Raw genomic sequence first — 56,471 nt, forward strand, 5'->3', positions numbered from 1 at the left:
CGCATACTTGTTCACACGGTTTTCCCGTGCTTGGGCTGCTGACTGTTGTGTTGGTGGTGTGGGTGTGGGTGTTTGGTTTCCGTGGTGGTTATGGTGGGAGGGTCACACCCGGTCTCATTTCGAACCCGGTCGTTAAGTCTCCTTGCGCTGATGGTACTGCCCTGTGGTGGGGTGGGAGAGTAGGTTGCTGCCACGGTTTTTCTTTGAAGGGGGAGGGTCCTGTTTTCGGGGTCCTTCCCCTTTTTTTGTGCCCACACTTGTGAACATGTGAATGGCGTCCGGGCCTCTGTGGTGGGGTGGGAGAACGGTCGAACAGCGTTCGGTGGGAGAATCGGGCCATGACGAAGACAATTCCCTCCGAGCTCCTCGACGCAGCCGAATCGGCCAAGGGTTTCATGCCCACCGGTGAAGGAACGGTCCTGTTCGAGACCGTTCTGGAGTTTGCGCACCTCGGTCCGGTCGTGGAGATCGGTACCTATTGCGGTAAGTCCACGATCTTTCTGGGCGCCGCGGCGCGTGAGGCAGGAACGAAGATCGTGACGGTGGACCACCACCGGGGTTCGGAGGAACACCAGGTCGGATGGGAGTTCCACGACTCCGGACTCGTGGATGCGGAGACCGGACGGTTCGACACCCTTCCGCACTTCCGCCGCACCATCAGTGACGCCGGCCTGGACGACGAGATCATCGCCGCGGTCGGATCGTCCGTCGACGTGGCCTCGGTCTGGGGCAAGCCCCTCGGGATGCTCTTCATCGACGGCGGGCACAGCGAGCAGGCGGCCCAGAACGACTACACGCACTGGAGCCCGCACGTCGCCGACGGTGGCGCACTTGTCATCCACGACGTCTTCCCCGACCCCGCCGACGGCGGACGTCCGCCGTACAACATCTACTGCCGGGCGCTCGAGTCCGGTGAGTTCGAGGAGGTCCGAGCGGTCGGTTCGATGAGGGTCCTGCGCCGTACCGCCCGCATGTGACCACGCTCTCCACGATCCGTGTGCGGAGGTCCAACTCCGTACACGGTCTCCTTATGCGAGAGCGGTTATTCTTTGTTGGATCTGTGAGTGCTGGGCCACGCCGGCCAGTGAATGCACCAACACTCCTTCCCCGACACGCATGTTCCGGGTAAGCCTTCGGTAAGAAGGTCGTGCATGGTCACGGATCCGGCCGTGCTGTGGTTACGGCCGGGTATCGTGTTGGTGAGGGTGCGGCGATGGCGGCGTTATTCCCCGAAATACCGCTTCGGTACTGACTTCGACTGAACGATCAGGGGCACTCGCGCGTCGAACACCAGGACGGCATGGTGCCGTACATGACTTGATCATGGGGGCGGGGAGCTGAGCAAGAGCGCATACGGCGACGGCGGGACGGATGGGCAGCGTCCCGAGACGAACACGCCGGAGACGGACGAGACCTCTGCTGAAGAGCTGCCCAAGGGAACCGGGACCGACGGTGAGGCGCCCGAGACCGGCAACGGCCGGAGCGAGCCCGCCGAGGACCGGGAGCGCGGCGACAGCGGGGCCGAGGACGAGCCCGCCGGCGAGGACGACGGTGGCGACAGTGACGACGGGCCGGAACCCGAGTTCGTTCCGGGCGGCGCGATCGCCTTCAAGACCAGCGGGACCTTCATGAGGGACCGCGTGGCCCAGAGCCTCGCCGAGCAGGGATACACGTCCCAGGGGGATCCCTCCGGGGATGACGCTTCCTCCGAGGACGGCGACACCGGATCCGGGGACGACGGTGGTGACGCCGGGGAGAGTGCCTCCGACGACACCTCCGGGACCTCCTCGGACGACGGGTCCTCGGCCGAGCAGGAGACCCCCGCCGCCGGGAAGGACGAGCCGGCCGACGGCGATGACACTGACGTGTCGGACCCCGAGGACGAGGACGCGTCCGCCACGGTCGACACCGCGTCCGGCGGCGCTGCTGCAGCGGCCGCCGCCACTGCGGCGAGTGCGACCGCCGCGGGTGATGGCTCCGACAAAGGCGCGTCGGACGAGGACGCGGACGCCGACACCGAGGCGGCCGACGAGCAGGCCGACGGTGGTTCCGGCGACAGCTCCGCCGAGAAGGGTGAGGACGGCCCCGAGGACGAGGCGTCTGACCGTGCCGATGCATCCGACGATGCGGGTGCGGCCACGGCGGCCTCCCCTTCCGACGGGACCGAGATCTCCGACAAGAAGCCCGACAGCACAAAGGCGAGCGCGGCTCAGTCCGACGCCGACGCCGAGGACACCGACGCGTCCGCCTCGGACGACGAAGGCTCCGACGACGAATCCGTGTCCGGGGCTGCGGCGTCCGGTGCGAGCGCGGCAGCGTCCGGAGACCAGGGCGAAGCAGCTGACCGGAGCGAATCCGGTGACGCTTCCGCCGAGGACAAGAAGGCCGATGCCGAGTCCGACTCGGACGAGAGCAGTGCCGCTGCTTCCGCTGATGAGGACACCGAGGACGAGGACGCGTCCGCCACCGTCGACACCGGTGGTTCCGGTGCTGCCGCCGTGGCCGCAGCCGCTGCCGCGAGTGCGAGCACGGGTGCGACCGCGGCCGCGGCGACGGCCGATGGGGACGACGCCGGGTCCGAGGACGGCACCGCGGACGGTTCCGAGGGCGACGACAGCGGTTCCGAGCAGTCCGACACCTCCGACGATGGTTCCGACGAGCACGGCGCGGGGGCCGGATCCTCCGACCCCGCCCCGGCCACCGAGGTCATCCCGGCGCTGGGAACCGACGACGACTCGGGTGAGGACACCGCGGACAGCGGTTCCGACGACGACGTGAGCAGCTCCGCAGCCTCCGCGGGGACCGCCTCCACCGAGAGCGCCGGGGACGCCGACGGCGAGGACGCCTCGCCCGCCACGCAGCCCTTCGCGCTGCCCGACCCCGACGAGGACACCGAGTCCGCCGCCGAGAGCGCCGGTGCCACGTCCGCCGGCTCCGCGTCCGAGGGGGACACGGACGCGACCGACGACGAGGCCAGGACCGAGATCTTCGCGGCCGCGGCCCCGCCGAGCACCGAACCGGTGGCCGGCCCCGCCCCGGAAGGGCAGGGACCCAGCGACTCGGACAGCACCTCCGACGACAGCACGTCCGGTGAGGACGGCTCCGCCGACGCCGAGACCTCGTTCTGGCCTGCACCGCAGCGCTACTCCGAGTACTCCGAGGAGAACGAGTCCGAGCCCGCCGCCGCAGGTGACAAGCCCGAGGGCGAGGAGGACGAGGGTTCCGGCGCGGGTGCCGCAGCCGGAGCCGCGGCCGCCGGTGCTGCTGCCGCGGGCGCCGCTGGGGTCGCTGCGGCCGGTACCGCTGAGGCGGCCGAGGGAGGGGCCGGTGAGGGGCAGTCCGCCGCGGGCTCCGGCTCGGACGGCACCGGTTCCGACGGTTCCGAGGCCTCCGGCGGCCCCGGGGGACCCAAGGGCCCGGGCTCCAAGGCCGACAAGAAGAAGAACCGGCCGATGTGGTGGCGCATCCTGCGTCCCGTGCTCATCGTCATCGGTGTCTTCCTGATCCTGGGCATCGGCGGGTTCGCCTACCTCTACACCACGGTCGACGTGCCCGACGCCGCTCAGGCCGAGGCCACCGACCAGGGCTCCACGTTCTACTTCGCGGACGGCGAGACCCAGTTCGCCGAGCGCGGCACCAACCGCGACCCCATCTCCTACGACGAGATGACCGCCGGCGGCGACCACGTCGTCGAGGCGATGATCTCCGCCGAGGACCGCGGCTTCTGGAGCGAGCCGGGTGTGTCCGTCAGCGGCACCGCCCGCGCCGTGTGGTCGACCGTCACCGGGCAGCAGGTCCAGGGCGGGTCCACCATCACCCAGCAGATGGTGCGCAACTACTACGAGGGCGTCTCCCGAGAGCAGTCGGTCGGCCGCAAGATCCAGGAGATCATCATCTCCATCAAGGTCGACCAGGACGAGTCGAAGGAGTGGGTGATGGAGCAGTACCTCAACACCATCTACTTCGGTCGACAGGCCTACGGGATCCAGGCCGCCGCGGAGTCCTACTACCACAAGGACGTCGACGAGCTCACGCCCGAGGAGGCCGCGTTCCTGGCGGCCGCGATCCAGCAGCCGCACCCGTTCGGCGAGGCCGACGTCCTGGACTCGACCGAGCCGCTGGAGCGCCGCTGGCAGTACGTCATCGACGGCATGGTCACCACCGGTGCGATCACCGAGGACGAGGCCGCGGAGATGGAGTTCCCGGTTCCCGAGGCCGAACGCCCGGCCGACGGCACCGACGTGAGCGGCTACAAGGGCTACATGCTCCAGGAGGCGATGAACGAGCTCGAGCGGCTCGGCTTCACCGAGGACATGGTCCAGCGCCACGGGTACGAGATCGTCACGACCTTCGACGAGGACATGATGGAGGCCGCGCACGACGCGGTCGAGGAGACGGTCCCGCACGACAGCGTGCCCGAGGGCGTGAACCTCGGCATGACCACCATCGACCCGGAGACCGGCGAGGTCGTGGCGTTCTACGGGGGAGACGACTACCTCGAGAACCAGTACGACACGAGCTTCCACGGTGCCGCGCAGGCCGGTTCGGCGTTCAAGCCGTACGTGCTCGCGACCGCGCTGGAGGAGGGCTACAGCCTCGACTCGAGGGTGGACGGGCGCGGCCCGCGCGACGTGCAGGGGTCCCGGGTGCAGAACGCCGGCAACGACCCCGGCGGCGTCATGAGCCTGACCCAGGCCACGCAGGAGTCCAACAACCTGGGCTTCGTGGAGCTGGCCGGTGAGGTCGGGTACGAGAACATCCGGGACACCGCCTATGCGTCCGGGTTCCCCGAGGGCAGCATCGACGACAACCAGCTGGTTCCGGTCATGCCGCTGGGTGCGGTGAGTGTGCGCCCGGTCGACCAGGCCAGCGGGTTCGGCACCTTCGCGAACGAGGGTGTGCACGTCGAGCCGCACGTGATCCGGGAGATCAACAACACCGAGGGGGAGAACGAGCGCCCCGAGGTGGAGAGCAACCGGGCCCTGGAGGAGTCCACCGCCGCGGACGTCACCCACGCGCTGGAGCAGGCCGTCAACGGCGGTACGGGCACGGCGGCGCGGTTGGCCGAGCACCCCACGGCGGGCAAGACCGGGACCACCGACGGCAGCGTGGCCGCCTGGTTCGTCGGGTACACCCCGCAGCTGTCGACGGCGGTGGGTGTCTACAGCGGGGACAACGAGAGCTTCTCGATCCCCGGGCACAACATCTCCGGTGGCGGCCTGCCCGCGACCCTGTGGAACAACTACATGTCGCGGGCGATGGAGGGCTACGAGCGGGGCGAGTTCCCGCCGCCGGCCAACGAGGGCACGACGGAGAACTGGGCGCCGGACACCGCCACCCAGGAGCCGGAGGAGCAGCCCGAGGAGGAGCCGCAGGAGCCCCAGGAGCCGCCGGAGGAGGAGCCCCCGCCAGAGGAGGAGCCGCCGGAGGAGGAGCCCCCGCCGGAGTTCCCGCCGCCGGGCGAGGACGACCCCGAGATCCCGGATCCGCCTGAGGAGCCGGGTATCCCGGAGGACCCCGAGCCGGGTGACCAGATGGCACGCAGCGAGGACTGAGCCTCGCACACGAGGGAGGGCGCCACCGCCGCACGGGCGGGGCGCCCTCTTCTCGTGTCCGGGATGCACCGGGAAAGGTCGGAGGCCCCGGAGGTCCCTCGGTGCTGCGGCGCGAGTGAGCGTCCTGCAGGCGTCGTGGTCGGGGCGCCGGAGGCGCGACTCCCGCGTTGGTGGTGTGGGGGAGCCACGTGCCGAGGCATGGGCCCGGTCGTTGGCGGAAACCGGCGGTCGGACGCCCTGCGGGGTGGTGTCGGCGGAGGCCGGCCCTGTGGCCTGTCGGCCGCGGCCGGGTGGGTCGGCGACCCACCCGGCGTGCTCAGGCCCAGGTGTGCAGGAAGACGCGGGAGCCCTCGGTGGTGCGGGTGAGGGCGTCCACGGCCAGGATCACGGCCGCCGACGTCCAGGTGCTGCGTTCCAGCGGCCACCGGACCTGCTCGGCGAACTGGTACCCGGTCCAGTACACGCCGTCGTCGGGGTCGCGCAGGTGCTGCACGTCCCGCAGGATCCGGGTCCCGGCGTCCGTCTCGCCCATGGCCGCGAGGGTGAGCACCAGCTCCGAGGACTCGGCGGCGGTCACCCACGGCTGGTCGCTCACGCACCGCACGCCCAGGCCGGGCAGGACGAAGGTGTCCCAGCGCTCGTTGAGGCGTTCCTTGGCCGCGGTCCCCTGCACCGCACCGCCCAGGACCGGGTAGAACCAGTCCATCGAGAACCGGCTGCGGTCGGCGAACAGGTCCTCATGGCCGTTGATGAGATCGGCCAACCGGTCGGCCGCCTGCGTCCACGCGGGCCGCGGCTCGCCCAGGCGGTCGGCGAGCGCGGCACCGCACCGCAGTGCGTGGTGCACGCTCGCGCACACCGTCAGCAGCGAGTGGTCGCCGGGGGAGCCGTCCTCCGAACGCGCCCACAGGATCTCCCCGTGGTCCCCGCGCAACGCCAGCACGAACTCCAGCCCGCTCTCCACGGTCGGCCACAGGCGGCGGGCGAAACCGGTGTCGCCTGTGGTGAGCAAGTGGTGGAACGCGCCCACGGCCGGGTAGGCGGCGTGGTTGGCCTCCCGCAGTGTGGTGGCCGGCTCACCCTGCCGGAACTTGGCGGGCCACCCGCCGTCCGGGCACGCGGAGGACTCCAACCACAGGTACGCGCGCAGGGCCGCCTCCGCGTGCTCGGGCACCTCGAGCCCGGTCACGGTCAGGGCCATGGCGCACTCGACGTGGTCCCACACGTCGGTGTGGCCGCCCGGGAACCACGGGATCGCACCGCCGGGCTCCTGGCAGCGCACCAGGTAGTCCGCCGAACGCCGGAGCTCGTCGCCCGTGAGCACACCCGGCAGGCGCAGCGGTCGCGGCTCGGCCGTTCCCGGCGCGGGGGCGGTCATCTGCGGCCTCACGCGGTACCGAGCGGTTTGCGCACGTACACGATCACGCTCTTGCCGATGACGGGGTTGAGGAGCTTCTCGGCCACCCGCGTGACCTTGGGCGCCTGCAGCATGTCCCACACGAGCATCTCGTGGTAGGCCTTGGCCGCAGGGTGGTCGTCGTTGTCGGTGCCCACGGCGCACTTGATCCACCAGTAGGGGGCGTGCAGGGCGTGCGCGTGGTGGTGCGGGCCGATCACGAACCCGGTCGCCTTGAGCTTGGCCTCCAGCTCGGCGCGGGTGTAGATGCGGATGTGCCCGCCCTCGTTGGTGTGGTAGTCCTCCGACAGGGCCCAGCACAGGCGCTCCGGCAGGAAACTGGGCACGGTGACGGCCGCGATGCCGCCCGGGCGCAGCACCCGGTACAGCTCCTTCATGGCGGCGGTGTCGTGCGGCAGGTGCTCGAAGATCTCGGCGGCCACGACACGGTCGAAGCTGCCGTCGTCGAAGGGCATGTCGAGGGCGTCGCCCTTGACGGTCTCGGCGCTCGCGGACGCGGGCGCCTCGCCCTCGGTCTTCATCGCGCCGAACATGGTCTCGACCTCGGCGAGGTCCTCGACGTTCTGGTCGAAGGCGACCACGTCCGCGCCGCGGCGGTAGATCTCGAAGGCGTGGCGGCCGCCGCCGCAACCGAGGTCGAGGACGCGGTCGCCCGGGCCGACGGGGAACAGGGAGAAGTCGACGGTGATCAGTGGAGGCTCCTAGGGCGAGTCGGGTCGGTGCTGGTCGGGTGCGGGGCGGCCCCGTCGATCGTTGCGGCGTAACGCCGGGCGGTCAGCTCCGCGACGGCACGCCAGGTGAAGCGTTCCTGGACCCGGTCCCACGCGGCGGCGCCCATGCGGGCACGTTCGTCGGGGTCGTCCATGAGGGCGCCGATCTCCTTGGCGAGGAGTTCGTCGTCGCCGGGGGCGATGAGGCGGCCCGCGTCGCCGTCGGTGCCCACGACCTCGGGCAGGGCGCCGGCATGGCTGGCGATCAGCGGGGTCCCGCACGCCATGGCCTCCACGGCGGGCAGGGAGAAGCCTTCGTAGAACGACGGGACGACGGCGACCTCCGCGGAGGCGATGAGGTCGCCCAGGGCGGTGTCGTCGATGCCGCTGACGAACTCGACGCGGTCGCGCAGCCCGAGTTCGTCGACGAGGCGGTCGGTGGGCCCGTCCTCCCGGGGTTTGCTGACCACGGTGAGGCTGATGTCGCGTTCCTCCGCCAGCCGGGCGGCGGCGCGAAGGAGCACGGCCACGCCCTTGAGGGGGCTGTCGGCGCTGGCGGTGCACACGATGCGGCCGGGCACGCGTGCGGTGTCCGGGCGGGGATGGAAGTGGCGGGTGTCCACGCCCAGCGGGGTGACCTCCATGTGCTCGGGGCGCACACCGAACTCGCGGGCGATGTCGTCGGCGGAGGACTGGGACGGCACCAGGATCGGGTCGAGCTTGCGGGCCACGCGCGCCTGCATGCGCACGAAGGAGTACCAGCGGCGCTTGGTGAGCTTCTGCAGGCCGCGGGCTTCCTCGAGCTCGATGCGGCGGTCGACGCTGATGGGGTGGTGGATGGTCGTGACCAGGGGGAGCCCGGCCGCGCGGATGCCGAGCAGGCCCCAGCCGAGCGTCTGGTTGTCGTGGACCACATCGAAGTCGTCCAGGCGGCGCCGGAGTTCGCGGTTGGCGCGCAGGGAGTAGGTGAGAGGTTCGGGGAAACCGGCCGTCCACATGGTGGCGACCTCGAGCACGTCGATCCAGTCGCGCCACTCGCGCAGGGGCGGGGCGGTGAAGGGTGCGGCGTCGTTGTAGAGGTCGAGGGAGGGGATCTTCTCCAGTTTCACGCCCTCGTCGAGCACGGGGTAGGGCTGGCCGGACAGGACGGTGACGTCGTGTCTGAGCGCGGCGAGTTCGCGGGACAGGTGCCGGACGTAGACACCCTGTCCGCCGACGTGCTGCTTGCTCCGGTAGGAGAGCAGGGCCACGCGTAGGGGGCGCGTGTGGGAGGGCCGTGGGCTCGGTCCCGTGTTGTCGACCGGCAGGGTCAAGAGTCCACCTCTTCGTCGGTTCGCTGGCCCGTCCCGCCCGTGCCCCGCCGCCGGCCCTGGGAGGGGCCGCGGCTCGGTGGCCGGCCTGCGCCGCGGGCCGCCGGAGGGGACGCGGTCGTCTGCGGCGCGGAGCGGGTGCCCGCCGGTGAACAGGCGTGGGCGACCACATGTTACTCGGCAGTTGGGTTCGGTGCGGAGGGCGGGCCGGGTCTGGGACCGGATCTTATGCGGGGCTTGCGGGGGCGGCGACGGCGGCCCACAACGGGAGGTCGGGCGTGCCGGTGCGGGTGGCGCGCCCGCGCTCCTCGAGCAGGCGCAGGTGGGCGACGGTCTCGGCGGCGGCCATGTGCCGGGCGCGCACGCGCATGTCGGCCCATCGGCGGCGCCAGGTGAGGCCGGAGGTGATCTGCCACAGGGTCGCCCGGCCCGCGTGGCGGAGGAGGGCGGACATCTCGTCGAGGCGCTCCTCGTGGTGTTCGGCGATGGCCCCGGCGCGTTCGGAGAGACCGGTGAAGCGGTGTTCGTGTGAGGGAAGGCACAGTAGCCGGTCGGCCTCGGGGATGCGTCCGACGGCGGCCTGGGAGGCGATGAAGTCACCGAGGGGGTCGCCGTCGGTGGAGAGCAGGGGGAACTGGCCCACGTGCGGGGTGATGCGGGGTAGGACGTGGTCGCCGGTGAAGAAGACGTCGGCGTCGTCCAGGTGCAGGCACAGGTGCCCGGGGCTGTGGCCGGGGGTCCACACGGCGCGCAGGGTGCGGCCGGGCAGGTCGACGGTGTCGCCGTCCTTGAGGGCCAGGTCGGGCACGGCGGAGGGTTCGGGGAGGTCGGTCTCGGCGGCGAAGGCGGCCAGGTCCTCCTCGGGGAACCCTGCGCGGCGGAGTTGGCCGGCCAGGGCGGTGACCCGTTCGTGTGCGGGTTCGGCGGCCAGGCGTTCGGTGATGTCGATGTCGGCCGGGTGCATGGCGATCCAGGCGCCGGAGGCCGCGCGCAGGCGTCCGGCCAGGCCGGCGTGGTCGGGGTGGAAGTGGGTGAGGACCGCGCCCCGGATGCCCTCGATGCTGTGGCCGGTCCGTTCGACGGCGCGGGTGAGGGCGTCCCAGGACTCCTCGTGGTTCCAGCCGGTGTCGACGAGGACCGCGCCGTCGTCGCCGGACACGAGGTAGACGTAGGTGAAGCCGAGCGGGTTGCCGGGGATGGGCACGGGCAGGCTCCAGACGCCGTGGCCGAGCTCCTCGACCCGGGGCATCTCTCGCATCCTGACACCTCTCCTGTCGAAACCGAATCGGATTCGATGGTACTGGCGCGGGTCTCGGGCCGACGGGGCAGGTCGGGGTCGACGCGGCAGGTGGAGGCGAATAGAACATATTCTATTGAGCCTGGACGGAAGGGGTGAAAACTCTCCTCCGACTCTCGTATAACCACTGCCACGTCGCATGATGAGGCGCGGATCATGGGTTCGATCGGCTGCGCGCGCGGGAATGGCTCGGATAACGTGTTCTCATTGAGGCGCCCGCGCGGAGGCTGAGGCGCCGGTGAGCTGGGTTCCAGGGCCGCGGCGGACGGGCAGCGCGCGGGCCGAAGAGGAATGGGAGAGATCCTGTGGCCGTGCAGGCGCCGACCGGAACGCTGTCGCGAAGTCAGACCCAGCGTCGCAAACGCATCGTGCAGACCGCCGCGGCGCTGGCCGTGCGCGGCGGTGTCGAGGCCATGCAGATGCGCTCGGTCGCCGAACGGGCCGGGGTCGCTCTGGGCACCCTGTACCGCTACTTCCCGTCCAAGATGGACCTCGTGGTCGCCGTGGTCACCGAGGAGCTCGACCTGCTCGAGGGCGGGATCGTGCGCCGCCCTCCCACGGCCGACACCCCCGCCGGACGCGCGGTCGACGTGCTGCTGCGCGCCACCCGCGGGCTCATGCGCGAGCCGGAGCTGGCCGACGCGCTCGTGCGCTCCCTCATCATGGCCGAGGTCAAGATCGAGCTCGACGTGCGCATCTCCGACCTGGTCTGGCGTGTGGTCACCGGTGCACTGGACACCGACGAGGAGGGTCACCCGGTCGATCCGGTGGACCGCCATGACGAGGGGTACGTGCTCGTCGGGTCGCTGACCAGCGTGTGGATCTTCGAGCTGGTGGAGATCCTCAAGGGCCGCCGCACCGTCGACGAGGCCGAGGAGCGCCTGCACCTGACCGCCGAGCGGCTGCTCGCCGGGTTCTGACCACGCCGTAGGTCGGGGATCTTGCTACTGGAGCAGGTATCGGCGCTGAAGTTGGCTCTGGTAGCAAGATCTCCGCAGGAAGCGCTAGGTGTCGTTCGGGCCGAGGAACAGGTCCAGCAGCCCGCCGATGACGCCGCTGCGGCCCCTGTCCTCCTCCGGCGCCTCCTCCTCGGGCGGTTCGGGGGCCTCGGGGTCGCCGGGGTCGCCGGGGTCGCCGGGGTCCGGGTCGGAACCGGGCGGGTCCCCGTCCCGCGGCGGATCCGGGTCCTGCGGGTCCTGCGGCGGTTCCGGCGAACCCCCGTCTGCGCCGTCCCGGTCCTCTCCGCCGCCCTCGCCGGGCGACTGCGGCGCGCTCGGCTCGGCATCAGGTCCGCTCGCCCCGTCACCGGGCGTCTGTGTCCTGTCGGATCCGCGGTCGCTGGGGGAGGCGCTCTCCCCGGGGTCCTCGCGCAGCGCCGGGCCGGGTGCGTCGTCGGACGCCGTCGGTGCCGCGCCCGACACGGGCGGGGACGAATCGGGCCCGGCCGTTTCCGGGCTCACGACGGTGGCGGGACCCCCGAGCGCGCTCGCCCACAGCCACAGGCCGACCGCCGCTGCCACCGTGGCCAGGCCCGACACCACGGGGAGCACACGCCGGGGGCGCTCGGGTTCGACCGGCGTCGGCGACTCACCGGGTGCGGCGAGGGAGGCGGTGTGCTCGGAACGCACCGGGTGGTCGGCCGTGGTCAGCCGGTCCTCCGGCAGCGGTCGCGGCAGGGGCACAGCCACCGCGGCGCCTCGGCCGCGCTGTCCTTCGGTCAGTATTCCGGGACGGGGCTCGGGCGCGGTCCCGGGCTCGTCCGCCCCCTCCTCTGCAGCGGACGTGCGTACCCGGTGGGCGGGGAAACCGAGGTCGTCGAGCGGTCGCATCGCCGCGACGATCCGCTCCCGCACGACGGTGAGTCCGGGGTCGGTGGCGCTCGCGAGGACCTCGCCGCGCAGGCCCGGGGGAGGGCCGGGCGGACGCAACTGCTCCAGAGCGGACGCGACCCGCTCCGCACGGTGCCGCCGCAGGGTCGCGGGCGCATGCTCGTCGTCCTCCTCCAGCGGGTCGGGTGTGTCCCGGAGCCCGCGCAGGTTGTCGTCGGCCCTGCGCACCGCGGAGCGGGTCAGCTCCACGCACATGCCGGGGGACAGGCCCAGGATCCGGGACACGTCGGCCGGGGGCAGCCCGTGGCGCAGGTCGAGTTCGACCAGTTCGCGCTGGCCGGCGGGCAGGTGCGCGAACATGCGCGCGACCGGTTCCTCCGCGGCGACGGTGGCCAGATGGGTGTAGGGACACGAGCGTGCGAGCCCCCGCTGTTGGCAGGCGGCCCGGGTGAGGGCGTAGATCCAGGGGGTGCGTGCGGTGCCCGCGGCGCGTTCGCCGTCCAGGAGCGTCGCGGCCACGAGCGCGTCGTGCACCGCCTCCGTGGCGCGCTCCGCGTCCCCGCCCAGCAGCGACCAGGCGTACCGGTACAGCGGAGCGGCGAAGGCGTCGTGGAACGTGCGTGCGTCGGCGCCCGTCGGTTCGCCGGATTCGGTCCCTCTGGTCACGATTCTCCCCCCGCTCTCCCCGTGACGCTAGCGACGCGTGCCCGGTGGCGTGGGGGAATCGGTGAGCTGTGTCCTGAAGGTAAGGGTTCTGTTACCCCTACCTCCGGGTAAGGGGGAGGGTCGTCCCGAGGGCGTCACCGGAACCGGGGCCCGGAACGGTTTCCGGCGGCCGCCGGAGCATGGCACTGGTCCCCGGCAGTCGGCACGCCGCTCTCGGGCCGCCCGGAGGGTGCCCCGAGCCACCCCGCCACTGGGAGAGCCGTACCGAAGCGCCCCTGCCTCGGGGCGGTCGCCGGGTCGCCCTGCTGGTCCGAGCCGAGTCCTCTCCGGGGCACCCCGAACCGGGGCGGGCCCCTCCCGCGTCACTCCCCGCCGCGGGAAGGGCTGCCGATGGAGACCATGCGCTCCACGGAACGCCGGGCCCGCTCGGAGACGTCGGCGTCCACCGTGATCTCCGTGGTCCCGTTGCGCAGCGAGTTCAGCAGCTTCTCGGGGTCGATCATCTTCATGTAGTGGCACTCGGCCCGGTCGTTGACCGCCTCGAACTGCGTGGTGCCGTTGGCGTTGCGCAGCTGGTGCAGCATCCCGGTCTCGGTGGCGATGAGGACCTTGGCCGCGTCGGTCCGCTCGGCCGCGTCGAGCATGCCGCCCGTGGAGAGCACCTTGACGCGTTCCTGCGGCACGGCACCGCTGCCCACCAGGTACAGCGCCGACGTCGCGCACCCGCACTCGGGGTGCACGTAGACCTCCGCGTCGGGTTCGGAGTCCACCCGCTCGCGCAGGGTGTGCCCGTCGATGCCGGCGTGCACGTGGCACTCGCCCATCCACACGTGGATGTTCTCCCGCCCGGTGACCCGCTTGACGTGCGCGCCCAGGAACTGGTCCGGCAGGAACAGGATCTCCCGGTCCTCGGGGATCGACCGGATCACGTCGGCGGCGTTGGACGAGGTGCAGCAGATGTCGGTCTCGGCCTTCACCGCGGCGGTGGTGTTGACGTAGGCGACCACCACGGCGCCGGGGTGCTCGGCCTTCCACGCCCGCACGTCCTCGGCGGTGATCGTGTCGGCCAGCGAGCACCCGGCGTTCGGGTCGGGCAGCAGGACCGTCTTCTCCGGCGCCAGGATCTTGGCGGTCTCGGCCATGAAGTGCACGCCGCAGAACACGATGGTGCGCGCCTCGACCTGCGCGGCCAGCCGGGACAGCGCCAGGGAGTCGCCGGTGTGGTGGGCCACGTCCTGGATCTCGGGCCGCTGGTAGTTGTGCGCGAGGATCACGGCGTCGCGTTCCTCGGCCAGGCGGCGGACCTCCTCGGCCCAGGCCTGTCTGCTCGTGCTGTCGGTGGCGGTGGCTGTCATGGCGCTGCTCCCTCGGGGGCCGGAAAAGCACGGTGCCGGTGACCGTGCGGGGGGTGGTCCATGCCCTGAGCAGAGTTTTTGTCTGTCAGGCACAAACTCGATGAACCTTAACATGGTGCTCGACGGAAGGGACAGGGTGGATATCCCGCACGCGAACGCACCAGTTGCACCCGCCGCCGGCGAGGAGGGCCCCGGCCGACCGCAGCCCCCGAGGTTCGGCCACGAGGCGCTCGCCGTCGTGCTCCAGATCCGGGACGGAGAGCTGTGCGTCCTGCTCTGGCGCCGCGCACTGCCCCCGTACGAGGGTTTCTGGGCCCTGCCCGGCGGCGCACTCGGCGTCGGCGAGGACCTGGGCGTGTCCATCCGCAGACAGCTCGCGCAGAAGGTCGACGTGCGCGACCTGGCCCACCTCGAACAGCTCGAGACCCGAAGCGACCCCGAACGCGACCCCCGGCACCGCACCCTGGCCACCGCCTACCTCGGCCTCGTGCCCGCCGACGTCGACCCGATCGTGCCCGCCGACACCGGCTGGCACCCCGCCGCCGACCTGCCCGCCATGGCCTTCGACCACGCCTCCGTCGTCCGCTCCGGGCGCCGCAGGCTGCGCGCCAAGCTCGGCTACACCAACGTCGGGTTCGCACTGGCCCCGCCGGAGTTCACCATGTCCCAGCTCTCCGGCTACTACTGCTCCGCGCTGGGACACGACGTGGCCGCCACGAACCTGCGCCGGGTGCTGCTGCGGCGCGGACAGATCGAGGAGACCGGACGTTCGGTGCCCTCGGGGCGCTCGGGCGGGCGGCCCGCGGCGCTCTTCCGCTTCCGCGACCGGAACCTGCAGATCACCGACGAGTTCGCGGTCCTGCGCCCGCCGAACGCGTCCTGAGGCGCGGGTACACTGCCACACCGTGACCATTCGTACCGTGGTGTTCGACGTCGGTGAGACGCTGATCGACGAGACCCGAATCTTCGCGCGCTGGGCCGACCGCATCGGCGTTCCGCACCTGGCCTTCTTCGGCACCATCGGCGGCGTCATCGCCTCCGGCGGAACCCACCTGGACGCCTTCCGCCTGTTCGTGCCCGGGTTCGACCTGGCCACCGAGAGCGCGCTCTGGCGCGACCAGGACCCCGACGGCCCGCGCGAACACTTCGGCCCCGAGGACCTCTACCCCGACGTGCGCCCCGGCTTCGCTGCCCTGCGTGCCCAGGACCTCACCCTCGTCATCGCCGGGAACCAGCCCCCCGAGGCCGGGCCCGCGCTGGCGGCCATGGACCTCGGTGTGTCCGGGATCGGCATCTCCGACGATTGGGGCGTGGCCAAGCCCGACCCCGTCTTCTTCGACCGCACCCTCGACCTGGTGCGCGAGGCCCGCCCGGGCACCGAACCCGGCGAGATCCTGTACGTGGGGGACCGCACCGACAACGACGTGCTCCCCGCCCGCGCCGCCGGGATGCGCACCGCCCTGCTGCGCCGCGGGCTCTACGGCTACCGCCACGCCGAACACCCCGACGCCGCCCGCGCGGACGTGGTCGCCGACGACCTGTTCGCCCTGGACACCTGGATCGCCGAGCACAACCGCGCCTGATCCCACCCGAGGGCAGCGCACTCGCCGCCCCGCCACCGCCCGACCTGCGCAGACCGTGCCCCGGGCCCGCACACCCCGCACCGCCCCACAGCCGGCCACCGTGCCGTGTCCCCGGAACCCCTGTCCTGTCGGACTTGCGTGCGCTGCGGCGTGTCACCCGTTTGATCCCTCCGAAGGTGGGTAGCGTGCGAACCTGCGCACGGCCCGAACCCCCGCGGGGCCACCCCGACACCGTCCGCGAATGGAGACCACCCACCGATGATCACGTTCGAGGGCGCCGCCAAGCACTATCCGGACGGCACCGTCGCCGTGGCAGGTCTCGACCTCACCGTCGAGAGCGGCCGCACCACCGTCTTCGTCGGCCCCTCCGGAAGCGGCAAGACGACCTCCCTGCGCATGGTCAACCGGATGGTCGAACCCACCTCCGGCAAGGTCCTGGTCGACGGACAGGACGTGCGCTCCCAGAACCCGGCCCAGCTGCGGCGCTCCATCGGCTACGTCATCCAGCAGGCCGGCCTGTTCCCGCACCGCACGGTCCGCGACAACATCGCCACCGTCCCCCTCCTCCTCGGCTGGGGACGCGGCCGCGCCCGGGCCCGCGCCGCCGAACTCATGGATCTGGTCGGGCTCGAACCCTCCCAGGCCAAGCGCTATCCCCACCAGCTCTCCGGCGGACAGCAGCAACGGGTGGGTGTGGCCCGCGCGCTGGCCGCCGACCCGCCCGTCCTGCTCATGGACGAGCCCTTCAGCGCCGTCGACCCCGTGGTCCGCACCGGTCTGCAGGACGAGCTCCTGCGGCTGCAGGCCGAGCTGCACAAGACGGTCGTCCTCGTCACCCACGACATCGACGAGGCCATCAGGATCGGCGACCGGATCGCGGTCTTCCGCCCCGGCGGGGAACTCGCCCAGTACGACACCCCCGAACGCCTGCTGACACACCCCGTCGACGACTTCGTGGAGTCCTTCATCGGCTACGACCGCGGGGTCCGCCGCCTGGCGTTCTTCCCCGCGAACGGCCTCTCCCTCCGCGAGGACGTGGTGCTGGACGACCAGGACACCGTCGAACGCGCCCTCAACACCGTCGACACCGCCGGGGAACCGTGGGCCCTGGTGGTGGACCAGCTCCGCCGACCGCTCGGATGGGTGGCCGCCGACCGGCTCCGCCGCGAACCCTCCGGCGTAGAGCTGGGCCGGCTCGACCTCACCGCCTACGGGCACACCTTCGACGTCGAACGCGACTCCCTGCGGGCCGCCCTCGACGCCGCGGTGCTCTCCCCGGCCGGGCGGGCCGTGGGGGTGGACGCCGACGGGCGGGTGCTCGGCGTCGTCTCCCAGGCCGACCTGGGCGGCGCGATCTGGTCGGTGTCCGGATGAACGCCGTGTGGGACTGGGCCTCCGGCGTCGTCGACTGGGCGGTGGCCAACTGGAGCCACCCCGGCGACGACGAACGCGGCGTGTGGCCGCGGCTGGTCGAGCACGCGCGCCTGGCCTACGTGTCGATCCTCATCGGCCTGGCCCTGGCGCTCCCGCTCGGTCTGGCCTGTGTTCGCTGGACCCGCCTGTATCCGCCGGTGCTCACGGGTGTGAACGTGCTCTACGCGGTGCCCTCCATCGCGCTGTTCTTCCTCATGCTGCCCTACACCGGGTTCAGCGACTGGACGGCGATCGTGCCGCTGGCGCTGTACACCCTGGTCATCCTGCTGCCGAACGTGGTCGACGGGCTGCGCCAGGTCCCCGAGCACGTGCGCCAGGCCGCGGTCGCGATGGGGTTCGGGCCGCTGCGGCGGCTGATCACCGTGGAGACGCCCGTCGCGCTCCCGGTCATCATCGCCGGGCTGCGGGTGGCCTCCGTCGCCACCATCAGCATGGTCAGCGTGGCCTCCCTCGTGGGGCTCGGAGGGCTCGGGCAGCTCATCCTCAGCGAAGGCTTCCGCCGCCAGTTCGACGCCCCCATCGTCGTGGGCATCGTGCTGACCGTCCTGCTCGCCTTCGCCACCGACGCCCTGCTCGTGCTCGCCCAGCGCCTGCTCACCCCCTGGGCCCGCAGCGGGGGCAGGCGCGGGCGCCGGCACCGGGCCGCCGTGCCCGCCGGTGAAGCGACCGACGCCGACGCGGGCACCGACCCGACCCAGACCGCCGACTCCGGGAACGGGGCACGCCCATGGACGTCCTGAACGAGCTCGTGGCCTGGTTCGCCGACCCCGGCCAGTGGAGCGGGCCCGGCGGGATCCCCGCGCGCACCGCCGAGCACGTCCAGTACTCCCTGCTCGGACTCCTGGTCGCCGCGCTCATCGCGATCCCGGTCGGCCTGGTCACCGGGCACACCGGGGTCGGCGGGTTCACGACCGCGAGCCTGGCCAACTTCGCCCGCGCCCTGCCCACCATCGGGGTGCTCTTCCTCATCGTGCTGGCGGCCGGCATCGGACTGGTGCCCGTGGTCATCGCGCTGGTCGCCCTGGCCGTGCCGCCGATCCTGGTCAACACCCACGAAGGTGTGCGCCAGGTCGACCCGGCCCTCAAGGACGCCGCGCTGGGCATGGGCATGCGCGGCCCCCAGGTGCTGCTGCGCCTGGAGCTCCCCGTGGCCGTCCCGCTGGTCATCAACGGCCTGCGCACCGCCGCTGTGCAGGTCGTGGCCACCGCCACCATCGCCGCCTACGTCGGGGTGGGCGGTCTGGGCCGGTACATCGTCGACGGGCAGGCCCGCCAGGACCTCACGATGATGCTCGGCGGGTCCGTCCTGGTGGTGCTCCTGGCCGTGGTCACCACCCTGTTGTTCGCCGGTCTGAGCCGACTCCTGGTCGCCCCCGGACTGCGATCCCTGGCCGCCTCCGCACGGTAGCGGCCACCGACCCGGTTCCACCCACGTAAGGACCAACGACATGCGCAACGGGATCAGCTTCGCCGCACTGCCCCTGACCGTGCTCCTGCTGAGCGCGTGCGGGGCCAGCGACCCCTTCGAGGACGACGGCGGAGAGGACGGCGGCAACGGGGAGGGCGGCGGCGCAGGGGACGGCACCGTCGTCATCGGCTCCGGGGACTTCCCCGAGAGCACCCTGCTCGCCGAGGTCTACGGCCGGGCCATGGAGGCCCAGGGCGTGGACGTGGAGTACCAGCTCAACATCGGCAGCCGGGAGGTGTACTACTCCCAGGTGGAGGAGGGCAACCTCTCCGTCTTCCCCGAGTACAACGGCTCGATCCTGGCCTACCTCGACGACGACGCCCCCAGCGGCACCCCCGAGGAGACCGACGCGGCCGTGGAGGAGGCGCTGCCCGAGGGGCTGGAGATCCTCGACTCCTCCGAGGCCGAGAACAAGGACTCGGTGACCGTCACCCAGGAGACCGCAGACGAACACGACCTGGAGAGCCTCGCCGACCTCGAGGGGGTCGCGGAGGACCTCACCATCGGCGGCCCGCCCGAGTTCGAGACCCGGCACCAGGGCCTGGTCGGCCTGGAGGACGTCTACGGCGTCGAGTTCGGCGAGTTCCGGTCCCTGGAGGTCGCGCTCCTGACCCAGGCGCTGCTGGACGACGACATCCAGGCCGCGAACCTGTTCACCACCGACCCGCAGATCGCGGTGGAGGACTTCGTGGTGCTGGAGGATCCGGAGAACGTGTTCGGCGCGCAGAACGTCACGCCCCTGGTCAACTCCGAGCAGGTCGACGAGACGGCCCGCGAGGCCCTGAACGCGGTCTCGGCGGAGCTGACCACCGAGGACGTCACCGCGCTCAACGAACGGGTGGTCGTGGACAACGAGAACGCCGCGGACGTGGCCCAGGACTGGCTCGCCGAGGCCGGCCTGGACTGACCGGGACACGGGGGACGTGATCCCCGGTTGTCCCGCCCCGTGACGACGAGGAGCCCCGCGCCCGGTCCTGCCGGCCGCGGGGCTCCCCCCTGCGCGAAGCCGCGTCAGTCGATGGCTTGGTACCGGCCGACGCGGCGCACCAGCGCGGCCCCCTGCCCCCTCACCGCGGGCATACCGATCACGTCGGCGAAGAAGACGGTGTGGTCGCCCACCTCGACGGTGTGCCGCACCCGGCACTCCATCGCCGCCAGTGCTTCCTCCAGCACCAGCGCCCGCGTGTGCTCGCCGCGGGTGTGCGGCTGGTTGGCGGCCAACAGGCGGGCACTGGGGCGCCCCTCGGCGGCGAAGCGCCCGGCCAGGGCCTTCTGCGAGGCCCCCAGGACGTTCACCGCGAAGGCCCCCACCTCCGCCATGACCTCGGCCATGTAACCGGAGGAGTCCACACTCACCGAGACCACCGGCGGCTCGGCCGAGATCGACCCGAAGGCGGTCACGGTCGCGCCGATGTCGTCGCGTCCGTCGGCGACGGTCACGACGGTCACCCCCGTCGCGACCGCGGACATCGCGTCCAAGTACTCGCTCACTGCTGTCTCGTCCCCCGTGTCGTACGTCGTGCGGCGCCGGTCAGCGCAGGTTCCAGTATCCCGGCATGGTCAGCGGGCCGGCGTCGGGCAGCCCCAGGCGCGCGGCCGCGCCCGCCAGTGTGCCCCACGGGTTGAGCGTGGTCTCCGGGTCGGAGGCGGCCAGGTCCTCGCTCGACTCGTGCTGGCGCAGGCGGTCCAGCGGGTGCGGGCGCGGGAACACGCGCACGGGCAGCGCCCCCTCGCCGATGCGGTCGCGCACCATACGGACCGCGGTCTCCAACCCGCCGAGCTCGTCGACCAGGCCGCGCTCGCGGGCGTCCGCTCCGGTCCAGATGCGGCCCTTGGCGACCTCGTGGATCTCGTCCCACGTGCGGCCCCTGGCGCGCGCGACCTTGGCCACGAAGTCCTCGTAGGTGTTGTCCAGGATCGCGTTGATGCGTTCCCACTCCGAGTCGGTGAAGCGCCGGTCGGGGTGGAACATTCCGGCGTGCTCGCCCCGGCTCACCGCGTCGGTGGTCACGCCCAGGCGCTCCAGGAGCTTGCCGTAGACGGGCTTTCCGGTGATCACACCGATGGAGCCGGTGATGGTGCCGGGCTGGGCGACGATCGCGTCCGACCCCAGGGCGACGTAGTACCCGCCGGAACCGGCCACACCGCCCATCGTGGTGATGACGGGCTTGCCAGCCTCCTTGGTGAGCTCGCTCTCGCGCCGGATCAGGTCGGAGGCCACCGCGGAACCGCCACCGCTGTCGACCCGGAAGACCACACCCCTGACCTGCGGGTCCTGGCGGGCGGCCCGGAACGCCGCGCCGACGGTGTCCGAACCCATGACGGTGCCGCCCGACATCGGTGAACGCCGGGACCGGCCGAGTGTGATGGCGCCCGAGGCCGAGATCACCGCGATGTGGCCGGGGCCTCCGGCGACCCGCGGCCGCGGCGGAGGGGTGTGCCGGCGGTGGTAGCGGGTGACGAACTGCAGGCGGGGTTCGGCGTCGTGTTCGTCGCCGACCTTCTCCAACAGGTCGGAGTAGACCTGGTCGCGGTAGCCGAGCCGGTCCACGAGCCCGGCGTCCAGGGCCTCCTCGGCCAGGATCGGACCGTTGCCGATGAGCTCGCGCACCCGCTCCTCGGTGAGCCCGCGGGCCTCGGTGACGCCCTCCACCAGCTGGGCGTTGAACGAGTCCAGGAGCGCGTCGACGGCCTCGCGGTGGGCGTCGGTGAACCCGGTCTCGGTGTAGGTGTCCATCGCGCTCTTGTACTCGTGGCGCCGGCCGACCTCGAACTCCACGTCGAGCTTGTCGGTCGCGCCCTTGAGGAAGAACTGCTGCCACTGCAGGCCGGTGAGCCCGACCATGCCGGTGGGCGCCAGCACGATCTCGGAGAAGGCGGTGGCCATGTAGTAGGGCAGGTTGCCGTTGCCGCCCTCGCCGAAGCTGTCGGCCCACGCCACCGCGGGTTTGCCGGTGGAACGGAAGTCGGCGATGCAGTCCCGTAGCTCCTGTGCGCGCGCGAACCCGAAGGAGCGTGCGTCCACCCGCACCACGAGCGCGGCGACGTGCGGGTCGCGCGCACCGCGGCGGATGCCCTCGACGACCTCGAGGTAGTGCTGCTTGCGCCGGTTGAGGAGCTGGCCGATGGGGTCGCCGGGGTTCTCGTCGACCACCCCTTCGGACAGGTCGAGTTCGAGCACGACGGGCGCCTTGGGGCCGGGTGCGAACCGCTTCAGGGACAGGGGTTCCGTGATCTTCGCGAGGTCCACCATGGGCTCACCCTAATCCCGCTGTCCAGGAGGCCGCCGGGCCCCGCGGGGCTTCGCCCCGGGCCGGGGCCGGGTCGTCGGCCCCGTCCCCTCCCTCCCGGTACGCGTGCCGTGTCGGGGGGCGCTAGGGTTCGGGTCGGATCTGTTCGGGAACGGGCACACGGCTTGAGAGGGACGACATGGCGGGCACGACGGGTGGGGCTGTCCACAGGAGGCTGCGCGGACGCGTCGGCGCGGGCGCGGGGGCCGCGGCCGCCGCGGTGCTCGTGCTCGGTGCCTGCGGTGGCGACGACGGCGGCGGTTCCCTGGAGGACGTCGAGCTCCAGGCCGGCGAGGGCGGGATGATGCCGCCCGTGGCCCCGGAGGGCTCCGAGGGCACCGAGGCCCTCGACGTCGACGGCGTGAGCATCGAGGCCCCCGAGGACTGGGAGGTCCAGAACGAGGGCGGCACCCTCTGCCTGACCCCTCCCGGCCAGCCCGCCTGCGCCTACGGGTCGATCCAGCTCTTCACCGGCGCCGCCGACCAGCACCCGCAGAACTGGCCGCTGCAGGGGGAGGCCTTCAGCGACGACGACGGCTGGGCCGACAACACCGACAGCTGCCGCAGCCTCAACACCGCTGCCTCCGGGAACATCGACGTCGAGGGCGCCGATCTCACCAACCCGGGGGAGTTCGCCACGCACGCCGACGACCTCAAGTCCCACCACGCGGTGTGGAACGTCTCCTGCGTCAACGGCGACGAGTTCGAGGTGCGCATGTGGTTCCTGCCGGTCTCCGACGTGCTCCTGTACGTGTGGTCGGCCGACCCGCAGCACGACCAGCTCTACGACGAGGTCGCCGCGTCGATGGACACCAGCGACCACAACGGCTGAACCCCCGACGGATTCGCAGTTCCGGTGCCTACGCGCTCCTCGGAGGCCATAGGGTCGTAGTCGTCACACGACGAACAGTTCAGCTACGGCGCGGATCGGGGTGCAGCCTGGTGACCATCATGGGAGCGGCGGAACGGATCGGACAGTTCACACTGGACAACGGGCTCCGGCTGGTGACGGCGCCCGCGTCCACCGGCCAGGTCGCCGCCGTGAACCTCTGGTACGGGGTCGGGTCGCGCCACGAGGTGCCCGGCCGCACGGGGTTCGCGCACCTGTTCGAGCACCTGATGTTCCAGGGCAGCGGGAACGTCGCCAAGGCCGAGCACTTCGACGTCGTGGAGCGCCTGGGCGGTGACATCAACGCCTCGACCTCCACCGACCGCACCAACTACTTCGAGACGGTGCCCACCCACGCCCTGGACCTCATCCTGTGGCTGGAGGCCGACCGCCTGGCGTCCCTGCGCGAGGGCATGACCCAGGAAGTGCTGGACAACCAGCGCGACGTGGTCAAGAACGAGCGCCGCCAGCGCTACGACAACCAGCCCTACGGCACCGCCCTGGAGCGCATCCTGCGCCTGGCCTACCCCGAGGGCCACCCGTACCACCACCCCACGATCGGCTCGATGGCCGACCTGGACGACGCGGACCTCGACTACGTCAAGTCCTTCCACAAGGCCCACTACGGCCCCGACAACTGCGTTCTCACCGTCGTCAGCGACCTCGACCCCGAGGACGTCCTGGCGCGGGTGGAGAAGTTCTTCGGCGCCATCCCGGCCCGCGACGCCCTGCCCGAGACGCCCGACGCCTCGCTGAACTCGCCCCTGGGCGGCCCGGTGCGCGACGCGGTCACCGAGACCGTGCCCGCCCCCGGTGTGTTCATCGGGTTCCGGGTGCCGGCCTACGGCACACGCGAGTTCGACGTGCTCCACCTGGCCTCGGCCGTGCTCGGCCAGGGGCAGGGCAGCCGCCTGTACCGCGACCTGGTCGTGGACCGTCCCATCGCCGCCGACGACGGCGGTGCGGCCGCCGACATCCTGCCCTTCCGCTACACCGACAGCCTGCTGCTGGTGAACATGCTCGCCCGCGAGGGTGTCAGCGGCGACGAGCTCGAGCAGGCCGTGCGCAGGACCGTCGCCGAGCTCGCCGGAGGTGTGACCGAGGAGGAGCTGGACCGCGCCCGCGCCGTCCTGGAGCTCGACCACCTCCAGAGCATCTCGGGCCCCTCCGGTCTCGCCGACAGCCTCAGCTCCTGCGCCCAGCTCTTCGACGACCCGGCGCTGGCCTACACCTGGCCCGACCGGTGGAGCGACATCACCGCCGAGGAGGTGCGTGCCGCCGCCGAGCGCCTGCTCGTCGACGACAACGTGCTCGTGGTCCGCTTCGACCCCGAGGCCGCCGAGGTTCCGGCCGCTCCCTGACCGCGCGGCGGTGCGGCCCCGGCCCACGCCGGAAGAGCCGCCCGCCCGGGTTCCCATCGTCAAGCCGTTCGCAGCAGAAAGAGCCGCACAGCATGTCGCAGACCCGCCCGGAACTCGGGGCCCCGGCTTCGTTCACCTTCCCCCGGCCCCAGCGCGTCGACGTCGGGGCCGGCACGGTCGTCGCCATCGACGTCCCCGGCCAGCTCCTGGTCTCCCTCCGCCTCGTCCACCAGCACGGCGCCGCTCTCGAGCCGCTCGACGCCATGGGGGTGAGCCTCCTGACCAGCGAGGTCCTGGAGGACGGCCCCGACGGCAACAGCTCCCTGGCCCCGGCCCTGGAGCGCCACGGCGCCGAGTGGACCTCCCGCGTCACCTGGGACGCCTTCGTCACCGGGCTCGACGTCCCCGTCAACCGCCTCAACCAGGCGGTCGGCCTGTTCGCCGATGCCGTGCGCCGTCCCGCGCTCGCCGCCGACGACATCCTGCGCCGCCGTGAGCAGCTCGTGGAGCGCTTCTGGCTGGAGACCGCCTCCGCCCAGACCCTGGCCATGCGCAGCGTCGGCGGGCAGCTCTTCACGGGTCGCTACGGCACCCCGCTGGCCGGCGGGCCCGGCAAGCTCGGCGCGGTCACCCCCGAGCAGGTGGCCTCCTTCCACGGCGACACCTTGGCCTCCACGGCCGGCACGCTCGTGGTCGTCGGTGACCTGACCGGGGTGGACCTGTCCGAGCTCGGCAAGCGGGTCTTCGGCGACACCTCCGCCTCCCGCGAGCGCGACCTCACCGCGCCCGCCCCGCCGCCCGGCGAGCTCCCGCGCGTGGTCGTCGTCGACCGCCCCGGATCGGTGCAGTCGGCGCTGGTCGTCGCCCAGCGTGCGCCCTCCCGCAAGGAGGTCGACCTGCCGCGCGCCGAGGGCGTCAGCGAGATCCTGGGCGGGATGTTCACCTCCCGCCTCAACATGGAGCTGCGCGAGCGCCTGGGTTACACCTACGGCGCGGGTTCCGGCTTCGACCTGCGCCGCGACACCGGGGTGTTCCTCATGAGCACGCAGGTGGAGGCCGACACCACCGCGCACTCGATCACCTCCTCGTTGGAGCAGGTGAACAAGCTGCGCGACGAGGGCGTGACCGAGCAGGAGCTCGACACCGTGCGCGAGTCCAACACGGTGGGGCTGCCGGTGTCCTACTCCACGGCGCGGTCCATGGCGGGTGCGCTCGTGGACATGGTCGTGCACGACCTTCCGGACGACCACATCGACCGCCAGCGCGCCGGGTACGAGAAGCTCACCCGCGAGAGCCTGGACTCGGCGGCGCAGGAGTACCTGCACCCCGAGCAGTCGGTCGTGGTCGTGGCCGGGGACGCCGAGCGCCTGCGCGGCCCGCTGACGGAGACCGGGGTCGGCCCGGTCGAGGTCGTGGACCCCGAGACCCTCTGGGCCTGAAGCCCCACCGCCGGCCCTGACCCTTCCGGCGGAGCGAGTGTCCGAGAGACGGGGCACGTGTATGTGCGCGACCGCTCGCACGTGCCCCGATTCCGCTCCCGTGGCCCGCTGGCCGGGGAGAACGCGGCCCATGGTGACGTAGGTCACAGAATGTCGGCGCCAACCTCGGACATAACGAAAGCGAACCTTTGTGCCGGTCCCCCGGCCACCGTCGGCATGGTCCCCGTGCCCGGCTGGTATAACGATTGATCCGACCACCTTCGCGGTGGCCGGTCACAGCAACGCTCCGCAGGAGGCCACCATGGCCGGTGAATGGACCCGTGGATAACCGTGTCCTCCCTAGACAACCCTCACACCCAGAGGTCAGAGGCGTCAGCCGCCCCCGCACAGCCGGAGGCGGCCATCAGCGCTGATGACACCACGGGCGGGCCCCCCGGCGGCCGACTCCTCAAGGGCCGCTACCAACTCGTCTCCGAGATCGCACGCGGCGGTGTCGGCACGGTCTGGCGCGCCGTCGACCTGGTCATCGACCGCGAGGTCGCCGTCAAAGAGCTGCGTATCCCCGCGGACATGGGGCGCAACGAACGCGAGTCGCTGCTGCGCCGCACCACACGCGAGGCCCGGGTCGCCGGACGGCTGACCCACCCCAGCCTCGTGACCGTGCTCGACGTGGTCGACGAGGACGACCGCCCCTGGATCGTCATGGAGCTCGTCGAGGCCTCCACGCTGGAGGAGCTCGTCGCGCTCGGCGGTCCGCTGCCCTACCAGCGTGTGGCCGAGATCGGCCTGCAGCTCATCGACGCCCTCAAGGTCGCCCATAACGAGGGCATCGTCCACCGCGACGTCAAGCCCGAGAACGTGATGATCAGCGCCGAGGGCCGCGTCGTGCTCACCGACTTCGGGCTGGCCGCCTGGAACGGTGAGTCCGCGCTCAGCTCCTCGGGGCGCATCATCGGCTCCCCGGCCTACATCTCGCCCGAGCGCGCCAAGGCCGGCCCGCTCGGCCCCGAGACCGATCTGTGGTCCCTCGGCGCGACCCTCTACACCGCGGTCCAGGGGCACCCGCCCTACGACCGCAAGGGGTACATCAAGATCCTGCGCCAGGCCGAGCTGGACGAGCCGGCGGAGGCCACCAACGCCGGCCCGCTCGCGCCGGTACTGGCCGGGCTGCTCAAGGTCGACCCGTCCGAGCGCCTGACCGCCGAGAACGCCACGAAGATGCTGCGGATCGCCGCGCTGGCCCCGTGGGCGCCCGAGACCGACGAGCGCACCGCCGAGCACGCCTCCGCCCCGGCCGAGCCGCGGCCCGCGGAGCCGCACGACGGTGACGAGCAGGACGGCGAGCACGAGTCCGCGCGCGAGCAGGCCAAGGAACACTTCAGGGCCGGCGCGCACGTGCTCGCGGAGTCCATCAACGAGCGGCTCCGGCACAGCCCCGAGGCGATGAACTCGATCATGACCTCGATCCGGGAGTCCACCGACACCCTGGGGCTGACCAGTTCGGGCCGGCACGCCGAGCACCAGAGCCGGCTCCCGGTCGTGCTCATGGTCGCCCTCGGGGTGATCCTGCTGCTCGGGCTCGTCCTGTGGGCGCTGCTGGGGCGCTGACCCGGCCCGGGGCCGTCCCGGCCCCGAAAACACGTCAGGCGCGCGAGGGGGCTCGCGCGCCTGTGGCCGTGGTGGGGCCGGCGGGATTCGAACCCGCACTGTACAGCACCTAAAGCTGCCGTCTCCTGCCGTTGGACTACGGCCCCGTCGGCCCAACTGTACCCCCGCACCGGGGGCCCGAGGGCCGCCCGGGGCCCGCTGTACAACGGGTTCCGGGCCGCCGCTCGGGTCCGCTGGGCTACACCCCGAGGTCGCGCTTGAGGCGCTCGACGTGGCCGGTGGCCTTCACGTTGTAGAAGGCCTTCTCGACCTTGCCGTCGGTGCCGACGACGACCGTGGAGCGGATGACGCCCTGGACGACGCGGCCGTAGTTCTTCTTCTCGCCGAAGGCCCCGTAGGCGCTCAGCGTCTCCTTGTCCGGGTCCCCCAGGAGGGTGAAGGTCAGCCCCTCCTTGTCGCGGAACTTCGCGAGCTTGTCGCTGCCGTCGGGGGAGATGCCCAGGACGGTCATCCCCGCCGCGTCGAAGTCGCGCAGGTTGTCGCGGAAGTCGCAGGCCTCGGTCGTGCAACCGGGCGTCATGGCGGCCGGGTAGAAGTAGAGCACGACGCGCTTGCCGGTCTCGGCCAGGACCTGGCTGAGCGTGACGGGCTTGCCGTCGGCGTCGTTCAGCGTGAAGTCCGGGGCCTGGTCGCCGGGCTGGAGGCGGATCGGGTCGCTCACGTGTGGTTCCCCTCTGCTCTGTCCGGGTGGCCTCACCACCCGCGTGTCACGCGCCCAGCCTAGAACCTGCCGCTGACACGGGGACGCCGGGGCGCCCGCGCGCTCACCGGAGGGCCAGGACCGGGTTGCGATTGCGGTTCGGTTCCCTGACCGGGGCGGTGACCGTTCGCGGCATCACCTATCGTTGACCGAACCCGTACTTTCGGTCGACCCGCTCCTGACCCGACGCGGCGGGGTGCGGGACCCGGCCGGGCGGCAGCACGCGTCCGGCGGCGCGTGGCCGCCGGCCGAACACATCCGCTTCGCTTTGGGAGTAGTTGGCGACGATGCCTGGACACACACTCGACGAGGTGAGGGACCGAACCCTCAAGGAGCGCGACTCCTGGTGGACCGTGCACCTCGTGGACCCGCTCGCGGTGCGGATCGTGCGGCTGCTCGCCAACCGGACCAGCGTCACACCGAACCAGGTGACGGTCGCGGCGCTCTTCCTGGGGCTGGGCGCCGCGGTCTGCTTCGCGTTCGGGTACTGGCACTTCCTGCTGCTCGGTGCGCTGCTGTACTACCTCTGTTTCCTCATGGACTGTGTCGACGGCAAGCTCGCCCGGCTCACCGGCACCGAGACGCTGTTCGGTTCCTGGATGGACTACGTCTCCGACCGGTTCCGGGTGTTGGTCTGCGCCGTGGCGCTCATGGGCGGCCAGTACGTCGTGGCCTCGCAACAGGACCCCGGTGCCCCGCCGGTGTGGTTCGTGTGGCTGGCGCTGGCCGTGGTCTTCGTCGACATGCTGCGCTACCTCAACGCGCTGCAGGTCTACAAGGTGCGGCGGGAGATGCGTTCCCACCTGGCCGGCGCCCTGGAGCGTGCCCGCGCCACCCTGTCCATGCTGGAGCCGCCCGAGAGCGAGCGCGGGCGCGAGGCCGAGCAGGAGACCGGCGAGGCCACCGGACGCGGTGACCGCACGATGAGCGACGGTGGCGAGCAGGCGGTGCTGCGGCACGGCATCGGGGTGCTCGAGCAGATCCTGCGCAGCCACAGCGAGCGGGAGAACCGCAACAGCCGCCGGGCCGGGAAGCAGCCCGACCTGACCCTGCCCAAGGTCGACCTCCACCAGGAGTTCCGGGACCGTTTCCCCTGGTACCAGCGGTTCTGGGCGGCGCTCAGCACGCGGCGGGTGCGCACCCACCTGGTCGGCGGCATCGAGTTCCAGATGGCGGTGTTCGTGATCGCGCCCCTGGCCGCGGCCGCGTTCGGTCCGTCAGCGATCGTCTGGATCACCGCCGTGGCGGGTGTTTTGCTGCTCGCGTTCGAGATCGCCATCATCTATAAACTGTGGTTGTCCACGCGGGACTTCTTCCGTGTGGTCGACGGAATCGACGGCGCGCTGAGATTCTCCGGTCCGTCCGACGGCGCGGAGGAAGAAGGCCGGGAGACCGGCTCGGGCCCGGACTCTCAGGCATCCCTGCGCTAGAGAAAGTAGGCAACATGTCGTCAAGCGACACCACCGAACCGCGCCAGACCCCCGCCGAGATCCAGGCGGAGATCGACCGCGAGCAGCGCCAGTTCGCCGAGACGCTGGACGCCCTGGAAGAGGCGGCCCGCCCCGGCAACATCGCCCGCCGCCAGATCGGCAAGGCCAAGGAGCGCGGCTCCCGGCTGGTCGACGAGGCCCGTGCGCTGGTCCTGGGCGGCGGCGCGGTCCGCCTGGACAGCCGTCTGGTCGAGCCGGAGGAGGGCTCCATCGTCGTCAAGGGCGACGAGGAGGTCATCACCACCTACCAGTCGCGCGGCCGGCTTCCCCCCGAGGCGGTCGTCCTCGCGGTCGGCATCGGCACCGTCGTGGCCGTCGGCGTGGTGGCCTGGGCGGTGCGCCGCAAGCGCAAGTGACCCCGGCCCGGGCCCCTACCCGGGCACTGACGGACGACGAGGGCGCCGGATCCCGTAACAGGGTCCGGCGCCCTCGTCGTGTGCGGGGGCGACCTCTCGCGGCCGGTCAGCCGACCCGGCGGGCCCGTCGCCCGGTCAGAGGAAGGTGCGCCCCTCGCCGCGGTAGGTGGGCACCGTGCGCACGCGCGAACCGGTGTCGGTGTCGATGAGGTGCAGGCGGTCGAAGCGTTCGCACAGCTCTCCGGCCTTGGCGTGGCGCATCCACACCCGGTCCCCGACGGCCAGGTCGCGGGCGGCCGCGCCCAGCAGCGGGGTCTGGACCTCCCCGGCGCCCTCGTCCGGTGACAGGGAGAGCCCGGACGGCAGGTGGGGCACGGGTGCGCGGTGCCGGTCGGCGGGGCCGGAGGCCGGGTAACCGCCGCCCAGGGCCGTGACCACGCCCGGTGCGGGTCGGCGCACCACGGGCAGGGCGAAGAGCGCCGCCGGACGGCCGCTGAAGGAGCGGTACTGGTCGAACAGGTGGGGCTGGTACAGGCCCGAACCCGCGGCGAGTTCGGTGACGGCCTTCTCCCGGCCGGTCAGGTGCAGGCTCCCGGTCCCGCCCCCGTTGACGAAGCGCAGGTCGGCGACCTCGCGGACGGCACGGACGACGGCGGCGCGGCGGCGGGCCAGTTCCACGGACGATCTCCGCTGCACCGCCCGGAGTACGCGCGCGTACAGCGGGCGTCCCGGGGGAGCGTCGCCCACCCCGGCGATCTGGGCCTCGTAGGCCATGATGCCGTCGAGCTCCAGCTCGGGCCGGGCCACGACGGCGCGGGCGAGCGCGGCCGCCTGTGCGGGCGTGCGCACGGGGGAGCGGTAACTGCCGATACGCAGGGCACCGCCGAGCGGCTGCCAGCTGGTGTCGATGTCCAGGCACACCCGCAGGGGCGGGACGTCGACGCCCTCGGCGCGGGCCTCGGCGGCAGCGGCGCCGATCAGGTCGAGATGGGCGGTGTCGTCGACCATGAGGGTGACGGCGCGTGCTGCCTCGGGGGAGCGGGCGAGCTCGGCCAGGGCACGGCGGTCTGCGGTGGGGTAGGCGACCAGGACGTCGTCGCTGACGGGGCCGTGCCCGCCGTCGTCGTCGGTGGCCAGCCACAGGGCCTCGGGCAGGGTGAAGGCCATGACGCCCTCGTAGCCGGGCAGGGCGAGCACGGTGCGCAGCAGGTCGCGGCAGCGCACGGACTTGCTGGCCACACGGATGGGCCGGCCGTGTGAGCGTCGGGTCAGGTCTGCGGCGTTGGCGCGGAAGGCGGCCAGGTCCACCGCGGCGAAGGGGGGTTCGAGGTCGCGCGTGGCGCTCTCGTAGCTCTGGCGCGGACGTGTCATGACTTGAGCATGCCAGAACATGAATCTTCTTCACATTCCGGAAGGCCCCGTTCTGCTCCTGCGGCCGTCCGGGTGTGTCCGGTCGAACGCCGCCGACCCCGCCCGTGAGTGTGCGCGGGCCGATACCCTGGGACGTCTTGGCTGTTCAGCCGTCCGACCCCTGGAGTGGTTCTTTTCCATGAGTGAGCGTGAATACGTCCTGACCCTCGCCTGCCCCGACAGCCGGGGCATCGTGGCCGCCGTGGCCAATCTGCTGTCCGAGCACGGGTGCAACATCACCGAGAGCCAGCAGTACGGCGACCACTACACCGGCCGGTTCTTCCTGCGCATGCAGTTCGTCGCCGAGGCGCGCGACGGGGGACCCGCCGACGAGGACACCCTGCGCGGTGCCTTCGCGGCCCTGGCCGGCGACTTCGGGGGTCGGAACGGTTCGATCGTGGAGTGGAACCTGAGCCGGTGCGACGCCCGCCCCAAGGTGATCGTGATGGTCTCCAAGTTCGGGCACTGCCTCAACGACCTGCTCTACCGGCACCGCAGCGGCCTGCTCGACGTCGACATCGTCGCGGTCGTCTCCAACCACCCCGACCTGGAGTTCCTCGCCGACTCCTACGGCGTGGACTTCCACCACCTGCCGATCACGCCGGAGACCAAGCGCGAGCAGGAGACGCGCCTGCTGGAACTGGTGGAGAGCTACGACGTGGACCTGGTGGTCCTGGCCCGCTACATGCAGGTCCTCTCCGAGGAACTGTGCACGAAGATGTCGGGCCGCATCATCAACATCCACCACTCCTTCCTCCCGAGCTTCAAGGGGGCCCGCCCCTACCACCAGGCGCACGCGCGGGGGGTCAAGCTCATCGGCGCGACCGCCCACTACGTCACCGCCGACCTCGACGAGGGCCCCATCATCGAGCAGGAGGTCTCGCGGGTCGACCACACCCACAGCCCTGAGCAGCTCACCGCCATCGGCCGCGATCTGGAGTCGGTCGCGCTCGCCCGCGCGGTGAACTGGCACGCGCAGCGCCGTGTGCTCATGAACGGGGAGAAGACGGTCGTCTTCGACTGAGCGAGGCACCGAGAACGAGAGCAGGACCGGAACCCCGGGTCGACCGGGTTCCGGACATGTTGAGGGGCACCCACGGGTGCCCCTTTCGTTTTCTGGTCGAACGGGGGTTCCCGACGTCTTATTGGGGCAAGGATGGTACTACCGTTACCTCTTTTGACCAGGTAAACCTCTCTGGAAGTGCCTTGTCGGCTACACAGAGTGTGTATATGGTGTGATCTGACCGACCTTTTCCGACCTGCTCCAAGGGTCGGGATCTCGGGTTTCGGTCCACACCCACGGACATGCCGTCCGGGCGAGGGGGAGCTCATGGGCAAGGACTTCGACGACGCCGTCGGCAAGGGCAAGGAGGCCTTCGGCAAGGCCACCGGCGACCGCGGCAAGGAGGCCGAGGGCAAGACCGACCAGGCCAAGGCCGGCGCCAAGGAGAAGGCGGAAGAGGCCAAGGAGAAGGTCGAGGAGGCCGCCGACAACGTGGCCGAGAAGGTCCGCGACGTCTTCAAGAAGCACTGAGTGTTCGGATCCGCATGAGGAACGGGTGACGGGGCCGCAGGTCTCGTCACCGCACACTGTCGAGGGGGAGTCAGTGTCGGACATCAAGACCGAAGGCAAGGTGCCCACCGCCCGCGAGGGCAGCCACAGCAGTCGTGAGGAGGGCGGCCACACCCACATCGCCGACGGGGTCGTCGCCAAGATCGCCGGTATGGCCGCGCGTGAGATCGGCGGGGTCTACGCCATGGGCGGCGGAGCGGCCCGAGCCGTCGGGGCCGTGCGCGACGTCGTGACGCGCGGGACCGACGCCGGATCGTCGCCCTCCAGAGGCGTCTCCGTTGAGGTGGGCGAGCGCCAGGCCGCCGTCGACATCGACCTCGTCGTCGAGTACGGATCCGCGATCCAGGACCTCGCCGCGGCCGTGCGCCGCAACGTGAGCCAGGCCGTCGAACGCATGACCGGCCTCGAGGTCACCGAGATCAACATCAACGTCGACGACATCCATCTTCCGGACGAGGACGAGGACCACTCCGACTCCGGCCCGAGGGTCCAGTAGCCGTGGACAGCGGCGAGACCCCGGAGAGCATCGCCCGGCGCGTCGCCGACGCCGCTCTGGGCCACCCCGACGTCGTGGAACTGTCCGCCGGAGGGTTCTCGACCCTGGCCACACCCGCCCCCGGCGGGCGTGTCCGGGGCGTGGCCGTCAGGCGGGCCGAGATCGAGGTCGGGGTGGTCGTCCGCTACGGCAGGGCGTTGCCGGAGATCGCCGCCGAACTCCGCAGGGAACTCGCCCCGATCGCCGGCGGCCGCGCCGTCCACGTGTCCGTGGAGGACGTCGTCGCCGGCCTCGGCGGTATCCCGTCCGGCGGCTGAGGGGCCGGACAGCAACACTGCAAGCCAAGAGGGGGAGCCATGTGGCCCATCGTCGGACTGGCCTTCGGGACGGTGCTCGGCCTGGCCGGGGCGTTCGGAGGGTTCGCCGCCTTCGCCCTGGTCCTGGTGCTCGGGGTGGTCGGCTTCATCGCCGGGCGCGCCATGGAGGGCGAGATCGACCTCGCCGAGATCTTCACACGGCGTTCGGCCTAGGTGGGTGTCGCCATGGCCCACGTACAGACCGACACCGTGCCCCGCCCGCGGGCGGAGACCGCTGAGACTCCGCACCGCGGGCGGCACGAACGCCCGTCCGCCGGGCACGACCCCGGCGGACGGGTCGACGTCGTTCCGACCGTCATCGAGAAGGCGGCCGCCTGTGCGGCCCGTGAGGTCCCCGGCGTCGGGACGGCCCGCCACCGCGCGGCCCGGGTCCGCGTCAGCGGCCAGGCCGTCCTCCTGAGCCTCCGGATCGGCGTCCGCTACCCCGAACCGGTGCGGGCCACGGCGGCGCTGGTGCGCGAGAGCGTGCGCAGCCGCGTGGAGGACCTGACCGGTTCGCGGGTCCACCACATCGACATCGAGATCGTGGAGATGGTGCGCTGACATGACCACCGTTGAAGAGGCCCTGGGCCGACCCGATCAGAGCGCCGCCGCACGCCGTGCGCGGCGCGTCGCCGTGCACACCTTCCGGCCCCGGCGTTCGTGGCCGGCCGTCATCACCGGGCTCCTCGTCCTGGCGCTCGCGGTGGTCGCGGCCGCCGAGGTCATCGCGGCCCTGGCCGGAACCCCGCTGCGTCTGTTCCCGGTGGGCCCCGCGACGGGCTACGCCGAGACCACGACGTGGTCCGAGCCCTCCGTGCAGATCGCCTCGGCGGTGCTGGCGCTGATCGGACTCCTGCTCATCGTGCTCGCGCTCGCACCCGGTAGTGGACACTGGACCGCGCTGCGCACCGACGACCCGGCCCTGGTGGTCGGCCTGACCCGGTCCGCGCTGCGCCGTGCCGTCGGCGCGGCCGCCCAGGGGGTGAGCGGCGTCGACGGCGCCGACGTGACCGTACGCGGCAACCGGCTGAGGGTCCACGTGCGGACCGGGCTGCGCGACTCCGCGGACCTGCCCGAACGGGTGACCCGGGCGGTCGAGGAGCGGTTGGCCGAGCTCGCCCCCCTGCGCAACATGCGCATCAACACCGACGTGCGGTACACGGAGGGGTGACCATGGCCAGGGACAGATACCGCCGCTCGGCGCGCGGCAACCGGTTGGGGCTGGCCGTGGTCGGAACCGTGCTCCTCCTGGTCGGCCTGGCCGCCCTCGCGGTGGGGCAGGGGTTCTTCGGCGCCGGCCCGGCCGGGCAGACGCTCCTCAACGACGTGGTGCAGGGCGTGCTCGCCCAGCAGTGGGTCCCGTACGTGGCCGTCGCGGTCGCCTTCGTGGCGGCCTTCCTCTCGTTGCGGTGGCTCATGGCGCAGGGCATCCACGACACGGTCGGTCGCCTGTCGCTGGAGAGCGGGGGCGAGGGCCGGGTCCAGGTCGACGAGGGTGTGGTCAGCGACGCCGTCGAGCGCGAGGTCGGGGACTACCCCGGGGTGCGGCGGGCCCGCGTCCACCTGACCGAATCGGTGCACCACCCGCACCTGCGCCTGGCTCTGACGCTCGACGAGGACGCCGACGTCGCCCAGGTCTGGAACCGGGTCCGCGGTGAGGCGCTCGCGAACCTGCGCCGCTCCCTCGGGCTCGAGGAGGTCCCTGCGGTGGTGCGGATGACGATGACCGCGCCGTCCCGCCACGCACGCCGGAGCCTGGCCTGACGCCCGGTTCCGGCCGGAAGTTCTGACCGTTTGCGGTCACGCGGAAGCCGGGACGTCCGAGCGCTGCGGGGTTACTCTGGGTGCACCCCTCAGCGACCGACCCCCACGGACGTATCCATGCATCCTTGCCCTGTCTGCCACGACAAGGACCAGAGCGCGCGGGTCACCGCCCTCGTGCGTTCGGGCACCAGCAACACCTCGGGATCGGGGACCACCCACCACGGCGGGTCCTTCGGTTACTCGGGCGGTAACACGGCCTACTTCAGCGGGTCCACGAGCCACCACTACCACGAGTCCCAGGGTCAGACCGGGCTGGCGCAGGCCCTGACCCTCCAGCTCGAGGGCCGCCCCAGCAGCGCCTGGATCGTCGTCGGCGGCACCGCCCTGATCCTCCTCATCATGATCATGGCCGGCGCGCACGACATGGTGATGCTGGTCCTGCTCGCCGGGACCGCCCTGAGCGTCGCGGTGGCGGCCAAAGACTCCCAGGCCGGGTGCGGGTGCCTGGTGGTGCTCTTCGTCGTCGGCCTGATCTGGGAGATCGCCACGGGCAACGACTCGCAGGCGGTCCTGATCGGCATCCTGTCCGTCGTGACGCCGATCCTGGTGCTGGGCTGTCTCGTCGGCGGTTCCATGGCCTGGTCGAACTACAACGACGGGGAGTCCGACCGACAGCGCCGGTTCCGTGTGTGGTCCGAGCTGTTCTACTGCGGGCGCGACGACCTGGTCTTCCACCCCGAGAGCGGGCAACACGCCCCCGTCGGGGACATGCACGGGCTCATCGACCGGGTTGAACCGCCCGTGGTCGCGGACGACTGAGGGGACGCCCCTCGCCGTCGGGCCTCAGCACTCGATGACGTTCACGGCGAGGCCGCCGCGCGAGGTCTCCTTGTATTTGTCGTGCATGTCCCGGCCGGTGTCGCGCATGACCTTGATGACCTTGTCCAGCGAGACGAAATGGCTGCCGTCGCCGCGGAGCGCGATCCGTGCGGCGCTGATCGCCTTCACCGACGCCAGCGCGTTGCGTTCGATGCACGGGACCTGGACCAGGCCGCCGATGGGGTCGCAGGTCAGCCCGAGGTTGTGCTCCATGGCGATCTCCGCGGCGTTCTCGACCTGGGCCGGGGTACCGCCGAGCACCTCGGCCAGGCCCGCCGCCGCCATCGAGGAGGCCGAACCGACCTCGCCCTGGCAGCCGACCTCGGCGCCCGAGATCGACGCGTTCTGCTTGAACAGGATCCCGATCGCCGCCGCGGTCAGCAGGAACCGGACCGCGCCCTCGTCCCCGGCGCCCGGGCTGAAGTGCAGGTAGTAGTGGAGCACCGCCGGGACGATCCCGGCCGCCCCGTTGGTCGGCGCCGTCACCACGCGGCCGCCCGCGGCGTTCTCCTCGTTGACCGCCAGCGCGTACAGGGTGATCCAGTCGCTGCCGCGCATCGGGTCCGGGTCGGGCGCGGTGGGCGCCATGAGCCCGTCGCCGTCGCACTGCCCGCCGAGCTGGCGGTAGAGGCGGTGGGCGCGGCGGGGCACCTTCAGGCCGCCCGGCAGGCTGCCCTCCGTGGTGACACCGCGCCGCACGCACTGGCGCATGGCGGTCCAGATCTCCAGGAGTTCGTCGTGGATCTGCGCGGGGGTGCGCCCGAACGCCTGCTCGTTGGCGAGCATGACGGAGCTGATGGACTTCCCGGTGTCCGCGCAGATCTCCAGCAGCTCCGCTGCCGTGTCGAACGGGTGGGGGAGCGGGGTGTCGTCGGGTTTGATGCGGTCGGCGCCGGCCGCGCGCTCGTCGACGACAAAACCGCCGCCGACGGAGTAGTAGACCTTCGCGTCGAGCTCGGACCCGTGCTCGTCGAGCGCCACGAACCGCATCCCGTTGGGGTGATCGGGAAGGCTCTCCTTGCGGCGGAAGTCCACGTCCACACCCGGGTCGAAGTCGACCTCGGGGCCCTCGGGACCGCCCAGCAGCACCCGGCGTTCCTCCCGCGTGCGTGCGACGAGGCCGGGCACGGCGTCCACGTCCACGCCCTCGGGGGTGTGTCCCAGCAGGCCCAGCACCACCGCGGTGTCGCTGCCGTGCCCCTTGCCGGTCTGGGCCAGGGACCCGTACAGCTCGGCGCGCACGTGCCGCACCCGCGCGGCGTGCTCCCCGACGGCGACGGACCCCGCGAACGTGCGGGCCGCCCTCATCGGGCCGACGGTGTGCGAACTCGACGGTCCGATCCCGATCGAGAACAGGTCGAAGACGCTGATCGCCATGGCAGGCCTCCTCATCGAGCACCGCGGCGCTGGGGTGTGGGAACCGTGCGGGGCCCGTGGATCCAGGGCCCCGCACGGCGTGGGCGGGTGCGGACCGTGCCCGGGGGCGCCGGCCCGACCCGCCCGGATGCCCTACAGGTTGGGGTAGAGCGGGCGCTTGGCCGTGAGCGCCTGGACGCGGGAGCGCAGGCCCTCGGCGTCGAACTCGGGCTTGAGGGCCTCGGCGATGACGTCGGCGACCTCGGCGAAGTCCTCGTCGTCGAACCCGCGGGTGGCCAGGGCCGGGGTACCGATGCGCAGCCCGGAGGTGACCATCGGCGGACGCGGGTCGTTGGGCACCGCGTTCCGGTTCACGGTGACGCCGACCTCGTGCAGGCGGTCCTCGGCGTCCTGGCCGTTCAGCTCGGAGTTGACCAGGTCGACCAGGACCAGGTGCACGTCGGTGCCACCGGTCAGGACCTTCACGCCGACCTCGGCCATGTCCGGGCGCGTCAGGCGCTCGGCCAGCAGGCGGGCACCGGCGACCGTGCGGCGCTGGCGCTCGGCGAAGGCCTCGCTCGCCGCGACCTTGAAGGAGACGGCCTTGGCGGCGATGACGTGCTCCAGCGGGCCGCCCTGCATACCGGGGAAGACACCGGAGTTCAGCTTCTTGGCCAGGTCGGCCTTGGCCAGGATCATGCCGCCGCGCGGGCCGCCCAGCGTCTTGTGCGTGGTCGTGGTGACCACGTCCGCGTACGGAACCGGGTTGGGGTGCAGACCCGCGGCGACCAGGCCGGCGAAGTGGGCCATGTCGACCATGAGCAGCGCACCGACACTGTCGGCGATCTCGCGGAACCGGGCGAAGTCCAGCTCACGCGGGTAGGCCGACCAGCCGGCCACGATCATCTTCGGCTGGTGCTCCTGGGCGAGCTTGGCGACCTCGTCGTAGTCGACGGTTCCGTCGTCCTCCCGCACGTGGTAGGCCACGGGGTTGAGGATCTTGCCGGAGTAGTTGATCTTCATGCCGTGGGTCAGGTGGCCGCCGTGCGCCAGGTCCAGACCCAGGATCGTGTCGCCCGGGGAGAGCAGCTTGAAGTAGACGGCCGTGTTGGCCTGCGCGCCCGAGTGGGGCTGCACGTTGGCGTACTCGGCGCCGAACAGCTCCTTGGCGCGGTCGATGGCCAGCTGCTCGACGACGTCGACGTTCTCGCAGCCGCCGTAGTAGCGCTTGCCGGGGTAACCCTCGGCGTACTTGTTGGTCAGGACGGTGCCCTGGGCCTCCAGGACCGCCTGGGGGGCGAAGTTCTCCGAGGCGATCATCTCCAGGGTGTCGCGCTGGCGCGCCAGTTCGGCGTCCACGGCCTTGGAGACCTCGGGGTCCAGTTCGCTCAGGGACTGGTCGAGCGTGTTGTCGCTAGCCATGTTCGGCCTACTCCTCGCCTTCGGTCAGCTTCGTGTACTCCTCGGCGGAGAGCAGTCCGGTGGGTTCTTCCGAGACCCGGACCCGGAACAGCCAGCCGTCCCCGAAGGGGGTGGAGTTGATCGCCTCGGGCGTGTCCTCGAGGGACTCGTTGATCTCGACGACCTCACCGCTGACCGGCGAGTAGATGTCGCTGACGGACTTGGTGGACTCCACCTCGCCCGCGGGCTCGCCCGCCGTCACCTCGGTGCCGGCCTCGGGCACCTCGACGAAGACGATGTCGCCGAGGGATTCGGCGGCGAACGCGGTGATGCCGACGGTGGCGATCCCGTCCTTCACGACGACCCACTCGTGTTTGGCGGTGTAACCCAGCTCCTTGGGAACGCTCACTTCAACTCTCCTTGGAGGTGCTCTGAAATCTTCTGCCGTGCCATCTCCGCTGCGACGCAGTCAGGTGTCGCGGCGGTAGAACGGCAGCTCGACCACGTCGACGGCCTCGCCGCGTCCGCGCACGTCCACGGTGAACGCGCCGGTCGCGGTGTCGAGCTCGCCGTCCACGTAGGCCATGGCGATGGGGCGGCCCAGGGTGGGGGAGGGCGCGCCGCTGGTGATCGTCCCGACGGGTTCGCCGTCGCGCAGGACCTGCTGGTCCTTGCGCAGGGGGCGGCGTCCGCGGGAGACCAGTCCGATGAGGCGCCGGGGGCGGGTGGTGCGGGAGGCCTCCTCGAGGGCGTCGCGGCCCACGAAGGTCTCCTTCTCCAGCTTCACGACCCGGCCGAGACCGGCGTCGTAGGGGGTGAGGTCGGGGGAGAGCTCCTGGCCGTACAGGGGCATCCCGGCCTCCAGGCGCAGGGTGTCGCGGGCCGAGAGCCCGGCCGGCACCAGCCCGTGGCCGGCGCCCTGTTCGGTGAGGGCGGCCCAGATCTCCGGGGCCTTCTCCGCCGGCCTGATGAAGATCTCGAACCCGTCCTCGCCGGTGTAACCGGTGCGGGCGAGCAGGACGGGAACGCCGGCGACGGTGTGCTCGTACCCGGCGTAGTAGCGGATCTCGCCGAGGTCGGCGTCGGTGAGGGGCGCAAGGATCTCGGCGGCGCGCGGGCCCTGCACGGCGATGAGGGAGTACTGCGCGGACTCGTCCTCGACCCGGGCGTCGAACCCTTCGGCGCGCTCGGCCATGGCGGCGGCGACCACGTCGGCGTTGGCGGCGTTGGCGACCGCGAGGTACTCGTCCTCGCCGAGGCGGTAGACGATGAGGTCGTCCAGGACCCCGCCGTCGGTTCCGGTGATCATCGTGTACCGGGCACGGCCGACCTTGACCTTGGACAGGAACCCGACGAAGGCGTGGTCCATGACCGCGGCCGCTTCGGGGCCGGTCACACGGATCTCACCCATGTGGGAGAGGTCGAACAGGCCTGCGGCCTCGCGCACCGCCCTGTGCTCGGCGGTCTCACTGTCGTAGCGCAGCGGCATGAGCCAGCCTGCGAAGTCGACCAGGGTCGCGCCCGCGTTCTCGTGCACGTCTTTCAGGGCCGTGGTGCGTGGCTCGGCCGGGGACTCTGGCATGGGCACTCCCGAGAGGATGGGCGTCTGTCGTGCGTGGCGTTGCCATCCTCCCCCTCTGTCATCGGTGCCTGAGAGCTTCACCCGCGCGCGGCGTGGCTTGCACCTTCGGCGAGGGACCGGTTTCGGTCCCTGCTTTCCAGAGTGGTCTCGCCCGTACGGTCCGGTGGCCTGAGAGGTTGTCTGTCGGGGAGGGATTGCTCCTTCGGCGGCCCGAGCTGGTTGCGCGGGCACTCTCCCGTACGGGGTCAGCAACGGGGTTCAGCCTAGCAGCGGCGCCGGATCGACAGAAGGCCGACCACCGTCCGCGCACCGCACGCCCGCGCGCGTGGGGTTTCGGTCGTGCTCACACCTCGGGGCCGACTTGATCCCTCCCCCTCCGGTGTGCGAGAGCGGTTAGCGTGTCCGTTGACAGAGCCCGTCGATGTCGAAGGGGTGGCCTGTGCGAACCGAGACCGGGAGCCGGGGACCGACGCTCGTGCGACGACCCGTCAGGGGCGCGCGCGGAGGGCTGGCGGCCGCAGGGGCCCTCACCGTCATGGCCGGCCTGGCCTGCTCCGCGGACGGCAACGAGCCCAACGAGATGGAGAACTCCGCCGACGTGAGCCAGATGGGCCGCGGCGACGTCCCCACGGAGGAGCGTGACGACCTGGAGGCGGTCTTCGACGAGGCCGGGGTCGAGGGCACCTTCGTGCTGCACGACGTGTACTCCGGGACGTCGACGGTCGTGGGCGCCGACATGGCCCGCGAACGGGTCGTGCCGGGCCCGACCTTCGAACTGGCCAACAGCCTCGTCGCCCTGGAGACCGGTGCGGTCGCCGACGTCGACGAGGAGATCGAGCACGACGGTTCCGGTGGAGCGGTGAGCCTGCGCGAGGCCCTGCCCGACTCCGACGTGGACGTGCAGCGCGAGCTCACCGACCGGGTGGGCGCCGACGCGCTGCACACCTGGGTCGACCGGTTCGACTACGGCAACCGCGCCGTGGACGAGCAGAACGAGGACGAGTACGACTGGCTGGAGGGCCCGCTGGAGATCTCGGCGATGGAGCAGACGGTGTTCCTGGCCGGGCTGGCGCGCGGCGAACTCCCGGTCGCCGCGGAGCACCAGGAGGCCTTGCAGGAGGTCGTGCTGCGCGAGCAGGGCGAGGAGCACGACCTGTACGCGACGGAGGGCTGGAGCGCCGAGGCCGACCCGTCCCCGGGCTGGTGGATCGGCTGGGTCGACAACGGCGAGGGCCTGCACACGTTCGCGCTGCGCCTGGAGGCCGACGAGGACACGCAGATGCAGCAGCGCGAGCCCCTGGGCCGCGACCTCCTCGACCGGCTGGGTGTGCTCCCCGCCTGACCCCCTGGGCGCGTGGACGCGCTCATTCGGAGGCCGGGGCCCCGAGCAGGAACGGCACAGAACGGGCGAAGCGCTGATCGTCGTCCATGACCCCGCCCATGAACTTGAACGTGCGCAGGGTCATGCGGCGGTCGGCGATACGCAGCCCCGGAAGCTCGGCCAGCAGCTCGCGCTCGACCCTGGTCAGGTCCGGGGCGTCGCGCAGCCACAGGATGAACAGCGCGTTCTCCGGGCCGGCGATGGTGGTGCACAACCGCAGCTCGGGGATGCGTTCGCCCAGGTCGTCGGCGCGGTCGAGGATCTCGGGCTCGACCGTGCCCCACAGGGTCGCGGCGCTGGGCAGCCCCATGTGCTGGCGCGAGATGTCGCAGCGCAGCCCGAGCAGCCCTTCCCGCAGCAGCCGGTTGAGGCGCCGCGCGGCCGTGGTCGGCGCGATCCCCAGGTGTTCGGCGATGGTCTGGTAACCCATCCGCGCGTCGAAGCACAGCAGGTCGACGATGCGCTGGTCGAGTTCGGTGACCCGTTCGGAGGCGGCCCCGGCGCGGTCGCGGGGCGCCAGAGCCTGGAGGGCACGGCGCTGGGCGGGGGACAGGGCACGGATCTGCCAGCGGAACGCCTCCCGCGGCACCTGGGTGACCACGTGCACCCGGTAGGAGACCACCTCCGGGATCCCGCCGATGCGTGAGAGCAGGTAGTCGGCCATGCCCGCGCCCGGGACGACGGTGAGCATGAGCTGGTGCGAGCCGGCGACGAACTGGATGCTCAGGGTGTCGGGGTCCTCGGCCAGGATCCCCGCGACGTGCTCGACGGTGCCGTTGCGGCAGCTCAGTTCCAGGTAACCCAGGTTCCGCCGGGCCATGAGCCTACGCCGCGGGAAGGCGGCGATGCGGGCCAGCCCCTCGCTCTCCAACCGGCGCCAGTGGCGGGCCAGGGTCGTGGGGTCCACGTCGAGGATGGGCGCGAGCTCGGCCCAGGTGGCCCTCGGCGCGATCTGCAGGGCGTTGACGAGGCTCAGTTCCAGTTCGTCCGGGATGGTGGATTCCGGCATCTGAAGCCTCCTGTGTGTTGATTCCCGGCGATTTTCAGACCTTATCGCCTACGCCACATAGCTTGCCGCAAGATCCGTTCCACGGCTCTGAGCTGTGGGTTTCGGTGAGATGTCAGCTATGTGCACCCCGTGTTCCGAATCATGGAAAGCGGGGTCGCGGAGAGGGAGTCAGTGATGGTGGATCCGACCCTGGTCGTTCGAGGCGGCACCGTGTTCGACGCGACCGGGTCCGCGCCGATCCACGACGGCGCGGTCGTGGTCCGCGACGGCCGTATCGACTGGGTCGGCCCGGCCGCCGAACTCCCCGAGATCAACGGGCCCCACCGGGAGATCGACGCACACGGCGGGACGATCCTGCCCGGCTTCGTCGACACCCACGTGCACATGGTCATGGCCGGGGACGGGATGAACCCCGCCCAGCTGCTCGACCAGCCCCCGCACTACGGCTACTACACCGCCCTGCCGCGCCTGGCCGCCACCCTGGATGCCGGCGTGACGACCGTGCGGGACCTGGCCGGGCTGGACATGGCCACCCAACAGGCCGTCGACGAAGGGCTCGTCCCCGGGCCGCGGATCGTCACCGCCTACCGGGCCCTGGGGCCCACCGGCGGGCACGGCGACTTCCGCACCTGCTGCGGGTTCGACTCCGGCTCCGTCCTCGGCCCCGACGGCGGCATCTCCCTGCTCACCGACGGTGTCACCGAGGCCCTGCGCAACACCCGCGAGGTCATGCGCAAGGGCGCGGGCGTCATCAAGGTGATGGCGAGCGGTGGCGTGTGGAGCCCCCGCGACACCCCCTGGCACGACGGCCTCAACGTCGAGGAGATGGGGGTGGTCGTCCGCGAGGCAGCCTCACACGGTGTGCCCGTGGCCGCCCACGCCCAGAGTGCCCGCAGTATCCACAACGCCCTCACCGCGGGCGTGACCAGCGTCGAACACGGATACGAGATCGACGAACGCGGCATCGAGCTCATGCTCGAGTCCGGCGCCTATCTCGTCCCGACGCTGTCGACCGCCACCACCCCGCCCGACCCCGAGCGGTCGGCCGACTACGCGGTGGCCAAGAAGCTCAGGCTCCAGGAGCACCTGAGCGAGAACATCACCGCTGCACTGCGTGCCGGGGTCAACGTCGCCCTCGGTACCGATTCCGGCATCTGCGCCCACGGGCGCAACCTGCGCGAGCTCTCCCTGCTCGTCGACCACGGGCTCTCACCCGAGCGCGCGGTCCTGGCCGGAACCCGTGACGCCGCCGCCCTCCTCGGGCTCTCCGACCAGATCGGGACCCTGGAACGCGGCAAGCGGGCCGACGTCGTGGTCTGCTCCGGCGACCCGCTGAGCGACGTCACCACCCTCGGCGACCCCGCACGTGTCACCGCCGTCGTCAAGGACGGCGCGGTGCACAAGGACACCGGCCCCGCGCCAGCGGACGCCTGAGGGCCGACGACCCGCGCGCGGGGCCCGGCCGACCGGCCGGGCCTTGCGCGTCCCGCCCCTGTTACCCCCCCTTGGGCCTGCTTGGCGGACACCGATTACCTGCTGCGCGACGCCCCAGCGGCACTCTCACAGCGTTCTCATCAGTCAACGGCACACCCGGCCGACTCCTTCTTCGGCCTTGTGAGAGCACCACTGGATGCGCCGCTCGCGACGGAAGGCGTCCACCCAAACAGGCCCTGACTCCAGGAGACCCATGAGTACACGCAAGCCCGAGCGGCGCACCAAGAACGCCGCAGGTGAGGCCCGCCCCGGGTTCTTCGCCCGCATGCTCGACACCATCGAGCGAGTCGGCAACAAGATCCCCGACCCCTTCGTCCTGTTCCTGTTGCTCTTCGCCCTCGTGGCCGTGGTCTCCACGATCATGTCCGCGACGGGCGCGACCTACGAGATCCCCGGGGACGACTCCGGACCCCACGAGATCAACGGGTTCTTCACGGCCGAGGGCCTGACCTGGTTGACGACCAACGTCGTCGACAACTTCATCGGCTTCCCGCCGCTCGGGGTGGTGCTCACCATCCTGCTCGGTGTCGGCCTCGCCCAGCGCACCGGCCTGCTCAACACCCTGGTGCGCAAGGCCTTCGCCAGCGCGCCCCAGTGGCTGCTGCCCTACGTCACGGCGTTCGTCGCCGTCTCCGGCAGCATCATGAGCGACGCCGCGATGGTGGTGATCCCGCCGCTGGCCGCGATGGTCTTCAAGGCCGCCGGACGCCACCCCGTGGCCGGTCTGCTCGGTGCGTTCGCCGCCGCCATGGCCGCGTTCAGTTGCAGCCCGTTTATCACCAGCACCGACGCGCTGCTGTCGGGCATCTCCAACACCGCCATGCAGTCGGTGGGGCACCTGGACCCGACCCACGTCAGCCCGGTCTCCAACCACTTCCTGACGTTCTCGATCGCGATCGTGCTCAGCCTGGTCTCCGGTCTGCTCATCGACAAGGTCCTGGAGCCCACCGTCGAGCGCGCCAAGGCCGGCCGCGACAAGGTCGAGGAGGACGAGTCCGCCTCCGCCTCGAACGAGGACCGCCCCGACCTCAAGCTGGACCCGGTCCTGACCGCGAGTGAGAAGACCGGCCTGCGCTGGTCCGGCCTCGCACTCGTGTTCACCGTCGCCGCGGTGCTCGCCGTGACGCTGCCGCCCGGTGCGCCCATGCGCAACGAGGACGGTGCGTTCCTTCCCGAGTCGCCGCTGCTCAGCTCGGTCGTGTTCCTGGTCTTCCTCACCCTGGCCGTGCCCGCCGTCGCCTACGGTCTCAGCACCCGGGCGATCCGCAGCGGCGCCGACCTGACCCGGATGATGGGCCACACCGTCAAGGAGATGTCGGGCTTCATCGTCCTGGCCTTCGTCATGGCGCAGTTCCTGGAGCTCTTCGACTGGACCGGCGTCTCGACCTGGATCGCGATCAAGGGCGCCGAGGCGCTGGAGGCCACCGGTATGACCGGGTTCGGCGCCATCGTCTGCTTCATCGTCCTGGCGTTCCTGATCAACTTCTTCATCATCTCCGGGTCGGCGCAGTGGGCCCTGTTCGCGGCGGTCTTCGTGCCGATGTTCGCGCTGATCGGTTTCGAGCCCGGTTTCGTGCAGGCCGCCTACCGCATCGGCGACTCCACCTCGAGTGTGCTCTCGCCGCTGAACCCGTACGTGGTGATCGTGCTCGGGTTCCTGAAGGCCTACGAGCCCAAGGCCGGCATCGGGACCGTCATCGCCCGCTGCCTGCCCTTCTCCGCGGTCTTCTTCGTCCTGTGGGTGAGCGTGCTCGCCATCTTCTACTTCGGCGGACTGCCGATCGGACCGGGCATGTACCCGCACCTCTGATCACCCGCCGCGACCGCGGGCCGGGCCTGACACGGGCCCGGCCCGCCCCCTGTCCCTACACCGACAACCCACCATCACGAGGAGCTGTCCATGACCGCCACCAGGACCCTGTACCGGGACCTCACCCTCATCGACGGGACCGGGGCCGCGCCCGTCACCGACGCGGTGGTCGTGGTCGAGGGCGACACCATCGCCTACGCCGGCCCGCGCGCGCAGGCCCCGGAGAGCCGGCCCGGCGACCGGGAGGCGACGCTCGGGGGACGCACGGTGCTGCCCGGGTTCATCGACACCCACGTGCACATCGGGTTCGAGAGCGGCAAGGACCTGGCGACCAACAACGCGTCGGTCTCGCGCAGCCTGCACGCGTTCGAGGCCGGCGACCGGATGCGGCGCACGCTGGAGGGCGGTGTGACGTCGGTGCGCGACCTGGGCGGTGCGGACACCGGGTTCCGGACCGCGCAGGAACGCGGCCTGGTGCGCGGCCCGCGTATGAACATGGCGCTGCGCCTGATGAGCCACACCGGTGGGCACGCGGACTTCACCCTGCCGTCCGGGCAGAACCCGCACGACTGCAACCACACCGCAGCGGAGATCGCCGACTCCGTGCAGGAGGCCGTGGTCGCCACCCGCCGGCTGGTGCGCGACGGCGCCGACGTCATCAAGGTCTGCGCGACCGGTGGCCTGTCGAGCCCCTCGGACGGGCCGACCGACGAGGGGATCACGGAGGAGGAGATCGCCGCGATCGTCGCCGAGACCGCCAAACACGGCGGGCGTCCGGTCGCCGCGCACGCCCAGGGCGCCGCGGGGATCCGGAACGCCGTGCGCGGCGGGGTGGCCAGCATCGAGCACGGCTACCTCATCGACGACGAGGGCATCGACCTGATGCTGGAGCACGGGACCTTCCTCGTCCCGACCCTCACCACGTTCGACTTCGAGGACCGCGTCCACCTCATGACGCAGAAGGCGATCGACACCAAGCGCGCCCTGGCCGAGGAGACCTACCGCCGGGTCTCGCACGCCGTCGCACGCGGGGTGCGCGTGGCGCTGGGCACCGACGCGGGGATCTCCGAGCACGGCCGGAACCTGCGCGAGCTGGCCCAGCTGGTGTCGGTGGGGCTGTCCCCGATGGAGGCGATCGTGGCCGGGACCCGGGACGCGGCGGAGCTGATCGGCGCCGCCGACCGGGTCGGCACGGTGGAGGCCGGCAAGCTCGCCGACCTGGTCGTGTGCGGCGGCGACCCGCTCACCGACGTGTCGCTGCTGGGCGATCCGGCCAACGTCGAGCTCGTGCTGCAGGGCGGGGAGACGGTCAAGGACACCCGCTGAGTCGGGAGGACCTCGGCATCACATGACCGTGTCCTGGGGTGGATACGGGCTGAGGTGGCCGGGCCGGTGCGGCATGCATAGGGCTGGGCTTCAGGCGTCTTCCGCTTCGCGGCGGGCACTCGCCAGCGCTCGCGCCCGCCACGAAGCGGATCTTGGGTGGGCGTACCGAGATCGGCTCTTCCGTGCTAGTGGCCTTCCGGTCCTGGTGCCCTGAGCGGATCTTGGGTGTGCGTCCCGAAAAGGCTCTTCCGGAGCCTTCCTGGCCTTCCGCTTCTGGTGCCCTGCGCGGGCTTTGGTGCTTGCCCGGGGCGGATCTTGGGCGGGTGTCCCGGGGTGGCCCTACCGGGCCAATGGCCTTCCGCTTCTGGCGCCCGTGGTGAGTCTTGGGCGCGAGTCTCAGGAGGCTGTGGGTATTCGCCCTCGGGACGTGCCCAGGGGTTGCCGGAATGGCCATACCGGGGCGGGCAGGACTTCCTGCCCCGGTGCCCGGGACGGGCGCCGGGTACCTCCCCTGGGGAGGCAGTCGGCATGACATGAAGGTGCCCCCGGGCTGGACCCGGGGGCATCGTCGTGTGGAGGGCTCCGCGGAAGTGGTGCGGGTGAGGGCCCCTGCCGGTGCGGCATGCACGGGGTTGAGCTTCAGGCGTCTTCCGCTTCGTGGCGGGCACTCGCCAGCGCTCGCGCCCGCCGCGAAGCGGATCTTGGGTGTGCGTCCCGAGATCGGCTCTTCCGGGGCCTTCTGGCCTTCCGGTCCTGGTGCTCTTAGCGGATCTTGGGTGGGCGTACCGAGATCGGCTCTTCCGGGCCAATGGCTTTCCGGCCCTGGTGCCCGGAGCGGGGGTGACCTGCGCGAAGCGGATTCTGGGTGCCTGTCCCAGGACGGCCCTACCGGGCCAATGGCCTTCCGGTGCTGGTGCCCGGAGCGGGCTTTGACTGGGTGTCGCAGGGCGGCCCTTCCTGGCCTTCCGCTTCTGGCGCCCGGCGCGGGCTTTGGGTGCTTGCCCGGGGCGGGGCTTGGGCCCCGCCCCGGGCGCTACCGGTGTCAGGCCTTGCGGCGGCGCCGCACCGACTCGGCCAGGTCCGAGAGCACACCCTCGGTGGTCTCCCAACCCATGCACTTGTCGGTGATGGACTGCCCGTAGGTGAGCTCCGCCGGGTCGCCCAGCTTCTGCGCCCCCTCCTCGATGAAGCTCTCCAGCATCACACCGACGATGCCCTTCTGGCCCTCGGCCAGCTGCTCACCGATCGAGGCGGCCACGGCCGGCTGGCGCTTGTGGTCCTTGCCGCTGTTGGCGTGGCTGGCGTCGATCATCAGACGGCGGGGCAGACCGGCGCCCTCGATCACGTCCAGGGCCTGGCCCACGTGCGCGGCGTCGTAGTTCGGGCCGCCGCGGCCGCCGCGCAGGATCACGTGGCCGTCCGGGTTGCCGTCGGTCACCACGACCGAACCGGCGCCGCGCGGGTCCACACCGAAGAACGTGTGCGAGGCGGCGGCAGCGCCCACGGCGTCCACGGCCACCTGCACGTCGCCGTCCGTGCCGTTCTTGAACCCGACCGGGGTGCTCAGGCCGCTGCTCAGCTGGCGGTGCACCTGGCTCTCCGTCGTCCGCGCGCCGATCGCGCCCCACGAGACGACGTCGGCGATGTACTGCGGGGTGATCGGGTCGAGGAACTCCGTGCCCGCGGGCAGGCCCAGCTCGTTGATGTCCAGCAGCAGCTCACGGGCGGTGCGCAGGCCGCGGTGCACGTCGTAGGTGTCGTCCAGGGCGGGGTCGTTGATCAGGCCCTTCCACCCCACGGTGGTGCGCGGCTTCTCGAAGTAGACGCGCATGACCACGCACAGCTCGTCGCGCACCGACGGCACGAAGGCCTTCAGGCGCCGGGCGTAGTCCATCGCCGAGGCGGGGTCGTGCACGGAGCACGGACCCACCACCACGAGGAGGCGGTCGTCCTGGCCGTCGAGCACCCGCTTGACCTCGGTGCGGGCGTCGGCCACCAGGGCGCTGCTCTCGGCGCCCAGGGGGAGCTCGGCCAGCAGGTCCTTGGGGGCGATGAGCGGCTGGTAACTGGCCACCCTCGTGTCGTTCGTGCTCGGCATCGTGCCTTCCCCTCGGTACGCGTGTCACGGGTCCGCACCGGGCCTCGGCGCCCGGCCGGAATCCGCTCTTTCCGGAGTGGACGCTGCGGAGGCGCTGCCGATTCCGGCTGGGAGAACAGGACCCGCGTCTCACAGAGCGAGACGATGCCGGGGCGTTCCTGTCGACGGGGGGAGCCGGCCGGTCAGTCCACGAGGTCCTCTTCCCAGAACTCGTGGCGGTTGCGGGATCCGTCGATGACGGACCCGCGGTCGGCCTCCGCGCGCCGCAGTTCCACTCGCCGGATCTTACCCGAGACCGTCTTGGGCAGTTCGGTGAACTCCACCCGTCGGACCCTCTTGTACGGGGACAACCGCTCCCACGAGTACTCCAGGACCGAACGTGCGGTCTCCTCGTCGGGGGACGCTCCCTCGGCCGGGACCACGAACGCCTTGACCACCGACAGGCGCAGGGGATCGGGCGAGGGCACCACCGCGACCTCCGCCACCGCGGGGTGCTCCGACAGCACGCTCTCCAGTTCATATGGTGAGATGCGGTAGTCGGAGGCCTTGAAGACGTCGTCGGTGCGGCCCACGTAGGTGAGGAAGCCCTCGTCGCCCCGCACCGCGACGTCGCCCGTGTGCAGTACCCCGCCCCGGGTGACCTCCCGCGAGAGCGCCGTGTCGTCGGCGTACCCCTGCATCACCCCGACCGGGCCCTGTCCGAGGTCGACGCACAGCTCCCCGGGGTCGCCGTCTGCCACCGGTTCCCCGGACTCCGGGTCGAGGAGCACCATGTCGTAACCGGGCAGCGGGTGGCCCATCGACCCCGGCACCACGACCTGGCCCGGAGCGTTGCCCACCAGCATCGTTGCCTCCGTCTGCCCGAACCCGTCGCGCACCGTGAGGTCCCAGGCCGTGCGCACCTTCTCCACGATGTCCGCGGTCAGCGGCTCACCCGCCGAGACCACCTCCCGCAGCTGCACGTCCCGGGAGGCCATGTCCCGCTCCGCGAGCATGCGCCACACGGTCGGCGGCGCGCACAGGGTGTCGACGCCGCGGTCGGTGAGTTCCTCCAGCAGGCGGTCGGGGTCGAAACGCAGGTGGTTGAGGACCAGCACCGTCGCCTCGGCGTTCCAGGGCGCGAACACACTGCTGAACGCGTGCTTGGACCACCCCGGCACGGAGATGTTCAGGTGCACGTCGCCCGGCTGCACGCCCAGCCAGTACATCGTCGACAGGTGTCCGACGGGGTACGAGATCCGCGAGTGCGTGACCAGCTTCGGCAGCGCCGTCGTGCCGGATGTGAAGTAGACCAGGTACGGGTCGTCGGGCTCGGAGCGCTCGGGCGGGCGGAACTCCAGCCCCGCGTGCTCGGAGTCGGCGTAACTGAGCCAGCCCTCCATGTAGCCCACGCAGATGCGGGTCCAGTGGCCCTGCAACCCGGCGAACTTCTCCGTCTCCGGCGGGCCGCAGACCACGTGCGCGATCTCCCCGCGCTCCAGGCGGTCCACGAGGTCGGTCTCGGTGAGGGCGACCGGGGTCGGGCACAGGACCGCGCCGAGCTTGAGCGCGGCGAGCATGCACTCCCACAGCTCCACCTGGTTGCCGAGCATGAGCAGGACCCGGTCGCCGGCGTGCACACCCTGCGAGTTCAGCCAGTTCGCGACCTGGTTGGAACGCTCCGACATGTGCCGGTAGGTGTAGCGCGAGTGCGAACCGTCCTCCTCCACGATCCACAGCGCGGTGCGGTCGGGGCGGCGCTCGGCGACCTCGTCGAAGTGGTCGATCGCCCAGTTGAAGTCGTCGGTCGCGGGCCAGGTGAACCGATGGTGCGCGGTGGCCTGCTCCAGACGCAGCTCCAGGAGCAGATCGCGTGCGGCGCGGAACTCCGCCGCACCGACGGAGGCATCGTTCGACATCGCTTCGCCCTCCGGGTCGCTGGGACGGGGAGGCCGGCCGGGGCGGTGTCGGCGCGCTCGCGATGTGCGCGCCCGGGCCCCGTCCGGACCGACCGTGCGGAGGTTCCTACCCGGGATCGGAACGGGTGACGCCTGTCGTGCGAGGGGCGGGGGAGGCGTGCGGGACGCCGGGATACCGCCCCCGGACGCGGCGGGCGGGCGCCCGCGTCGGACCGGGTCACCGGGGTGTGGGAGCGCCCCCGCCGCCGTAGGATGTCCGCCATGGAGGAGCTGCGTGGACGACACGGAACCTGGCGGCTGGGCCCGGACGAGGTCCGGTTGTCCTTCTCGGGGCGCCGTGTACCCGCGCTGCTCAAGGCCCTCGGGTCGTGCTCCGTCCCCCTCGGCGCGATCGCCGGCGTCGACTTCGACCGGGGCGACCGCAAACACGGGTGGCGCATGCGCCTGCGCCTGGTCGAGGGCGCCGACCCCTACGCCGGGCTGGGCGCCGCCGAGAGCGAGGACCTCACCCCGCTCCTGCTCACCGGCCCGCACGACCAGGAACTGCTCGCGGAGTACTTCGCCGACCAGATCGCCTCCTCCGCGCGGATGGAACGCGAGACGTCCGGGAGCCCTGCATCCGTCGACGTCGCCCGGTCGCTGGTCGCGCGGGTTCCGTTCCGCGCCCGCACCGGGGAGGGGCGGGCCGATTTCGACGGGAACCGGGTCCGTCTGACGTGGGACGGGTTCTTCGCGAGCACCGCCAAGGGGACCGAGGAACACCGTGACTACGCGCTCGCGGAGATCGAACGGGCGACTTGGCACCCGCCCGTGGACATCAGCGAGGGGTGGCTGCGGATCGTGCTGCGCGGGGTCACCATCGCCGAGGCCACCGACATCAGCCACGACTTCTTCACCCTGGCCACCCACGGTGCCAAGGGCAGTGAGGAGGCGTTCCTCATGGCCGCCACCGTCAACGCCCACCTGGCCGGGGGAGGCGGCGGGGCCGTCGCCGCCGGCCCCGGTCCCGAGCAGATCGAGGCCGCGCCCGCCGGCGGTGGCAACGGCGGGAACGGTGGCGGCGGCGAGGAGATCTTCGCCAAGATCCGCGAACTCGGCCGGTTGCGCGACGAAGGCCTGGTCACCGACGAGGAGTTCGCCGCGAAGAAGACCGAGCTCCTGGCCCGGCTCTGAAGAACGGAAGCCGGCTTCCGGGGGACCCGGGTTCCCCGAGGCGGCCCGGGCCGCGGAGCCCCCACGCCCCGCCCGGCACGTACGACCCGCAAGTCCGGCGCCGCAGCCCGCGGCGCACCACCCCGACAGCCACGGAAAGGCCTGCAACGTGCGCACCCTGTACCCGCCCATCGAGCCCTACGACTCCGGCATGCTCGACGTCGGCGACGGCAACAGCATCTACTGGGAGCTGAGCGGCAACCCGGAGGGCAAGCCGGTCGTGTTCCTCCACGGCGGCCCCGGAGGCGGAACCAACCCGAACCAGCGGCGCCTGTTCGACCCGGAGAAGTACCGCATCCTCCTGTTCGACCAGCGCAACTGCGGGCGTTCCACCCCGCACGCGAGCGGGATGGACACCGACCTGTCCGCGAACACCACCTGGACGTTGGTTGAGGACATCGAACGCCTGCGCGCGATGGTCGGTGTGGAGGCCTGGCAGGTCTTCGGCGGTTCCTGGGGCAGCTGCCTCGCGCTGGCGTACGCGCAGACCCACCCCGACCGTGTCACCGAGCTCGTGCTGCGCGGCATCTTCACGCTGCGCGAGGAGGAGATCAGCTGGTTCTACCAGCACGGCGCGTCGATGCTCTTCCCCGACCTGTGGGAGAACTACCTGGCCCCCATCCCCGAGGAGGAGCGTGGCGACCTCGTATCCGCGTACGCGCGCCGACTCAACGCGCCCGACCGGGAGACGCGGCTGGAGGCGGCCCGCGCCTGGAGCGTGTGGGAGGGTTCCACGGTCACGCTGCGGCCCGACCCCGCGGTGCGCGAGCAGCACGCCGGCGCCGAGTACGCGCTCGCGTTCGCGCGGATCGAGAACCACTACTTCAGCAACCTCGGCTTCTTCACGCCCGGCCAGCTCATCGACGGTGCGGAGCGGATCCGCCACATCCCCGGGGTGATCGTGCAGGGGCGGTACGACGTGTGCACGCCCGTGCGTACCGCGTGGGACCTGCACCGGGCGTGGCCGGAGGCGGAGTTCCACATCGTCGACGACGCGGGGCACGCGTTCAGCGAGCCGGGGATCATGGACCGGCTCCTGGGGGCCACGGACCGGTTCGCGAAGGGGTGAGGGCGCTTTCCCGCTGACACGTGTCGGCGGGGGCGCACCCCGGGGTCGCACGTCGGTGGTGCGCCCCGGGCCCCGTCCGGGCGTCAGTAGGGTTCCCCGTCCATACGCGGTTCGGCGCAGGTCGTGCGCGCGTCGGGGGCGGAACCCCTGCCGCCGTCCTCGCGCTCGGCGTCCCCGGGGCCGACGTCGGTGGGGTCGCCGTACCCGTCGCCGACCTCGAACGGGCCCTCCTCCTGCAACAGGGTGTGCGCCTGGTGCCGCGACAGGTTCCAGGACCACACGTCGTCCGGTTCCTCCACCCGGCTCTGCAGGATCTGGACCGCGCAGGCCCGGTCGTCGCCCTCCAACTCCACGAGCGCGGGCAGGGCGTCGGCGGACAGGCCGCGCAGGTAGCCGGTGTCGATCTCGGCGAGGTCGAGGTCGTGGTGGCTCTCCGCGATCCGGGCGTCCGGGTTGCCCGCGGCGAAGGCGAGGAGCGCCGCGGCGGTGGCTGCGACGGTCGCGCGCGGCAGCCACCCGGCGCGACGGCCCAGCGTGTTGAGCGCGCCCACGGCCACGACCAGTGCGAACACCACGGCGCTGAGCACGATCCAGGCCTCGGCGGTCGCCCGCATCCGGGTCAGCCCGAACGTGTCGATGTACAGCTGGAGCCGCACCATGGCCGAGGCCAGGATGACCATGGTCAGCAGGCACAACGCGCCGAGCAGGGCGTTGCGCAGCGTGCGTCCGCGTCCGGGGCGCTTGGGGACGAGCCGAACGGACGCACCCACGACGCCCATGACCAGGGCGCTCACCACGACGAGCTGGAAGAAGCCCTGGCGCGCGTACTCGGCGTAGGTGACCCCGGCGACGCGCTGGACGTAGGCGTCTCCGCCGAACAGCGTCACAGCCTGGACCGTGAGGAACGCGGTGAACAGCAGCACCACCGCGCCCAGCGGGACCGCCCACGACCAGGCCGGTGCGGTGGAGTGCGCGGGGGCGGTGGTCGGCGCGGGCTTCGGGTCCCGGGCGGGGCGAGGCCCCGGGAGGCGGCGGCGTGCGGCCAGGACCGCGCCCGTGGTGGCGGCCATCGCGACGAGGGCGCTGAAGAGGGAACCCACCGAACCGCCGTCCACGGTCAACGAACGGAACGGGCGCACCGCGAACTCCCGGAAGACCGGGTCGGCCAGGACCAGGAGCGTTCCGAAGGCCAGGAGCAGCGCGGCCGTGATCCCGGCCGTGGCGAGCACCGGTACGGCGTTGGTGCGGGAGGAGACCCGGCGGACGGGACGCGCCAGGAACCGGGGAGCGGCGGCCGTGTTGCGCACGACCGCGGTGGCGCCGGCGAGGAGGCCGGCGGGGTTCTGACGGGCCGCCGGGTTCCGGGTCGCGAACGCCAACGACGCGAGGAGGAAGGACGCCGGGAGGGTCCACAGCAGGACCCAGCCCGCGTCGAGGAAGAGGGCGGTGGAGAGCAGGAGCGCGGAGGCCACGCCGTAGACCGCGGCCCAGGCACGGGAACGGTCGTCGGGGGTGTCGGTGTCGCCGGTGGTCTCCGCCTCCTCGGCCGCCTCGGTGCCCTCGTGCTCACCGGTTGCCGGAGCGTCCCGCGTGCCTTCTGTGTCCTCCGGGGCCTCGGGCTCCGTGTGTCCCTGGGGTTCCTCGGGGAGCGGAGGTGCCGGACGCGGTGCGCCAGGTGCGGGCCCAGGAGAGCCGACAGGCACGGGTCCCGCAGAGCCGTCGGGGATCGGGGCCCGGTCGCCCTCGGGCACACCGGGGCGCACCAGCAGTGAGACGAACGCGGCCAGCCCGCCCACGACGCCGGCCGCGACCAGGCCCAGCCCGGGGCGGTCGAAGGTCACGGCCACCGCGGCGAAGACACCCACGGCGAGCACGACGGCCGGGAGCCAGAACGGCGCCTCGGGCGTGGGCATGCGCGAGCGGGGAGGAAGCAGGTCGTACTCGGGCGGGTCCGCGTAGCGCCCGTGCTCCGGGTAGAGGGCTCGGTCCGGGTGCGTCGGATATGGCGAGTGGGCCGGATGCGGTGGCCCGTGCCGGCCGTGCGGCAAGTGCGGCCCGTACGGTCCGTGTACGTTCGGCGGCCCCTGCGCCTCGTGCGGCCCGTGTGCTTCGCGCTGCTCGTGTGCATCGCCCGGATCGCTGGACGTGCTCGGCCCGTGCTCATCGCCCGGCCTGCGCGCCTCGTCCTGATCTTGCTCCTCGCCGGGGGTGTGCTCCGCGCGGCCTTCTGGCCCTTGTGCCTCGTCGGGCACGTGCGCCTCGTGCTGCTCGTGCTCCTCGCCCGGCCTGCGCGCCTCGTCCGGCCCGTGTGTCTGGCCGGGGGTGCGCTCCGCGCGGTCCGCGTCCTGCTCCTCTGGTCCGGGCGGGGTGCCGGCCGCGTCCGGCACTTGTGCCGGGTCCGGCCCGTGCTCCGCGGGATCCTGCCCCGTGTCTCCTCGGTCCCGTTCCATGCCCACACCCTCGCTCCCGCTCCATCTCGTGCCCGTGTCGATGAAGGCTGGGACACACCGGGACGGTCCGGGGTTCTGCGCTGGCCG

Annotated in this window: 48 protein-coding genes, 1 tRNA gene, 1 rRNA gene and 1 riboswitch; of the genes, 31 read left to right on the top strand and 19 right to left on the bottom strand. The window is 71.7% G+C overall.

The annotated features are described in order from the left end of the window. The first annotated feature begins 80 nt into the window (after window positions 1–80). The 3 genes from rrf (at window position 81) to IDM40_RS28395 (ending at window position 5,555) form a co-directional block, all read left to right on the top strand. Window positions 81–196: ribosomal RNA gene (rrf, locus tag IDM40_RS24650) — 5S ribosomal RNA — on the top strand. A 142-nt stretch (window positions 197–338) separates the two neighbouring features. Beyond that, window positions 339–977 (top strand): class I SAM-dependent methyltransferase, encoded by a 639-nt coding sequence (locus IDM40_RS24655; protein ID WP_193124455.1) that lies wholly within the window; start codon window positions 339–341, stop codon window positions 975–977. A 651-nt stretch (window positions 978–1,628) separates the two neighbouring features. Continuing rightward, window positions 1,629–5,555, top strand: a complete 3,927-nt coding sequence (locus IDM40_RS28395) for a transglycosylase domain-containing protein (protein WP_235997918.1) — start codon at window positions 1,629–1,631, stop codon at window positions 5,553–5,555. A 316-nt stretch (window positions 5,556–5,871) separates the two neighbouring features. On the opposite strand, the gene IDM40_RS24665 is transcribed toward IDM40_RS28395, so the two are convergent. The 4 genes from IDM40_RS24665 to IDM40_RS24680 all read right to left on the bottom strand — a co-directional run bounded on the left by IDM40_RS24665 (window position 5,872) and on the right by IDM40_RS24680 (window position 10,250). Further along, entirely contained in the window at window positions 5,872–6,933 is a 1,062-nt protein-coding gene (locus tag IDM40_RS24665) for a glucosidase family protein (protein WP_193124456.1), read from the bottom strand. Window positions 6,934–6,941: 8 nt separating this feature from the next. After that, window positions 6,942–7,664: a class I SAM-dependent methyltransferase gene (locus tag IDM40_RS24670; RefSeq protein WP_193124510.1), complete on the bottom strand. Its 723-nt coding sequence runs from the start codon at window positions 7,662–7,664 to the stop codon at window positions 6,942–6,944. Then, a complete protein-coding gene (locus tag IDM40_RS24675; RefSeq protein WP_193124457.1) occupies window positions 7,661–8,995 on the bottom strand; it encodes a glycosyltransferase family 4 protein in 1,335 nt (444 codons plus the stop codon). Before IDM40_RS24675 ends, IDM40_RS24670 begins: the two co-directional genes overlap by 4 nt. Before the next feature lie 223 nt (window positions 8,996–9,218). Continuing rightward, window positions 9,219–10,250 (bottom strand): MBL fold metallo-hydrolase, encoded by a 1,032-nt coding sequence (locus IDM40_RS24680; RefSeq protein WP_193124458.1) that lies wholly within the window; start codon window positions 10,248–10,250, stop codon window positions 9,219–9,221. Window positions 10,251–10,594: 344 nt separating this feature from the next. Between IDM40_RS24680 and IDM40_RS24685 the strand changes: the two genes are divergently transcribed. Beyond that, a complete protein-coding gene (locus IDM40_RS24685) occupies window positions 10,595–11,209 on the top strand; it encodes a TetR family transcriptional regulator (protein ID WP_193124459.1) in 615 nt (204 codons plus the stop codon). A gap of 84 nt (window positions 11,210–11,293) precedes the next feature. Here IDM40_RS24685 and IDM40_RS24690 read toward each other — a convergent pair whose 3' ends face one another. Beyond that, on the bottom strand, window positions 11,294–12,784 hold the full coding sequence (locus tag IDM40_RS24690; protein ID WP_193124460.1) for a sigma-70 family RNA polymerase sigma factor: 1,491 nt from the start codon (window positions 12,782–12,784) through the stop codon (window positions 11,294–11,296). A gap of 362 nt (window positions 12,785–13,146) precedes the next feature. Then, the gene (nadA, locus tag IDM40_RS24695; RefSeq protein WP_193124461.1) at window positions 13,147–14,139 is read right to left on the bottom strand and encodes a quinolinate synthase NadA; all 993 of its coding nucleotides are present in this window, start codon (window positions 14,137–14,139) and stop codon (window positions 13,147–13,149) included. A gap of 136 nt (window positions 14,140–14,275) precedes the next feature. Between nadA and IDM40_RS24700 the strand changes: the two genes are divergently transcribed. From IDM40_RS24700 to IDM40_RS24725, 6 genes are all read left to right on the top strand, one after another. Beyond that, entirely contained in the window at window positions 14,276–15,022 is a 747-nt protein-coding gene (locus IDM40_RS24700) for an NUDIX hydrolase (RefSeq protein WP_407940044.1), read from the top strand. A gap of 22 nt (window positions 15,023–15,044) precedes the next feature. Then, complete coding sequence (locus tag IDM40_RS24705; RefSeq protein WP_193124462.1) at window positions 15,045–15,722, top strand: HAD family hydrolase; 678 nt, start codon at window positions 15,045–15,047, stop codon at window positions 15,720–15,722. 258 nt (window positions 15,723–15,980) lie between these two features. Next, window positions 15,981–17,096 carry an ATP-binding cassette domain-containing protein gene (locus tag IDM40_RS24710; protein WP_193124463.1) on the top strand — a complete coding sequence of 372 codons (1,116 nt, stop codon included), beginning with the start codon at window positions 15,981–15,983 and terminating at the stop codon, window positions 17,094–17,096. Next, window positions 17,093–17,896: an ABC transporter permease gene (locus tag IDM40_RS24715; RefSeq protein WP_193124464.1), complete on the top strand. Its 804-nt coding sequence runs from the start codon at window positions 17,093–17,095 to the stop codon at window positions 17,894–17,896. Before IDM40_RS24710 ends, IDM40_RS24715 begins: the two co-directional genes overlap by 4 nt. Continuing rightward, on the top strand, window positions 17,884–18,564 hold the full coding sequence (locus tag IDM40_RS24720; protein WP_193124465.1) for an ABC transporter permease: 681 nt from the start codon (window positions 17,884–17,886) through the stop codon (window positions 18,562–18,564). The genes IDM40_RS24715 and IDM40_RS24720 overlap by 13 nt, the downstream gene beginning before the upstream one ends. A gap of 40 nt (window positions 18,565–18,604) precedes the next feature. Then, entirely contained in the window at window positions 18,605–19,531 is a 927-nt protein-coding gene (locus IDM40_RS24725) for an ABC transporter substrate-binding protein (protein WP_193124466.1), read from the top strand. Between the two features lie 104 nt (window positions 19,532–19,635). Here IDM40_RS24725 and IDM40_RS24730 read toward each other — a convergent pair whose 3' ends face one another. After that, complete coding sequence (locus tag IDM40_RS24730) at window positions 19,636–20,094, bottom strand: flavin reductase family protein (protein ID WP_193124512.1); 459 nt, start codon at window positions 20,092–20,094, stop codon at window positions 19,636–19,638. Between the two features lie 61 nt (window positions 20,095–20,155). Then, window positions 20,156–21,877, bottom strand: coding sequence for a signal peptide peptidase SppA (gene sppA / locus IDM40_RS24735; protein ID WP_193124467.1), 1,722 nt, complete (start codon window positions 21,875–21,877; stop codon window positions 20,156–20,158). Window positions 21,878–22,053: 176 nt separating this feature from the next. Between sppA and IDM40_RS24740 the strand changes: the two genes are divergently transcribed. From IDM40_RS24740 to IDM40_RS24755, 4 genes are all read left to right on the top strand, one after another. Continuing rightward, window positions 22,054–22,746 (top strand): hypothetical protein, encoded by a 693-nt coding sequence (locus IDM40_RS24740; protein WP_193124468.1) that lies wholly within the window; start codon window positions 22,054–22,056, stop codon window positions 22,744–22,746. Window positions 22,747–22,865: 119 nt separating this feature from the next. After that, window positions 22,866–24,164: a M16 family metallopeptidase gene (locus IDM40_RS24745; RefSeq protein WP_193124513.1), complete on the top strand. Its 1,299-nt coding sequence runs from the start codon at window positions 22,866–22,868 to the stop codon at window positions 24,162–24,164. Between the two features lie 92 nt (window positions 24,165–24,256). After that, the gene (locus IDM40_RS24750) at window positions 24,257–25,603 is read left to right on the top strand and encodes a M16 family metallopeptidase (protein ID WP_193124469.1); all 1,347 of its coding nucleotides are present in this window, start codon (window positions 24,257–24,259) and stop codon (window positions 25,601–25,603) included. Window positions 25,604–25,915: 312 nt separating this feature from the next. Further along, the gene (locus tag IDM40_RS24755) at window positions 25,916–27,211 is read left to right on the top strand and encodes a serine/threonine-protein kinase (protein WP_193124470.1); all 1,296 of its coding nucleotides are present in this window, start codon (window positions 25,916–25,918) and stop codon (window positions 27,209–27,211) included. A gap of 69 nt (window positions 27,212–27,280) precedes the next feature. Here the strand turns inward: IDM40_RS24755 and IDM40_RS24760 are convergent. Then, window positions 27,281–27,357: transfer RNA gene (locus tag IDM40_RS24760), tRNA-Leu, on the bottom strand. Window positions 27,358–27,449: 92 nt separating this feature from the next. Continuing rightward, on the bottom strand, window positions 27,450–27,932 hold the full coding sequence (gene bcp / locus IDM40_RS24765) for a thioredoxin-dependent thiol peroxidase (protein WP_193124471.1): 483 nt from the start codon (window positions 27,930–27,932) through the stop codon (window positions 27,450–27,452). A gap of 326 nt (window positions 27,933–28,258) precedes the next feature. Here bcp and IDM40_RS24770 point away from each other — a divergent pair, with 326 nt between their 5' ends. After that, window positions 28,259–29,401, top strand: coding sequence for a CDP-alcohol phosphatidyltransferase family protein (locus IDM40_RS24770; RefSeq protein WP_193124472.1), 1,143 nt, complete (start codon window positions 28,259–28,261; stop codon window positions 29,399–29,401). Window positions 29,402–29,415: 14 nt separating this feature from the next. Beyond that, on the top strand, window positions 29,416–29,817 hold the full coding sequence (locus IDM40_RS24775; protein WP_193124473.1) for a DUF3618 domain-containing protein: 402 nt from the start codon (window positions 29,416–29,418) through the stop codon (window positions 29,815–29,817). Between the two features lie 135 nt (window positions 29,818–29,952). On the opposite strand, the gene IDM40_RS24780 is transcribed toward IDM40_RS24775, so the two are convergent. Next, window positions 29,953–31,188: an alanine racemase gene (locus tag IDM40_RS24780; RefSeq protein WP_193124474.1), complete on the bottom strand. Its 1,236-nt coding sequence runs from the start codon at window positions 31,186–31,188 to the stop codon at window positions 29,953–29,955. 178 nt (window positions 31,189–31,366) lie between these two features. On the opposite strand from IDM40_RS24780, the gene purU reads away from it, so the two are divergent. From purU to IDM40_RS24825, 9 genes are all read left to right on the top strand, one after another. Further along, on the top strand, window positions 31,367–32,251 hold the full coding sequence (gene purU / locus IDM40_RS24785; protein ID WP_193124475.1) for a formyltetrahydrofolate deformylase: 885 nt from the start codon (window positions 31,367–31,369) through the stop codon (window positions 32,249–32,251). A gap of 306 nt (window positions 32,252–32,557) precedes the next feature. Then, a complete protein-coding gene (locus tag IDM40_RS24790) occupies window positions 32,558–32,761 on the top strand; it encodes a CsbD family protein (protein ID WP_193124476.1) in 204 nt (67 codons plus the stop codon). A gap of 73 nt (window positions 32,762–32,834) precedes the next feature. Beyond that, window positions 32,835–33,296 carry an Asp23/Gls24 family envelope stress response protein gene (locus tag IDM40_RS24795; protein WP_193124477.1) on the top strand — a complete coding sequence of 154 codons (462 nt, stop codon included), beginning with the start codon at window positions 32,835–32,837 and terminating at the stop codon, window positions 33,294–33,296. Window positions 33,297–33,298: 2 nt separating this feature from the next. After that, a complete protein-coding gene (locus IDM40_RS24800; RefSeq protein WP_193124478.1) occupies window positions 33,299–33,613 on the top strand; it encodes a hypothetical protein in 315 nt (104 codons plus the stop codon). Window positions 33,614–33,652: 39 nt separating this feature from the next. Beyond that, the gene (locus tag IDM40_RS24805) at window positions 33,653–33,826 is read left to right on the top strand and encodes a hypothetical protein (RefSeq protein ID WP_193124479.1); all 174 of its coding nucleotides are present in this window, start codon (window positions 33,653–33,655) and stop codon (window positions 33,824–33,826) included. A 12-nt stretch (window positions 33,827–33,838) separates the two neighbouring features. Further along, on the top strand, window positions 33,839–34,216 hold the full coding sequence (locus IDM40_RS24810; protein ID WP_216631288.1) for an Asp23/Gls24 family envelope stress response protein: 378 nt from the start codon (window positions 33,839–33,841) through the stop codon (window positions 34,214–34,216). 1 nt (window position 34,217) lies between these two features. Further along, window positions 34,218–34,826: a DUF6286 domain-containing protein gene (locus IDM40_RS24815; RefSeq protein ID WP_193124481.1), complete on the top strand. Its 609-nt coding sequence runs from the start codon at window positions 34,218–34,220 to the stop codon at window positions 34,824–34,826. A 2-nt stretch (window positions 34,827–34,828) separates the two neighbouring features. Beyond that, complete coding sequence (gene amaP, locus IDM40_RS24820) at window positions 34,829–35,419, top strand: alkaline shock response membrane anchor protein AmaP (protein WP_193124482.1); 591 nt, start codon at window positions 34,829–34,831, stop codon at window positions 35,417–35,419. Window positions 35,420–35,536: 117 nt separating this feature from the next. Then, window positions 35,537–36,238: a hypothetical protein gene (locus tag IDM40_RS24825; protein ID WP_193124483.1), complete on the top strand. Its 702-nt coding sequence runs from the start codon at window positions 35,537–35,539 to the stop codon at window positions 36,236–36,238. A 24-nt stretch (window positions 36,239–36,262) separates the two neighbouring features. On the opposite strand, the gene IDM40_RS24830 is transcribed toward IDM40_RS24825, so the two are convergent. From IDM40_RS24830 to gcvT, 4 genes are all read right to left on the bottom strand, one after another. Next, window positions 36,263–37,675 (bottom strand): L-serine ammonia-lyase, encoded by a 1,413-nt coding sequence (locus tag IDM40_RS24830; RefSeq protein ID WP_193124484.1) that lies wholly within the window; start codon window positions 37,673–37,675, stop codon window positions 36,263–36,265. Window positions 37,676–37,807: 132 nt separating this feature from the next. Beyond that, a complete protein-coding gene (locus tag IDM40_RS24835; protein ID WP_193124485.1) occupies window positions 37,808–39,076 on the bottom strand; it encodes a serine hydroxymethyltransferase in 1,269 nt (422 codons plus the stop codon). A 7-nt stretch (window positions 39,077–39,083) separates the two neighbouring features. Further along, the gene (gene gcvH / locus IDM40_RS24840; RefSeq protein ID WP_193124486.1) at window positions 39,084–39,464 is read right to left on the bottom strand and encodes a glycine cleavage system protein GcvH; all 381 of its coding nucleotides are present in this window, start codon (window positions 39,462–39,464) and stop codon (window positions 39,084–39,086) included. A 60-nt stretch (window positions 39,465–39,524) separates the two neighbouring features. Next, window positions 39,525–40,637, bottom strand: a complete 1,113-nt coding sequence (gene gcvT, locus IDM40_RS24845; RefSeq protein WP_193124487.1) for a glycine cleavage system aminomethyltransferase GcvT — start codon at window positions 40,635–40,637, stop codon at window positions 39,525–39,527. Window positions 40,638–40,783: 146 nt separating this feature from the next. Beyond that, a riboswitch (glycine riboswitch) is annotated at window positions 40,784–40,885 on the bottom strand. Window positions 40,886–41,076: 191 nt separating this feature from the next. Between gcvT and IDM40_RS24850 the strand changes: the two genes are divergently transcribed. Next, window positions 41,077–41,979, top strand: a complete 903-nt coding sequence (locus tag IDM40_RS24850; protein ID WP_193124488.1) for a class D beta-lactamase — start codon at window positions 41,077–41,079, stop codon at window positions 41,977–41,979. A 22-nt stretch (window positions 41,980–42,001) separates the two neighbouring features. On the opposite strand, the gene IDM40_RS24855 is transcribed toward IDM40_RS24850, so the two are convergent. Beyond that, a complete protein-coding gene (locus IDM40_RS24855) occupies window positions 42,002–43,027 on the bottom strand; it encodes an Lrp/AsnC family transcriptional regulator (RefSeq protein WP_193124489.1) in 1,026 nt (341 codons plus the stop codon). A 174-nt stretch (window positions 43,028–43,201) separates the two neighbouring features. On the opposite strand from IDM40_RS24855, the gene IDM40_RS24860 reads away from it, so the two are divergent. The 3 genes from IDM40_RS24860 (at window position 43,202) to IDM40_RS24870 (ending at window position 47,657) form a co-directional block, all read left to right on the top strand. Then, entirely contained in the window at window positions 43,202–44,461 is a 1,260-nt protein-coding gene (locus tag IDM40_RS24860) for a metal-dependent hydrolase family protein (protein ID WP_193124490.1), read from the top strand. Between the two features lie 253 nt (window positions 44,462–44,714). After that, the gene (locus IDM40_RS24865; protein WP_193124491.1) at window positions 44,715–46,331 is read left to right on the top strand and encodes an AbgT family transporter; all 1,617 of its coding nucleotides are present in this window, start codon (window positions 44,715–44,717) and stop codon (window positions 46,329–46,331) included. 90 nt (window positions 46,332–46,421) lie between these two features. Next, the gene (locus IDM40_RS24870) at window positions 46,422–47,657 is read left to right on the top strand and encodes a metal-dependent hydrolase family protein (RefSeq protein ID WP_193124492.1); all 1,236 of its coding nucleotides are present in this window, start codon (window positions 46,422–46,424) and stop codon (window positions 47,655–47,657) included. A 1,042-nt stretch (window positions 47,658–48,699) separates the two neighbouring features. On the opposite strand, the gene IDM40_RS24875 is transcribed toward IDM40_RS24870, so the two are convergent. Both IDM40_RS24875 and IDM40_RS24880 read right to left on the bottom strand, forming a co-directional pair. After that, window positions 48,700–49,755: a 3-deoxy-7-phosphoheptulonate synthase gene (locus IDM40_RS24875; protein ID WP_193124493.1), complete on the bottom strand. Its 1,056-nt coding sequence runs from the start codon at window positions 49,753–49,755 to the stop codon at window positions 48,700–48,702. A 182-nt stretch (window positions 49,756–49,937) separates the two neighbouring features. After that, the gene (locus IDM40_RS24880) at window positions 49,938–51,653 is read right to left on the bottom strand and encodes an AMP-binding protein (protein ID WP_193124494.1); all 1,716 of its coding nucleotides are present in this window, start codon (window positions 51,651–51,653) and stop codon (window positions 49,938–49,940) included. A 261-nt stretch (window positions 51,654–51,914) separates the two neighbouring features. On the opposite strand from IDM40_RS24880, the gene IDM40_RS24885 reads away from it, so the two are divergent. Together IDM40_RS24885 and pip are read left to right on the top strand one after the other, a co-directional pair. Further along, window positions 51,915–52,826, top strand: coding sequence for a DUF4429 domain-containing protein (locus tag IDM40_RS24885; protein WP_193124495.1), 912 nt, complete (start codon window positions 51,915–51,917; stop codon window positions 52,824–52,826). A gap of 148 nt (window positions 52,827–52,974) precedes the next feature. Then, the gene (gene pip / locus IDM40_RS24890; RefSeq protein WP_193124496.1) at window positions 52,975–53,934 is read left to right on the top strand and encodes a prolyl aminopeptidase; all 960 of its coding nucleotides are present in this window, start codon (window positions 52,975–52,977) and stop codon (window positions 53,932–53,934) included. A gap of 83 nt (window positions 53,935–54,017) precedes the next feature. Here pip and IDM40_RS24895 read toward each other — a convergent pair whose 3' ends face one another. Next, window positions 54,018–56,384 carry a DUF4153 domain-containing protein gene (locus IDM40_RS24895; protein ID WP_235997920.1) on the bottom strand — a complete coding sequence of 789 codons (2,367 nt, stop codon included), beginning with the start codon at window positions 56,382–56,384 and terminating at the stop codon, window positions 54,018–54,020. Between the last annotated feature and the right edge of the window lie 87 nt (window positions 56,385–56,471).

This window comes from Nocardiopsis coralli (assembly GCF_014892575.1).
In the GTDB taxonomy this organism is placed as follows: Bacteria; Actinomycetota; Actinomycetes; order Streptosporangiales; family Streptosporangiaceae; genus Nocardiopsis; species Nocardiopsis coralli.

Excerpts from the sequence above, each read along its gene's own strand:
- IDM40_RS28395 (WP_235997918.1), top strand. The coding sequence starts at position 1,629 with ATGAGGGACCGCGTGGCCCAGAGCCTCGCCGAGCAGGGATACACGTCC.
- nadA (WP_193124461.1), bottom strand. The coding sequence starts at position 14,139 with ATGACAGCCACCGCCACCGACAGCACGAGCAGACAGGCCTGGGCCGAG.
- IDM40_RS24745 (WP_193124513.1), top strand. The coding sequence starts at position 22,866 with ATGGGAGCGGCGGAACGGATCGGACAGTTCACACTGGACAACGGGCTC.
- IDM40_RS24825 (WP_193124483.1), top strand. The coding sequence starts at position 35,537 with ATGCATCCTTGCCCTGTCTGCCACGACAAGGACCAGAGCGCGCGGGTC.
- IDM40_RS24730 (WP_193124512.1), bottom strand. The coding sequence starts at position 20,094 with ATGTCCGCGGTCGCGACGGGGGTGACCGTCGTGACCGTCGCCGACGGA.
- IDM40_RS24880 (WP_193124494.1), bottom strand. The coding sequence starts at position 51,653 with ATGTCGAACGATGCCTCCGTCGGTGCGGCGGAGTTCCGCGCCGCACGC.
- IDM40_RS24895 (WP_235997920.1), bottom strand. The coding sequence starts at position 56,384 with ATGGAACGGGACCGAGGAGACACGGGGCAGGATCCCGCGGAGCACGGG.
- IDM40_RS24725 (WP_193124466.1), top strand. The coding sequence starts at position 18,605 with ATGCGCAACGGGATCAGCTTCGCCGCACTGCCCCTGACCGTGCTCCTG.
- IDM40_RS24855 (WP_193124489.1), bottom strand. The coding sequence starts at position 43,027 with ATGCCGGAATCCACCATCCCGGACGAACTGGAACTGAGCCTCGTCAAC.
- IDM40_RS24775 (WP_193124473.1), top strand. The coding sequence starts at position 29,416 with ATGTCGTCAAGCGACACCACCGAACCGCGCCAGACCCCCGCCGAGATC.
- IDM40_RS24720 (WP_193124465.1), top strand. The coding sequence starts at position 17,884 with ATGGACGTCCTGAACGAGCTCGTGGCCTGGTTCGCCGACCCCGGCCAG.
- IDM40_RS24710 (WP_193124463.1), top strand. The coding sequence starts at position 15,981 with ATGATCACGTTCGAGGGCGCCGCCAAGCACTATCCGGACGGCACCGTC.
- sppA (WP_193124467.1), bottom strand. The coding sequence starts at position 21,877 with ATGGTGGACCTCGCGAAGATCACGGAACCCCTGTCCCTGAAGCGGTTC.
- IDM40_RS24665 (WP_193124456.1), bottom strand. The coding sequence starts at position 6,933 with ATGACCGCCCCCGCGCCGGGAACGGCCGAGCCGCGACCGCTGCGCCTG.
- gcvT (WP_193124487.1), bottom strand. The coding sequence starts at position 40,637 with ATGCCAGAGTCCCCGGCCGAGCCACGCACCACGGCCCTGAAAGACGTG.
- IDM40_RS24755 (WP_193124470.1), top strand. The coding sequence starts at position 25,916 with ATGGACCCGTGGATAACCGTGTCCTCCCTAGACAACCCTCACACCCAG.
- IDM40_RS24835 (WP_193124485.1), bottom strand. The coding sequence starts at position 39,076 with ATGGCTAGCGACAACACGCTCGACCAGTCCCTGAGCGAACTGGACCCC.
- IDM40_RS24780 (WP_193124474.1), bottom strand. The coding sequence starts at position 31,188 with ATGACACGTCCGCGCCAGAGCTACGAGAGCGCCACGCGCGACCTCGAA.
- IDM40_RS24885 (WP_193124495.1), top strand. The coding sequence starts at position 51,915 with ATGGAGGAGCTGCGTGGACGACACGGAACCTGGCGGCTGGGCCCGGAC.
- IDM40_RS24860 (WP_193124490.1), top strand. The coding sequence starts at position 43,202 with ATGGTGGATCCGACCCTGGTCGTTCGAGGCGGCACCGTGTTCGACGCG.
- IDM40_RS24770 (WP_193124472.1), top strand. The coding sequence starts at position 28,259 with ATGCCTGGACACACACTCGACGAGGTGAGGGACCGAACCCTCAAGGAG.
- IDM40_RS24680 (WP_193124458.1), bottom strand. The coding sequence starts at position 10,250 with ATGCGAGAGATGCCCCGGGTCGAGGAGCTCGGCCACGGCGTCTGGAGC.
- IDM40_RS24865 (WP_193124491.1), top strand. The coding sequence starts at position 44,715 with ATGAGTACACGCAAGCCCGAGCGGCGCACCAAGAACGCCGCAGGTGAG.
- IDM40_RS24655 (WP_193124455.1), top strand. The coding sequence starts at position 339 with ATGACGAAGACAATTCCCTCCGAGCTCCTCGACGCAGCCGAATCGGCC.
- IDM40_RS24810 (WP_216631288.1), top strand. The coding sequence starts at position 33,839 with ATGGCCCACGTACAGACCGACACCGTGCCCCGCCCGCGGGCGGAGACC.
- IDM40_RS24715 (WP_193124464.1), top strand. The coding sequence starts at position 17,093 with ATGAACGCCGTGTGGGACTGGGCCTCCGGCGTCGTCGACTGGGCGGTG.
- IDM40_RS24815 (WP_193124481.1), top strand. The coding sequence starts at position 34,218 with ATGACCACCGTTGAAGAGGCCCTGGGCCGACCCGATCAGAGCGCCGCC.
- IDM40_RS24740 (WP_193124468.1), top strand. The coding sequence starts at position 22,054 with ATGGCGGGCACGACGGGTGGGGCTGTCCACAGGAGGCTGCGCGGACGC.
- IDM40_RS24875 (WP_193124493.1), bottom strand. The coding sequence starts at position 49,755 with ATGCCGAGCACGAACGACACGAGGGTGGCCAGTTACCAGCCGCTCATC.
- IDM40_RS24805 (WP_193124479.1), top strand. The coding sequence starts at position 33,653 with ATGTGGCCCATCGTCGGACTGGCCTTCGGGACGGTGCTCGGCCTGGCC.
- IDM40_RS24870 (WP_193124492.1), top strand. The coding sequence starts at position 46,422 with ATGACCGCCACCAGGACCCTGTACCGGGACCTCACCCTCATCGACGGG.
- purU (WP_193124475.1), top strand. The coding sequence starts at position 31,367 with ATGAGTGAGCGTGAATACGTCCTGACCCTCGCCTGCCCCGACAGCCGG.
- amaP (WP_193124482.1), top strand. The coding sequence starts at position 34,829 with ATGGCCAGGGACAGATACCGCCGCTCGGCGCGCGGCAACCGGTTGGGG.
- IDM40_RS24750 (WP_193124469.1), top strand. The coding sequence starts at position 24,257 with ATGTCGCAGACCCGCCCGGAACTCGGGGCCCCGGCTTCGTTCACCTTC.
- IDM40_RS24790 (WP_193124476.1), top strand. The coding sequence starts at position 32,558 with ATGGGCAAGGACTTCGACGACGCCGTCGGCAAGGGCAAGGAGGCCTTC.
- IDM40_RS24830 (WP_193124484.1), bottom strand. The coding sequence starts at position 37,675 with ATGGCGATCAGCGTCTTCGACCTGTTCTCGATCGGGATCGGACCGTCG.